Raw genomic sequence first — 47847 nt, 5'->3', positions numbered from 1 at the left:
GATTGCTCCGTCTTTCTTTCCCCTCCCATGCGAGAGAAGAACCTATCCGGTATTAGCTACCGTTTCCGGTAGTTATCCCAGTCTTATGGGCAGGTTACCTACGTGTTACTCACCCGTCCGCCGCTAAGTCTCAGAGAAGCAAGCTTCTCATTGACTCCGCTCGACTTGCATGTATTAGGCACGCCGCCAGCGTTCGTCCTGAGCCAGGATCAAACTCTCCAAAAAAGAGAGCGATTAAGCTCAATTAGAAAAACTGACGAGAACGTAATGTTCTCTTTATTTTGCTCGGTTATCATACCGTCTGACGACTTGTACCATAACCTCGCGTTTAGAATTTTGTAGTTACAAAATTCTGCTCACTCGTTGTTCAGTTTTCAAAGATCAACTTCGTTGCGTTTCAACTCTCGTCGTCAGCAACTTTTATATCATATCATGTACGGTTTCGAAATGCAAGCTTTTTTTTAAAAGTTTTTTTGACTTCTGATCGAAGCTTACTTGCCATGTTCTTGTTTGAAACGGCTTATTTCTTGGCCGGAATTAGAATATACCATGCACATAAAAATTATGCAACACTTTTTTTAAGAAAAATTTAATTGCTAATCTCTCTTCTATTAAACTCATCCCTCGATGAAGACTCACTATAAACAAAAAACCTGTCTAAGTGACAGGCAAGCTTGTTTGTAGTTCTATAATGATAGAGATGAACTCATTATCCGCATATACTCATCCAGATGATCTGCCGCGCTAAAGACAGGTTTGCCGTGACATACCTCTACTCTGCGTGGCTTCAGCTCTTTGACTACACGGCTGCTTCGCACAGCTTCCTGCATATCAGCTGTAAACATGGGCATCGGGCGATTCAACCTGCCTTTCTTAGATGTAAATAGATCACCTGCGAGCAGAACTCCATCCTTCTCATGATAGTAAACGACATGTCCTGGAGAATGCCCAGGTGTATGATAACACTTTAATGAGCACACACTCTCAATCCTGCCGTCCTGATCCACTGAAAGAGGAGTTGCGAGCTGCTTAGGCAGTGAGGCGGCAGCTTTTTTTCGACGAGGGTAGGCTATATCTCCTTCCATATAGGGGATCTCAACAGGATGCACATAAACAGGGACCTGATGATGTTCTCTTATTGAAGTCACGGAGCCGACATGATCGGAATGTCCATGAGTAAGTACAATCTGCCGAATCGGTCCTGCTCCCAGTTGCTCAACGAACTTCAGTATTCCTTTTGCCATGGAACCCACTCCGGCATCCACGAGAGTCACTCCATCCTCTTCTGCTACAATCCATACGCGCACCGGAAACAGCATCCACGTCTTCAATGCCCAAATATGCTCGGAGACTCGCTCTATTTTCATTGTCTTACCTCCTTGATTTTAGCTTCTCGGTAAAGCCCAATAATACGATCTCAAATGATTCCTTAAATGTAGGCAAGAGTCTCGCTGATAATTCCTCAGCTGTCTCGCTTGATTGATGATAGGTTCCCACGATCCCGTGCAGCATATAAAAATATATTCTAGAAAAGGACAACAATACCTCACTTAGTTCTTCAAGCTGATAGATGTCTCCAAGAGCTCTTTTAAATAGATTAAAAAGTTCATTGCGCAGTTTATTAAGCGGAAGCTCTGGCTCGATATCCACCCTCTCTGTATTGGTTCCGAAAAATATCGTGTGCATGTTGCGATGATGCAAACAGAATTCAATAAAACGCCAGCTCACTTCTATAAGCCTCTCTTTAGAACTCATACTCGTATCATCAAGTGCCAGAAGCATATTCGACTTTAAACGCTCCAAAGGTGGTACAGATAATTCGTGAAGCAGCGCTTGTTTATCTTTGAAGTAGATATAAATCGTTGTATGTGAGCAGCCTGCTGCTCTTGCAATCTCTCTCATCGACACCATATCAAAGCCACGTTTCGAGAAAAGCTCAGCTGCCATGGCCAAAATGACCCGTTTTGTTTCCTCAGAACGAATTTCTTGCCTGTTTCCTGCCATTAAGAACTCTCCTTGTAAGTAACCACTGGTTTGTAACCTCTGGTTATAATATAACCAACGGTTATGTAATAGTCAACCATCAATTTCCATTAAAAGAAATGGAGTTCTTTTTGTGGCTAAATAGCTAAATCAACTTCCTAGCTTGCAGCTTCAATGTTTGTCTACAGTACTTCTTATAAAAAAACCGAGTCAGGCTCGGCCTGCTCGGAATTCATTAATTAAGTCTCAATATTTCCACGTACGGTCATAGTACCTAATATAGTGTGCGTCGATTCAATCGGCTCATGGCCTTGAATAGAAACTCCTGCCCTATGTGCCTCATCTTCATATCCCTTGCTGCGCAAATACTGCTGTGCTACTTTTCTTGTCTCATACATCGCACTTCGTTCTACATTTCGAATGATTGCGAGTGCTCCTGAAAGACTGCATTGGTCAAGTGAGTTTTGCACCTCTTCTTCACTCTCTGGATCTACTTGCTGTATAAGTCGCAGCTCCTCCTCAGCTAGTTCCGGCTTCTCCAATGGATTCGTTAAGATATGGAGAGTGTCTTGTGTGAGGACGACAGCACTAGCAGCACGTTCAGCCTGTATTTCTTTAATGTAAGCAAAAGGGTTCTCGATCACAGGAAGATCAAAAACCTTCCGAAGCTTCTCATGCAGCTCCTTCCTTAGCTTCTCTTCTTCCGGTGTATAGCCATACGGTGAAGCCAAAGCTTCTTCTTCCCAAATCTTAACCTGCGTTCTGTATGCATCCTCACTCTCAAAACGATTATAGAACAGAGCACTATCCGTAAGAGCGATGCTTAGAAAATCTCTAAAGCTGCGGGCAATCAGTTTATTCGTATCTCCAAAATCCATAGGGCTGATGCAGACGATCGGTGCCTGATCCAAGCTCTCCACCTCACCGAAATCAGTCAAATAGCCATAGTGAATACCATCACAGCCATTGGAGCCAAATACAATAACATCTGAGGGTGTACATAAGTAACGAAAGCTGCCTAGTTCAGGGATGAGCCCCATGCCAAAATCCAAGCCCCGAGGATGCACCTCCCGGAATTCTTCTTCTATAGAAAGAAGCAGCTGCAGATCAGCCGGGATCTCGTATTTTCCAAAGTTAAGGCGGACAGATTCAGACGAAAGATCATGCATCGTGATAATCCCCTTTTCAAATGAAGTGTTTTAAACTATAAATACGAGATCCCTTATGGTATTCCTCTATCCTCTCTGCAAGCTCAGCTCTTCTTCTCCTTTAAGATAACAGCCGTCAGAGGCTCCAGAATAATCGTATCTGCCGTGAGCTTCACTCCAGTCGGATGATCCAGCTGGCTGACTCCTGCACGTGTTTGGTCTACAACAACTTCACATGAAGTGAAGTCCTGTTGTAATCTGAGCTTCCTTGACTTCTTGTCCGCATTTACAAACACATGATAGCATTCACGCTCATCACTTGAAAGACAGCTGTATGCGATGACAAGATCTGTTTTTTGAATATCCGGTGTATTTATTCGTGTTACATTGCGGTCGATCAGCTCCATGCTGCCCAAACGGAATGCATCTGAAGCCTTCCTGAGTTCTATCAGCCCTTGAAGATGCTTGCGGGTCTCGATATTTACCGGGTATTGCTCTTCATCTGTGACTTTTGCCCACTCGAACATGTTGACGGCATCCGTTGAGTCGTGAGAATCATTAATATAATAGTGGATCTTATCTCCGGTGGACGTAAACTCATGGAATTTATGCTCCGGTATACCCTCTGCCTTCCATTGCTTCGTTCTTCCATACTCCTGGCCTGCATGCAGGAACACCGTTCCCTGAGAAGTCAGCACAAGCACATGTCCCAGCCGAATCCGCTGATGAATTTCCCGATCGTCCTTAGGAATCTCTGGATCTTTATCTGTTGAGATCGCAATTACATCATAGAGCGTTAAATTGTCGTGCGCTTCAATATATTGAACCACATCCCCCGGACTATCTGCCGGGATATTGGAGGGCTGTGCCTTTATGTTGTTGAAGATGAGTTCGATATCTCTTGGCCCGCCTGTTAGAAAACGGGGTTCCCCCTCATTTCCAAAACCCGACTTCAGCTCATTGCGGATTTCATCTGAGAAAACACCGACATCGTCTGTCTTGTCCATCCAGTCCTGATCTGCAGCAAGGCCCTTCAAAGCCGGATCGGATTCATCTCCTGCAAAGGTACGCCATCCTTCACCGATAAATAGTGCTTGAGGGTTGATTTTAGCTGCTTCATTATATGCCTTCTGCACAGCAGGGTACGTGGCATCTCCCATCATATCCCAGCGCAGACCATCGATTTTATACTCACTAAACCAGTATTTGACCGAATCCACCATCAGCTTCTCTGCCATCTTCCGATCTGTCGCCAGATTATTGCCGAAGCCCCCGATAAATTCTCCCTTGGCATTCTGCCAGGCATAATAACCGGGTACAATATCATTCAGGAACTCCGGGAGTGCCATGTGCGTGTATACGACATCGAGGATAACACCCATTCCGGCCTCGTGAATGGCATGGATGAGTGACTTCAGCTCCTTGATGCGAAGCTCGGGGTCAGCAGGATTCTCGGAATACGCCCCATCTGGTGAAAAATAATTGTGCGGGTCATAGCCCCAGTTATATTCATTGTCGAGGGCAGAATAGTGAAGCTCTCTCTCTCCCATCTTCAGCTCATTCCCTAAATACCAAGCCATAACAGGCAGCAGCTGAACATGGGTCACTCCCAGCGACTTAATGTAAGCTAATTTGTCCTCAAAAGCTCTGTAGGTCCCCCATCTTGCAGACAACTCCCCTTCAATCTGAGGATCAGAGGTAAAATCACGGATATGAATTTCCCAAATGATGGCGTCTACTCTTTTGTTGTATCCTTTAATAGAAGCAAAGCTCAGATCAGCGACACGAGTTCGTTCCAAATCTACAATAGCCGCCTTGCCAATAAGGTCGCCGTCCTCACCTGGATCGCCCTTGGTATCCACTCGTGATGGGGCCATGGATCTGGCATAGGGATCAAGCACCTTTTTGGTGACACCCTGATTTGTAACTTCATATTGATAAAAATAACCGTGAAGGTCATCTGCAGATAGATCATCCGGTGATAGAACCAAACTCCAAATACCCCGTTCTCCCTGGACAAGCGTAAATTGACCGGCGAGCTTCGTATCATCATTCGGATGGAATAGACTCACTTTAACTTCAGAGGCAACTGGAGCCCATAATTTCAGCGTTACAGAACCATGATGATAATGGGCGCCTAAGTCATCGCCGCTGTATGCATATTGCTCATCAAATTGCTTCCAATCGACTTGATTGTCTGAAGCTGTGGAATGCTTAGTTTTATGTACGTTCAACTGATTTTGTTCGATCATATTATGAGCCTCCGGTTCGTTATCTAATCTTGCTGCTAAGCTGGAATTAACCAAAAAACGAGCTGTCTAATTAAACGATGTCTGCAACTGACTCCATTTTCATAACTCATTTCAACTAATAGGTATTTCCCAAACCCATTGAAAATGAACATCTTCAATATAAATTGAAATCAGGGTAAATGCAACCGTTTGCATAACGTTGCACTAACTTTTTATTTTTCTAACCAATTCAGGATTTCTCTCACTATAAAAAAAGAAAAACCTAGTCTTATGAATAAAGACCAGGTTTCTCTACTGAATGTATTACATTAAGACTGGCTCAATACGAGCTCCAGACGCACATTCACATCATTTTCTGTCTCCACAACGACATTATGCGGGTTCTCCATCCCAAAATCATCAAATGTCACTTCCGTTTGTCCGGACAATAGCAGGTTTCCTTCCTGATAGCTGACTTCGGAGAAGAAGGTCACATCCTTTTCTATACCTCTTACCGTCATGGTACCTTCAATTGTTACTGGCACAACCTCACCTTCTGTCCACTCCTCCGGAAGTCCCGTAAAGGTATCGGCAGTAAAGGTAGCCTCCGGGTAAGCTGCTACATCAAAAAAGTCGCTCTCCTGTAAATGATCATCACGCTGAGCATTACCTGAATCGAGTGCCGACATATCCATGATGCCTTCAGCCGACATCGACTCCGGTGCTTCAAAATCAATACTCCATGATCCTGTAACGGCATCATTCACAAAATTTACGGTTTCTTGAGAAGTTGTAATGGACCAGTATACCTTGGATTCATCCTGCAGTGCCCAGGCTCCAGTCAACTCTTCACTGCTTACGGTCTGTGCTTCACCCGACGGCTCTGTATTGCCAGACATAACCGATTCAATCTCTACATTGTTACCAAGAAAATTGTTGATTCCTCCATAAGCGGCGGTGCCGCCAACAATAAGGGCCGCGGCTGCTCCTGCAATAATCCAGTTTCTCTTTTTCTTATTCATTATTATTCCTCCCAGCTTCTCTCATATTTATGATCTCATCTATGTTTTCTCTCTCGTGTTCTGGCTGCGGGATGAGAGAAGCATAGCAAAGGAATGTGTCAGGAGAATGTCAAGAGAAATAGAGAAGTGTTTATGATAAAATTCATGCATATCCTTGCACAAGGACAGCCATCGATCTACGTTCATGTGAAAACAAATCAACCTTTAAATGATTAGAGAATAAAGCTTGTACCGTTTAACTGTAACGGATAAATAGAGAATATACCTGTGCTGTAATCCGGGAGGAGAAAGGAGAACGATCGGTTGAAGAAAATAATGATCGTGGAAGATGAACGGGCTATTTCAAAAGTACTCAGCGCATATCTGAAAAAAGCGGGGTTTGAAGTGAACGCTGTATATGACGGAGAGGAAGCCTTAAGGCAGCTAGCTATACAGGTACCAGCCCTTGTCATTCTGGATATTATGCTCCCCCGCAAAAACGGATGGGAAGTGCTGCAGTACATTCGAAAAACGAGCAGTGTTCCTGTCATCATGCTTACCGCCAAGGACGGCATAGATGACAAGCTCATTGGACTGAACAATGGGGCCGACGATTATATGTCCAAGCCGTTCATCCCGGAGGAAGTCGTTGCCCGTGTGAATGCCGTACTGCGCAGACCGCTTGGCTGGACAGACAATGAAGAACACAGACGGAGCTATGGCTGTCTCTCTCTCGATTTTCGCTCACAGAGAGTCATGTTAAACGGGGTCGACGTCCCGCTTACTCCGCGGGATACTTCTGTACTGTTCTTTCTGGCAGAGCATCCGAATCAAACCTTTACGCGAGAGCAGCTAATCGAGAATATCTGGGGTCTGGATTACGAAGGCAGCGATCGCGCTGTTGATCTATCCATTAAACGGATCCGGCATTCCCTCTCTCACTGGCCTAAAGAAGAAGGAGATATCAAAACATTACGAGGAACGGGGTATCAATTTTGGATAAACCGCTGAGATCGATAAAAGTATACTGGACAAGGCGTTATTTCCTCGCCCTCTTCACCGGGCTGGCAATTCTGAGCCTGCTCTCCTTCTGGTGGGTTAAGCATGAATCCATGGATCGGCGGCTTGAAACCACCCGAATTCTTGCCGAAGAGATCGCTGATAAGATCGTTCAGGGGGCCGGCAGTGATGAGGTTGAGTACCACAGGCAGGATTTAAATGCGCTCATCGATAAACGTAAAAATATGATAGAAAAAAGCGCGGGCATGTGTGTCATTATTACAGATCAGCAGGGTAAACCCGTGTTCTCCAACCCTCCGATGCCAGAAGAACAGCTGAAGCAACGGATTCTATCGCCGGAAGCATCTGGCTCGAAAAAGATTACTGCCCCTATTATGCAATCAGGGACAGAGATTGGCGAGGTTATACTGCTCCTTCCAATAAAGTCGTTCACGATCATTACGGACCAAACCTGGCTTGTCGCCGGGGCCTTTGTCTTTCTTGCCGTCCTTGGGTGGGTCACAATCCACCTGCTCACAAGAAAATTGGTCAGCCCAATTCGTGACGTCGCCGAGGCAGCACACGAAATACGCCAGGGCAATTACGATGTAACTCTAAGCACCGATGTGAAGGAACAGGAAATTTATGAGCTGACGACCTCGTTTAAGGAGATGTCCGAGCGTCTGAAGACGTTGGAGCACTCCAGATCATACATGCTTGCAGGACTGACACATGAACTGAAGACACCTGTTACTTCCATTAAAGGTTTGCTTCATGCCTTACAGCAAGGCGTTGTTGAAAAAGAGGAAGCCGGCGAGTTTATGGAAGCCGCACTCAAGGAAACGAATAGATTGGAGCATATGGTCGCTGATCTGCTGGATTATAACGCCATTGCAGCCGGAGTCATTCCCCTCAGGCCTGAACCAATATCAGCGGTCCCCTTCTTCAGTGAAATGATCTATCAATGGTCACTCCATCAGAGCTGCGAGGAGACACCTGAGCTAACGTGGGAAGAGTCCGTAACGGAGACTGCATTATGGGGAGATCCGCTGCGTATCCAGCAGATCATGACGAATCTGCTCAACAATAGTGTGGAATCTGCTACGGGTGATCGACAGTTTCATATAAGTATCCATATAGCACGAGCAGGAAGTCAGGACTTGTCCATCCTCGTTAAGGATAATGGCAGAGGAATACCGGCAAACGAGCAGGAGCTCATCTTCGAACGCTTCTATCGCGGAATAGACAAACAGGAACGGGTTCGCGGATTGGGGCTGGGTCTCAGCTTCAGCAGATTGCTAGCCACGAACATGGGCGGTCATCTGCGGCTCATCGAAACCTCTACTGCAGGAAGTACGTTTGAGCTTCAGCTTCCGTTGAAGTCTTAGTTAAATCTGAATACACGAAAAACAGCCGCTTGTATGGATTGTGCACTTCACCCTGTTGTTAGATGGTGTTCTAACTTTGGAGGGGTCACTGCATTCAGGCGGCTGTTTTATATTGAGGGAATATTATTAAATGAGATGCTTACTTTCTTTTCAGTTCCAAAATGCTGTCGCTTAGGGAGCGACGCTCATTGGGTATTTCTCGCTCACGGAATCGCTCATCCAGTGTGTCAAGGCCTGCACGATAACCTAGAGCGATAACCGCTTGCAGCTCAATGTATTCCGGGATGTCTAGAATTTCACGCGCTTTGTTTCGGTCATAGCCTCCCATGGCCCGAGTAGCCAGTCCCAGCAGATGTGCCTGCAGTGCAATGGAACCCCAGGCAGCACCTGCATCAAAAGCATGTGCTCCATTGACTCCGCCATTCTCATCTCTGCGTGTATCGGTAGCAAGCAGGATCAATACGGGTGCTTTATCCGACCATATCCGGTTGCCAGGAAGTATGAATTCCTTGAACAGCTCACGCTCTTCTTCTGTCTGAGCGATATAAAAACGCCACGGCTGCAAATTGTTGGAGGATGGCGCCCAGCGTGCCGCCTCAAGCACCGTATACAGCACATCTTGCGGAACCGGTTGATCCGCAAAGGAACGGGAAGACCAACGCTCCACAAACAATGGATTCACCGGATAATCCGGTGTCCGATGAGCACTCACATCCTGCAAAGATACTTCCAGCACATTCTGACGCTTTGTCTCTTTATTACTCATTCTCTATCACTCCTTGTTTGGTTTTTAAAAAAACAGAGGCATCGTCCCTATGCAGTAGAGCAACACCTCTGTTTGTTCACAGTCAGCTATATTTATGTCATGTCTTAGATAACTTACAAATTCTATGAGATTTGTATAGATTGAAAATAGCACCAACGAATTGGTGTGTCAATCTATATTTAGGATTATACTTAGAAGCAGGATATCCAAAGGAGGCAGCAATTCATATGGCAATTTCATCAGAACAAACCGCTGTAGGGTTCATTGGTACAGGTGTAATGGGCAAGAGCATGGCAGGGCATATACAGAAAGCAGGATACAAGCTCCATGTATACACAAGAACTGCGGAGAAGGCAGCCGAGCTCGTAGAGCAAGGGGCCGTCTGGCATGAGACTCCTGCTCGTCTGGCTGAGGCCTGTCAGGTCATCATTACCATGGTCGGCTATCCGAAAGATGTGGAGGAGATTTACCTCGGTGAGGATGGACTTATCGCAAACAGCGCTCAAGGAACCTATCTGATTGATATGACGACGTCCAGTCCTCAATTGGCAGAACGCATCTATCAAGAAGCCGCTGCAAAAGGACTTCATGCCCTGGATGCTCCCGTATCAGGTGGTGATATCGGCGCGCGAGATGCGAAGCTGTCCATTATGATCGGCGGAGACGCTGCGGATGTTGAGGAGGTAACTCCTCTGTTTGAGCTCATGGGAACCAACATCGTTCACCAAGGCGCAGCCGGTGCGGGACAGCATACTAAAATGTGTAACCAGATCGCCATTGCCTCGAACATGATCGGGGTAGCGGAAGCACTGGCTTACGCCAAGACTTCAGGACTTGATCCGGAGACGGTACTGAAAAGCATCGCGACGGGCGCTGCTGGCAGCTGGTCGCTCAGCAACCTCGGCCCTCGCATGATTGGCGGTAATTACGAGCCTGGATTCTATGTAAAGCATTTTATCAAGGACATGCGTATTGCTCTTGAGTCGGCGAAGGAGATCGGACTGGATACACCAGGCCTCGCGCTCTCTGAATCCATCTATGAGCAGTTGTCCAAGCTGGGTTATGATGATAAAGGAACCCAGGTCATTTACAAACATTTTATTGAAGAATAAATACCATTTAGTAACGCTGATGCAAGAGGAGTACTCTTGCACCAGCGTTGTTTTTTTTTCAAAGATTCAAATGGGAATTGATCGGTTTACGAATACTTATATGTATTTATAAGACCAAGATACTCATATTTCAGTCCAATAATACAAAACCTAAGAAATACATCCTTCCCGCCTTTTATTCACAATTCTTCCCTTTTTGCATGTCATAGAAAAATCGAGCCTGCTGTGCTAAAATACTAAGGTTGCTCCTGCAATTATTCTAGGGAGGTTTATATATTCGCCATGCTCATTATTGGTATTGCCGGAGGAACCGGCTCAGGTAAAACTACGGTAGCTCGCTCTGTTATTGAACGGTTGGGGTCGAGCAAAGTGACTTTTATATCTCAAGACAACTACTATAAAGACCAGGCTCATCTCAGTCTGTCCGAACGGGAGCTCACGAATTATGATCATCCCTTCGCCTTTGACAATGAGCTGCTGATCGAGCACCTCGCAGCACTTCGTGATGGACAAACGGTCCATGCGCCGGTCTACGATTTTACGATTCATGCCAGATCCTCTTCGGACACGGTAGAGCTGCATCCGAACAACATCGTGATGATCGAGGGACTGCATGTTCTATCGGATGAGAAGCTCCGCGAAATGCTGGACATTAAAGTATTCGTCGATTCCGATCCCGATGTGCGTATTCTGCGACGTGTCGTTCGTGATATTGAGGAACGTGGACGTACGATCCAATCTATTAACCAGCAGTACCTCGCTACAGTGAAGCCCATGCACGAAGCATTTATTGAACCATCCAAGAGATACGCGGATATCATCATTCCGGAAGGCGGACATAACGAAGTAGGAATTCAGCTGTTGTCCATCCTCACCGAGAAATATTTATCCGGCGACAAAAAGTGGTCCGGTACAAGATTATAATCCATATAAAAAGGAGACCCTGCAAAGCGAGCCGCTTGCGTGAGGATCTCCTTTTTTATTTACCACGTAACCTTTACCCCTCAATAGGTGTCTATATGAATAAGAACGGATACAAGGGAGTGAGCCATATTCGTATAGCAGAAAAATGGGCAATGTACCCTATGCACCTGCTCATCATGTTTATGATCAACCTGTTCTTCGGTACTATGAATTTGTTCTGGGCTGTGTATGAAGATCACAATATTCTGTCTACAACGATCTCCCTGCTCTATCTGACGACCTGGGTGCTCTATGCTCTGATCATGAGCCGCCGCAGCGGGGATTTCATTAAACTAACCTCTGTCTTTTGGCTTGGCGGTTTGGCATTACTCACCTTATTTTATACGGTAGAACAGGTAAGTATCGCCCTTTTATTGTTGTTTTTTAGTTCAATTCACGGTTTCACTTTCAACCTGGAAATGACAGATCTCTGGCTTGTCTTTGAATATGGCCTCATTTCCCTAACCTGTTATATTGTCGTCATCGCGGTTAATTGGATTAGTGCCAGACGCTGCAAACAAAAAAAGCCTGAAGTTCCTTTTTAACTAAAAGGTCCTTCAGGCTTTGCACTATAATTAGGCTGTACGTTTGTATGCTTTGAACGGAACGTCCTTTTCCTTGGTTCCCGCGAACGGCGGTCTGATCGTCAGTGCTATAAGCATAGCTACAATACAAAGCGCACCGATGACGATAAAGGTTGGCTTGAAGCCGCCGAGCATGGCAGCAATGAACGAGCCGGACAGTGCTCCGATACCAAAGCCTTGGTAGACGATGCCGTAATTTTTCGTATGATTCTTCAGACCGAAGAAGTCACTCACGATGGCCGGAAATACAGTAATGTTGCCTCCGAAGCAAAAAGCAATGGCTGCCACACAGACGAAGAACAAACCGTAATTCAGCGGTACAGCACTTAGTACGAGCGCAGCGGCTGCTGTAACGGCCAGCGTACATCCTACCAGCTTGATCCGGCTCACTTTATCCGACAACGCACCTAGAATCAGTCGTCCTGCGGTGTTAAAAATAGCGATCATGGCGACTGCATTGGCTGCCGTTGCGGCATCCAGATGCGCCAGCTGCATACCGATATCCTTGACGATCCCGATCAGATATAGTCCGCTCATACACGCTGTGAAGAACACAATGAACAATAGGTATGCTTGTTTGGTCCGCAGCATTTCACCAGTTGTATAGTCCTTCGCTCCTTGAAGAGGTCCTGCCACCTGATTCGCTTCTCTCTTGCCACTCTCGGTGACAGAAGGAGCGACGCTTGCTTCTCTAACAAGCAGTGAACCGGTAATGATCATCGCCATGACAATCAATCCCCAGTAAAGAAACGCCTGAGATACACCAACGGATTCAATTAAACCGCCGTTAATGTATTTAAACACAAGGCTTCCTGTTCCGTAAGCTCCGACGGAAATACCTGAGATGAGACCTTTTCGGTTCGGAAACCATTTAATTAGGTTGGATAAAGACGTAATGTAAGCCGTTCCGTCGGCAAAGCCAACAATAACGCCTGCCAGCACATATAAGGCTGCAAGCGAGCTTGCCTGCGAGCTGAGCATAAGACCAATACCAAGCAATATACCGGACACGGCTGTCAGCTTACGAAGTCCTATTTTTTCTTGAATCTTACCCGCAAACAATGTGGCGAAGGCAAGCGCAAAGCTAGTGATGGAAAAGGTAATGGATACGGAGCTGAGCTCCCATCCGAACTTACTCACAAGCGGAGCGTTAAACAAGCTCCATGTATAGATGGTCCCAAGACCCATTTGCATAATAATGGTACCGAGTACAATAAGAAAGCGATTGCTATTCTTTGAATTCATATCTCGTTCCTTCTTTCTCTCGCTGTTCTAAGCGTACGGTGTAGTGCCCCTTACGCTACTTCATTGTAACGCTTTCACAGAGAGTTCTAACGTGTTTAGGAACGAGATAGCACAGATTGAGAATGAACTGCATTTATATGCGCATGAGCTGCTTGAACTCCTTCGCTTTGCTGCGGCTGACGGGAATCTCCACATCCAGATCCGTTAATTTGAGCAGATACGTATTGTTGAACCAAGGGATGATTTCACGTATTTTGGACAGATTGACCAGATAAGAGCGGTGACAGCGATAGAAAGACTCCCCAGGCAGCCGGGTATGAAATTCACTAATGCTGACATTCATTGTATATGTCTCTGCTTGGGTAATCACTTCTGTTGTCTTCTCCTGGGCAGAGGCATAATAAATGTCGTCACTATCAACAACGATAATCTTCTCATTCTTCCATAGATTAACCTTACGAATAGCCGGCTTGGACTCTTCTTGTACAGGCTGCTGCTGCTGTCTATAGGCAGCTTCCAGCTTCGCCAGCATGGAGGATATGCGAGATTCACTGTAGGGCTTCAGAATATAATCAAAGGCTTCGATCTCAAAAGCCTCTGCCGCATGCTCTTTATACGCTGTAGTGAACACGATATAGGGCTTTACCTGGAACTTGCTTATATTCTGGGCAAGCAGCACACCGTCGATCGAAGGCACGTTAATATCTAGAAAGAGAACATCCACCTCATGGCTCTGTAAATACTTGAGTGCATCCAGCCCATCCTCGAATTCCTCTTCAATCTCAATGCTGCTGTGCGTTCGAATCAGATAGGCCAGCTCCTGACGGGCGAGAACCTCATCTTCTACAATGATTGCTTTCATGCCTGCTTCTCCTTTTTTACATCAAAAAATATTTCGGTGCCTTGAGCTAACCGCCGGATATGCAAACCCTCTCCGTAAATGAGCTGTACACGCTGATGCACATTATACAGTCCGATGTGATGCTCAGGCATATTGCCTTCCTGCACCTTCTCGATGATCTCCTCGGGAATGCCGACCCCTGTATCCGCAATGGTAATTCTCACTCTTCCTTCGTGCTCCTTCACAGCAATCGTGACCGTTCCGGGTCCTTTTGTTTTCAGTATCCCATGGTTGATTGCATTCTCAACCAGCGGCTGAATGATAAGACTTGGGATTCGCACGTGTACTTCATCAATATCGTACACCACGTTCAGTCGTTGACCAAAGCGGGCTTTTTCAATCTCAACATATTGCTGTACCTGCTGCAGCTCGGCATGAATATCGATCATTTTATCCGTAAGCTCCAGATTATAGCGCATATATCCCGACAGATTCACGATCAGCTCTCTCGCTTTATCCGGATTGATTCGAATCGACGAGGCAATCGCATTCAGCGCATTGAACAAAAAATGAGGATTGATCTTCGTCTGCAGTGCCTTCAGCTCCGCCTTGTTCGCCATTTCTTTCATTCCTTCCACCCTGGATACTTCCATCAAGGTCGAGATCATTTGCGACAAACCGATCGCGAGGGCTTGCAGTGAATCTGTAATCTTATGAGCCTTGGCATAATAAATTTTCAGTGTCCCTGTGACCTCTCCCTTCTCTTGAAGCGGAATGATCATCAGTGACTTAATGAATGGATTCGTATGCGCCGTATCGTTATTTCGAATCGTAATTTGTCCGCTGGAGATCGTCTTCTTCGTCTCTTCACTAATAATCTCATGACGCTCCAGATAGTGCTCTTCACCAACCCCGACATATGCCAAAATCAGCTTCTTGTCCGTGATCGCCACCGCGTCCGCACCAATGTCATCCTTAATAATCCGGCAGATCGTATGCAGCGATTCCTGATTAATGCTTCGGAAATAGGGGAGCGTCTTGTTCGCAATATCAAGTGACAGCTTCGCCTGCTTAGCCGCTACAACCTCCTTCTCCCCTTCTACGCTTTGAACCAGCAGAACAATAAGACCCACACTGACCTGGCTAAGAATCATTGGAAAAGCAATTCGGGAAACGATCTCTATCCCTAATGAGGATGGCTCGGCCATCACTAATATGAGGATCATGGTTAAAGCTTCGCAGGCCATACCTGCGAGAATACCTGCTTTCCACCTCTGTTCGGCTGACTTCAGCTTGTATATGTACCCTGATACAATCCCTGCTGTAATGCTTGTGATTAAACAAGGGACCGAGGTAACCCCGCCAATGTCGATCAAGAAACGGTGTATTCCCGATATGACACCCGTAACGAGTCCCACCCACGGACCAAATAATATCCCACCAGACATTATGGCAATAATCCGCACATTGACGAGTGAGCCTTCAACATTAATACCGCTGTATGTACCAAACAAGGCAAAGCCACTGAAGATCAGGCTGGCGATGGTAAGCTCTTTCCATGTCTTGTCCCCGTTCTGAAAAAAGGTCCTGAACCGGGGAACCCGGATCAGCACAAACAGGCACATGAGCAGCAATGCAGCCCGCTCTAATAGCTGCAGCAGCATCAGTAAAGTATCCTGCATGATATGTAACCTCCCAACCCCATAAATCGTGCTCTCATTATAGCCATGGTCTTTTTATCTTGTCTAATTTTCCTCTTTTTCTTCCATCGGTATTTAGGCAAAAAAATAAAGCAGCTCTAGTGAGCTGCTCGAGGTGTGCATAGGTTGTATAGGTATGCATCGATTATTTGGTCTGATCATACGTTATAAATTTATTGATAAAACCGCGCAGGTTTTGACTTGTTTCGTTTAACTGCTCGATTGCGGTCATAAAGTTCATAACCAGCTGCGCCTGATCCTGTGAAGCATGGGCGATCTGTCCAATCTCTTCCTCCATCTGTTTAATGGACTGCTGGACACTGTCTAGGGACGATTCAATTTGATGCGTTGCCTCTTTGGTGTCAACCGACAGCTTGCGGACTTCCTTGGCAACAACACCAAATCCCGCTCCTGCCTCACCTACCCGAGCCGCCTCAATTGCCGCATTAAGTCCCAGCAGATTCGTCTGCTCCGAGATTTCACGGATAAAACCGGTAACATGGTTGACCGCCTCAGATTTCTTAACCGCCTCTTTGGAGTTGTTCAGAATCTCATCCGAGGTGGCGGACAATTCTTCGGAATGCGCAGCCACTTGCTGAATACCACTGAGCAGCTGTTCAGCAATGTGCTCGGTTTCCCCCATATATTTCTCCAGCATCTCCTGATTCTCCAGGCTGTAGTTTACGCTGAGTGCAGCCAGCATTTCTCCATTCTCGTCCTTGATGGGCAGAAACATCGCTTCAAAAGGGTGTTCGTATCCGGAGTATTCCACCCGGTCCACCGTTTTCACATAGCCGTTAGGGAAAAATGAGAAATTCCGATTATGCTCATCCAGAGGATATCCTGCCTCAAATCCAAACTTCAAAGATTCACTGTCAGACCAATACAATATCTTCTCACGGTCAAATATAGCTATAGCTACATCCTCACGGATAACTTCTTTAATAAACGGCATGCTCTTAATCAGCGCGTCTACAATATTCATTATCTTTCCCTCCATATCTCTAATCAACTATTAGTTGATTCGCTTACTAGTACTTCGGCATAATGTGAAAGAAAATACAGACATTAATTGTATAAAGTGGTGTTGGAGCTCTGGATGAAAATAAAAAAGAGCCGCTATAAGCAGGCCCTTTAATCTTTTGACGACACAAAAAAGAGAACAGTCCGGGCATTATAAACCAAGAACTGCTCTCTTCATATAAGGTAATCTTACCTATTGCGTCTGTGATGCTCCATTTGGAATGTGGAACTCCAGCATCATCTGCTGCAGTCGTGAGCCGAAGCCCTCGGCTGCTTCCATGAAATAGTTCTGCTTCACAATAAAGCTGCCGCCTTTTTCATTGTCGAACACATAATACCTGACAATTGGATCATTCCATTCCGAACCACCTGTTCCGCCAATGGCTCTTACTTCCCAGCCTGTGACCGGCGTTTCAATAGCTTCCGCAGCGTGTACTTTGGAGTAATCCTTCTCAAGGGCTGCTTCAATGTCGGCGGCTGCATCCGCTGGGAGCATGGCTACCTGGTATATTTCCATTGACACCTCTGGATACGGTTCTCCTGGCGGATCAGCGAGTACAATCTTGTCCATTCCATCCTCTTGGATCATCTTATACATCGTGGTATCAAAATAAATGACGTACTCCTGATCTGTCCCTTCATGCAGCGTATCAACACTTGTGGAAGGCATGCCTTCAATCTCTGTCTCCACCGTTTTCTCCGGTGCGAACCATTCCCTAACTTGCTCGACGAGTGCCTGTACGGGCGCAGTTGGCAAGCTCATGACAATAAGGATGGAAGCAGCCGCCACGACCGGGATAATCCATCGCTTCCGCTTCGATTTCTGTTTCCTCCTAGCAGAATACTGCTCCCCTGCTGCATCCTTATGTCGACGCTCTTCCTGAATCTGCCCTTTGATGGCCGACCATATCTTGTCCTGTTGCTGTACCGATTCTTCCGTTCCTGCCTTCAGCCCGTCCCTCAGCTGGTGATCCAGCTGGTGATCTCGTTCTTCGTTATGAGCCATCCTGCTCTCCTCCTTCATTCAGTCTCAGCCAGCCTTGCAGCTTCTGTCTTGCTTTATACAATCTCGATTTGACGGTGTTTACGTTCAGATCCAGCAATTCTGCGATATCCTTCTCTGCGTAATCATTTACGTATTTCAGAATGATCGGAATTCGCTGCTGATCCTCCAGTCTCTGCACCATGTCGTATATATCGCCGTGCTCATCAAAGGTGTAGCGGTCATGCTGCGATGGCAGCACGCGCTCATCCGTAAGCTCTGTCGGAACCAGCCGTGAATGCTTTTCCAAATACCGGTTGCATTCATTCACCAAAATCCGATTAAACCAGGGTTCAAAGGGTTTGTTCAGATCAAAGGTATTCAAATTCCGATATACTCTCATAAATGTTTCTTGTACAACATCCGCTGCACTTGCCGAGCTTCTCGTTATGGCCGTCGCCGTGCGTATCGCTTTGTCAGCATAAACTCTGTAGAGCTGCTCGAATAATTCATCGCTATACTCTTGTTGGAGCTGCCTGATCAGTTCTTGTGTCAACGCGCGGCCCCCCTTTCTGTATGTCAGTCATATATAATACCCTGGGATCACGATAAAAAGTTTTCGGTGAATCAAATTCCGATCTATAAAAAAAAGAACCGTGCTATTGCATGCACGATTCCAACGAGAATACATCCTTAGTAAGCGGTCAGGGAACGTTATTAAACGTATGATGAGTAGTGGCAGACCAAGAAATAATGAGTAATTTATAGCTTCTTATAATATCTTATACACTTCCTGATTAACCAATCAATACAAATAATAGCGATAAGAAATACGGACCAATAATTCCCGATAAACCAAATGGAGAAGAAGTTGATCATAATAAAAAATACAAGCACTGCCAAAATGAGTCCAAGTTTGTCCATGATGTCTAATTCCTCTAGATATGTATTTGAAAACACAGGATAACACCGAATACCCTGTGCTGGGTGCTCCTTTTTACGCTAATGAAGCTCTCCACCGATTACCTTGATGTCCTCTTCGGCATTTGCAGCTGTGATCGCAGCAATTTCAAGACCTTTTACAATGTGATCAAGACATAAGCTCGGGGCCCCCGAGTTCAATGTCTGCTCAGGAAGATACGGGATATGAATGAAGCCGCCGCGAATATGTGGTGAGTAGGACTGCAAATAATGCATTAAGCCATAAAATAAATGATTGCATACAAAAGTACCTGCTGTATTGGACACGGCCGCAGGAACGCCGGCTGCTCTCATCGCTTCTACCATCTTTTTGATCGGTAATGTAGAGAAATAGGCGGCAGGCCCGCTCTGTACAATCGGCTCATCAACCGGCTGCTGCTGTTCATTGTCTGGTATCCGGGCATCATCTACATTGATCGCGATGCGCTCCGGCGTAATCTGTGTCCGTCCGCCAGCCTGTCCAATGCAGATGACAACATCGGGCTGCTCTTTTTCGATAGCGGAAATGACATGCTGAATGGACTTGGCAAAAACGGTCGGGATTTCATAAGCAACCAATTTCACATTGCTCGTCTTCTTGCAATTCAGCCGCTTCACAGCTTCTAGCGCAGGATTGACCGGTTCACCCGCAAAAGGGTCGAATCCAGTTAACAGCACCTTTTTATCCATCTGATATGCCTCCATATGCTATGATCCTTGATTTCTCTACTATATCCTATTTTTACCTGATGAACATATCCATATCGTTATCTAGCTGGACTCCATATTGTTATACATAAGTCTAACCTTAATTCTAATAGCTGCGATTTTGGAAAAGATAATTTTGATAGAGGACACAAGGACATTACTAAAAAAAGAACCAGTCTTCATGAGTAGCTTCTCTTTTCATATTATTAATGAGTATATTAGCGAGTTACAAAGCTTATTTCCCGAGAAATAATGACAATAATCGATGTAAAATGATAAAGTTCAAGTTTTTTATGTAAACAATTACATATAAAATCTGAGTCTGTACCGTATTGTTATTCTGCCAAGTAAACTGACTACCACGCATTACTCTGAATACCCCTAGCACCACTCTTTCTCATTTCACCAAAAGAAAAAAGCCATTGAGATGACCTCAACAGCTTCACTGCTTCTTTTATATCCTATATCGTTTCGGCTAGCATGTTATTGATATATTTGTCGTTACCTAAAAGCTAATTACAGTCGCTTGCAATCGATCAGGCAACCGCCAAATTTCTGCGAATTCTGCGATCAATAATAAAAGGTCCAAAAGGTATGATGGAGGCGACGAGTGCAGCCAGCACCATCTTGATCGACCAGCGGTTTAGAAATGCCGCTATCGCTATGGCGATGATGTAGAGAACAAACAAAAATCCGTGTGCTCCCCCCACAATGGTTACAGCTGCTGGAATATCAAATGCATATTTCAAAGGCATGGCAATCGCAAGCAATAAAATGAAGGAAATGCCCTCGATCATTCCGACGACACTAAAAAAACGCATTGCATTCTTGCTTGATTTGTTCATTATCCACCTGTCCTCTCCTGCTATATGCTGCGTCAGACGGGTAATTAACTCGTCTCAATTCAGCATTCATGGACATCTTACAACGGGTCTAATGATAAGGTCAATGGAACTTGTCCGTTTGTTGGAATTCCGTAACAGATCCTTGTGAATTAAGTGAATTATTGCGCTGCACTCATGCCACCGATATGAATCAGACGCATAATCCTGCCAGCTCAGCTTGTACGGGGCAATCCAATAAGCAAAAAGCCCCCGCAAACGCGGAGGCCTGTGTGAAATCTTTTTTATTACACTTGCTTGAATTCAATGTGGTCAATATGCATGCCTGGCTTGATATGCTCAAACGTCATTTCGTACAGCCCTGCTTCGAGCTCCACCTTGATCTGCTTCAGCTTCACCCATTTGCCTTCCGTTCCGTTCGTTTGGACCGTAGTGACCACTTGGCCGTTCAGCATCAGGTTACAAGCACTTTGTGCAAGCTCGCCATCTGGAGACATGACACTGGCAAAAATGCGGTACACTCCCGGCGCTTCGACTTTAATCACCGCTGGACTGTCTGGCACGATCTTCACTTGACCTTCCTCTGCTACCGTCTGCACCTGTTCGGGATGCAGGGATGCACTCGCCTCGAAATGTTCCACGCTCTCCTTAATAAAGGTGTCTCTTGAGAACACCGGAGCCTGCATCAGCCACTCACAAATATTGATGGCATTACGCTGTAATTCCCCACGCGTGAGCGTGCCGTTCTCCAGGGATTCTATCGTATTATCACCATACGCGTTCGTTTCCGCTCCATAGTTGCTGACCACCATATACAGATCGTTTTGAGCGCGAACCATAAAGTTCGTGTTCTTACGGTCTGCTGGACCGCCGTTCGCCGAATCGTTCATCACGGCCCACCAATCCGTCATCACGATCCCTTTATAGCCCCATTCACCGCGGAGAATCGTCGTGTTCAGATCATAATTGGACGCAGCCCAATGACCATTAATGGGGTTATATGAGGTCATGATGGAGTTCGCTCCACCTTGTTTTACAGCCATTTCAAAGCCCTTCAGATAAATCTCACGCAGAGCACGCTCCGATACGACCGCATCGACTTTGGTACGATACTTCTCCTGATTATTGCAGGCAAAGTGCTTCAGTGTTGCAAAAGAGCCGCCCTTGCGGATTCCGCGCGTACAAGCTGCAGCAAACAAACCGGTTACCAGTGGATCTTCGGAGAAATACTCAAAGTTCCGGCCGTTCAACGGACTGCGGCGAATATTAAGGCCCGGCCCCAGCAGAGTATCGATTTCGTTACGGACCAGCTCTCTGCCTTCCATCACGTAGAGCTCTTCGACCAGATCAATATTCCAAGTCGCTGCAAGCAGTGTGCCAATTGCCACCTGTGTTGCTTGCTGCCCGCTGTCCATCCGGATTCCGGAAGGGCCATCTGCTGTACACCCTACAGGAATACCGAAGCCTAGCAGACTGTCGCTGACTCCTCCAAAAGCCGAAGCCGTCCCTGGCGTAACGAGCGGGCTGCTCATGCCCTCGCCCCGAACGATAGCTGCCAGATCCTGGTCGCTCAGCTGAGCAATAAATTGCTCTATGCTGACTTTACCCTCGTGCACATCTTTCAGCTTGTAGCCTTGATCTCCCGTCTGTGCTAGTGCCTGTGGAAGATTCTTCTCAATTCGCTCTCCAAGAGAAATCTTGCGAGTGGGAACATCGGCTGCGGTCAGCTCATAGGTGCCATCCGCTTGCCGTGCACCTGGCATCATCCGCTTGAAGCCTTCGGTTGGCGCCATCGCCTCCTGCAGCTGCTCCACGACGACAAGCGATTCAAGAATATAGCCTTCTTGTCCGTCTACCGTTACCGCATCCAGCTGTTTAACGCTGCTGCCCACATAGAAACGATACACCCCTTCTTCCAGTACGTAAGCCGATGGGTGTCCTGTTACGCCGCTGTCATCGTAGGAAGCCATAGAGTCAATGGAGAAGCGGAGTGTCAGCTGCTGTGATTCACCCGGTTCAAGAAGCTTTGTCTTGGCAAAAGCGGCAAGCGCTCGGACAGGCTGTCCCAGCTTCCCTTGAGGCGCTTCGTAATAGACTTGAACAGTCTCTTTGCCCGCATAAGCGCTGCCTGTGTTAGTTACAGTGACTTTCAATTCAATGAATTCGGCTCCGCCTTCGCTTCCCTTCGTCGCTCCCTCATTCTCTATAGAAAAAGTCGTATAGGACAATCCATATCCAAATGCAAACTGCACCTTATCCGGACAGAAGGTTTCGAAATAACGATAGCCTACGTAGATATCTTCTTCGTACAGATTCTTAAACTCATGACCGTAATTACGGGTCGAAGGATAATCTTCAATCGAATAGGCAATCGTATCGGTCAGCTTACCACTCGGCGTAACATCCCCTGCCAGCACATCGGCGATCGCATTTCCGCCTTCCATTCCGCCCTGCCATGAATAGATCACTGCCGATATAGGGTGAACATGACTTGCATCGTCCAGCCAGCTCATATCAATGATGTTGGAGACATTAAGCACGACAATCGTTTGTTCAAAATACTTCGTTACCATGGCCAGCATCGCTTTTTCATCATCTGTCAGCTGATAGCTTCCCTGCTCGTTCGCATTATCCTGATCCTCACCAGCTGTACGCCCGATCACAATAATTGCCTTTGCAGATTGGTTTCTAGCCGCAGATACCAATTCATCGGTCAATGGCATTTCTTTCTGATGCCAAGGTTCGGCTGCCCATCCGCCTCCGCCGTTATCGAATGGATTTTGTTCAATCCATTTTTCATAGGTAGCTGCAAGCTCCTCATTAATTTCGATTTGAGACTTTGCGCGAAGGCCATCCAGCAGATTGGTTGTATATACCACATTGACACTGCCGCCTGATCCGGTACCGCTGCGATAGTAATTTACCTGAGTACGTCCAAAAACTGAAACGTTTTCGGAACGCTGTATAGGCAGCACTTGTCCATCGTTCTTGAGCAATACTGCACCTTCTGCCGCGACCTTTCTGCTAAACTCTGCAAATCCTTCTAATGGAACACCGATAAGTTGTGAGCTCAAATGATTCCCTCCTGAAATGTCTTTTTCGTAAGTACTAAATGATTTATGAAATTGATTCACATTGCTAATTAAATGAAGAATGTAAGGAGAACGAAGAGTGTAGGCGTTTACAGTTTGAGTTGTATACGTTTACCTCCCTATTCTATTCCATAGTAACAGATTTCTAAAGACATGTGAAAGATACAGATCACAAAAAGACCCATTCGCTAAAATGGGTCTCAGCAGCACTATAATTAACATCTCCAGCGAATAATCGCTTCCTGAATACAGAATGCGGGTTACTGATGATCGTGAGCACTCTTCTGTTTAACCAGACTGTAGTATTTATTAATATCGTCATCTACTTCTCTGGATTTCGCAAGTACAATTTCAGAGTTATAACCATACCAATCGGCCAGAAGATTGAGTTCATGTCTCTTCTTCTCAATAAGTGAGTAAATTGAAATCTTCCCCAACATGAATTCCCCCTTAGTAGGTTTGTACTTACACAAAATGAGTCATGCTAGTGATTATTACTGTGGAATTTAACCCTAATTTAAGAATAGTTCGGATGGTAAATCTCAATCTCTTAATTCTCAATCATGAGTAGTCTCCATCAAACTATATATAGATAAAATATATCAAAACTAATCTATATGTACTCTTAATTAGAGCTAACAAAAATAATTCTGAAAATGATATGAATGAGATGAAAACCTCTCTTTTCGTCTATTTTACTACTTTTTCCACATTTTGCAACTACATTTTATAAACTTTTTACACGTATGGTGTATAAATTTCCTCATTTATGTCTACACATTTCGTGTATATGAACACTTATTGTGTAAATAAAACTTTATTCTGTGTAACCATGCTAAACTAACTTTTTAGGAGGGATTACATAATGTCTGTCTTAGGAGATCGTCTTAAACAACAAAGAGAACACAGAGGATGGTCTCAGGTCTTCGTATCCAAAAAGTTAGGACTAAAACGCAGCAGCACTTATGCAAACTGGGAGTATGGAATAAGAGAGCCTGACTTGGACATGCTGCAGCGAATTGCTGATCTATATGAGGTTTCTATCGATTGGTTAAATGGCAGAGAGCAGAAATACGAAATTAACCCTGAGCCACAAGAAGAATATATATTGAGGATTATTAGAGAAACTGAGGCAGATTACAATGTACAGCTCCGTGGTGATCCCGTTGTGGAATCTACGCTCCGCGATCTAATACAAAATATAGCAAAGCTAAAGAAAGCAGCACAAAATGAGAAGGAATGAAGTCATTTGAATCTTGTGCTCTTGAGTGCGGTTCCTATATAAGTTGGTTATAATAAGATAAGCATGACAGGTTACTTTAGTTTGTAATAAATAAAGGCAGGATACATATGCGTACACACGTCCACATCATTGCTCCCTACGAAGCAATGATTCCTATTATACAAGAGTGCATTCCACAATTTCCCCACTTAGACATTCAATATGCGGTCGGTGATCTTGGCAGAGGAGCCGAACTCGCAGCGAAGGCAGAAAAAAACGGGGCAGAAATTATTATCAGCCGCGGCGGGACGGCTCAATTCATTAAAGAAGCCGTGACCATTCCCGTCATTGACGTCCACCTATCGGGTTACGATATGATTCGTTCGCTGACGCTAGCCAGTCAGTATAATGGTCAAACGGCTATCGTTGGATTTTCCAATATTACATCTGGTGCACAATCGATTATCGATCTGATGGATTTGCCTCTGAAGGTGTATACCATACACAGCTCCGAGGATGTGGCAAGGCTGCTGCTTGAGCTCAAAGCGGCAGGTTACCGTCAAATTGTCGGCGACGTGATTACTGTAAATACAGCTAATGCTTATGGCATGAAGGGGCTTCTCATTCAATCCGGTAAAGAATCGATATTGAGAGCGCTGGAAGATGCCCAGCTTATTTATCGCTATTTGAGTAAGAACAACGCTGTATCGATGATTTTGAATGAACTCGTGATGAATGAGCACCCGAACCTCATCATTTTGAATGAGCAGAATGAAGTCGTATACGAACAGCTGAACGATTTTGACCATAACCCTTTGACAGAGAACCATATCTATGTGACCAACACGAATATCGATTTTCATCAATCGAAGGTTCAAAATGTCTTTATTGTTGATGACTATCAGCTCACCGTTAACGCCTATGAAACGACGATAAACCGTATCAGCTACAAGGTTTACTCCTTAGAAAAAGGGCAGCCTTATGCCTTTGCTCATCTTGGCATCAAGTCCTATTATGAGACATCCGTAGAACCCATTGTAGCTGAATCCACTGCCATGCGCACAACGCTAAAGCATATCAACATGCTCTATAAGTATCATGAGCCCATTCATTTGCTGGGTGAGGAGGATACAGGAAAATCCTACTTGGTGAAGTATATTCATCAAACGTATGCCAATGGAGGGCTGCTGCTCCAGATCGATCTGAAGCTTGTTCCTCCAGGTGTATTAAGCGACATTCCCCTGTCCAAAGTAAGAAATGTTGAATTGAATCATGTGGAACACCGCATTGAGGATCCAGAATTAATCGCATTTACAGAGTCCTGCCTGAATCAGCAGGTTGGAGTATTCATGATCAGTGAACAGGCACTGGACGAGCATTGGCCACAGCATCTTAAACTAAATACCATCATCATGCCGACCCTCTTGGACAGATTGGATGATCTGCCATCACTGATTCAGCATTTTCTATCGGATTATTATCAGAAATATGGAACGACAGCTATCAAGATTAAGGAAGATGCATTGCAGCTGATACAGCAAAAAGCATCCCATATGTCTATAAGCCAGCTAAAGCAGCTGATTAAACAAGCGGCCATGAACGAAACGGAGTATGTACTTTCAGCAGAAACCCTCTCTCGATTGTTAGACGGATATTCTGCCTCAAGAGCATCACAATCCATTGAGCTTACAGGTACTTTGAAAGACATAGAAAAAGAAATTATCTCCTATGTGTTGAAAGAAGAAAATAATAATCAATCCAAGGCAGCAGAGCGATTAGGGATTAATCGAGCCACCCTATGGCGTAAACTTAAGAATGATTAAGTTTGCGCTTTTTTTATATAGTAATGTGTTGCATATTTAAACAATTTTTTAATTTTGGACACATTTACATAATTTTAATGTTGCTAAAATAAACAACATGATATAGTATTGTTCCTGCAAGCGCTTTATTAAAACGATTACACAAGGAGCTAAACAATATGAATATTAAAGCGACGTTAGATCGGATCCCTGGCGGCATGATGGTTGTCCCTCTTCTCATCGGGGCATGTATCAATACATTCGCTCCAAACGCTTTGCGGATTGGAGGTTTTACCGAAGCCCTATTTGTCAACAGCTCAAGCACGCTTATTGCACTATTCCTATTGATCGCCGGTACGCAAATTACGTTTAAAACAGCGGGATCATCTGTTGCAAAGGGTGTTACGCTGCTGGTGTTTAAATGGGCCGTCGGCGCAATCATCGGATTGATTGCCATCATGTTTGCCGATTCTTCAACCGGACTATTTCTGGGTCTAGCGCCTCTCGCCATTATTGCCGCCATGACGAACTCAAACGGCGGACTCTACATTGCACTAGCTGGACAATACGGGAAAGAGGATGACAAAGCAGCTTACCCTTTCCTTGCACTCAGTGACGGACCGTTTCTTACCATGGTAGCGCTCTCGATCTTTGGCGCGATGGGCTTTGCTGACGGAATGTTCTCACCGATGTCCTTCGTAGCAGTTCTGCTCCCGCTGGCTGTCGGCATAATTATTGGTAACCTGGACCGTAATATGGCAGAATGGCTGCACAAAGGCAGTGATAAGCTGGTTCCTTTCTTCGCCTTTTCTCTGGGGATGGGCATCAATTTCTCTTCCATCATCCAAGGTGGCCTTAGTGGTATCCTGCTAGGCGTACTAACCGTGCTGCTAACAGGCGGTCTCGGATTCCTGCTCTTCAGAGCCATTGGCTGGAACCCAATTGTCGGTGCATCGGAAGGATCAACAGCAGGTAATGCAGTAGGTACACCGGCTGCGATCGTCGCAGCGAATGCTTCCTTTGGCCCGATTGCTGAAATCGCCACAGTACAAATTGCGGCAAGTGTCGTAACGACCGCCATCTTATTGCCGATCTTCATTGGCTTCTTATCCAAACGATTGGAGAAATCCGGCGGCGTCGAAAAATATAACAATCCAGCTGCATAGAGGTTATAATGGCCCCTCAATTTGCACTCGTTTTTCTCAAGGAGGAGGTAACTGCATGAAACTAGCCATCATTGCAGATGATTTGACTGGCGCCAATGACAGTGGAGTTCAGCTCGCACGTCATGGCCTTAGAACTAGCGTATTATTTGATATGGATGAGGACAACATTCGCAGCTACGATGCTGTCGTCTATGATACAGACAGCCGCTCCATCACCCCGGATGAAGCTTATCAGCGGGTAAGTATGGCGGCGGAATTCTTAACAAAGGCCGGATTCAATACCATTTTTAAAAAGATGGATTCCACCATGCGTGGAAATATCGGTGCAGAAATAGATGCGTTATATGATGTCGTTAAACCTGACTTTATGATGATTGCACCCGGCTATCCTAAGAACCATCGCACCATCTTGAACGGTGTCCACTATTTAAATGGCATACCGCTTGGTGAAACAGAAATTGCAAATGATCCCAAGACTCCGGTTACCCTCTCTTATCTTCCAGACTTGCTTAAGCTGCAAACGAAATATGAGATTGGGGAGATATCGGCAAGTGATCTGGAGGCCGGGAAAGATCATGTTGAAAATAAGCTGAAGCACTTCAAGCAGAACTCCGTTCCATATGTGCTCGTTGACTCGACCAAGGAGCATCATCTGGAACGGATATTGCAAATGACGCAGCAGCTGAGCTATACGTTTGCATGGGCCGGTTCAGCAGGGATTGCGAACTACCTGCCCGAGCATTACGGTATATCACACGCTCAGTCAGAGCTTACAATCGCTGAAAATCAAGGTCCGACTCTTACTGTCGTCGGCAGTGTAAACAAGAACTCGCGCGCACAGCTCAGACAGCTGCTTGAACAAACGGATGTGTGCCCGGTACAATTTAAATCTTACAAGGCTGTGTCTGAGCCATCGGAGCGCAACGCAGAAATGGAACGTGTATTTGAAGAAGTGAAGTCCCTGGCCTTAGAGGGTAAGGATATTGTGATCTACTCCACAGCAGAGCAGACCGATATCGAACAAGCACGTACCACAGGCGAGTCCAGAGGACTTAACCATACCGAGGTTAGTAACGAGATTGTGAGAGCCATTGGTGAGGTTTGTGCAAGACTGCTGGAGAAGGGTTACTTTACAGGTGTCTCCATGACAGGCGGAGATACGGCGAAGCAAATCTGTATGAAGTGGAATATCAGCGGCTTTGAATTGTTGGACGAGCTGGAAATTGGTGTGCCGATTTCGAAATTTATAGGCGTCAAGGATCTGTACGTGATTACAAAAGCAGGCGGATTCGGCAAGCCAGACGTATTTATCCATGCGATTCAAAAGTTAAAAGGAGGACCTATAGAATGAAACCAACGGTTGGAATTACGATGGGTGATGCGGCAGGCATCGGACCCGAGATTATTATGAAGGCATTAGCCCATCAGGAAATGTATGATAATTGCAATCCTCTTGTGATCGGGGATGCTAAAATATTAGAGCGAGTTCTGCCAATCATCGGCTCAGATCTGAAGGTACGTTCGATTCAAGAGCCATCCGAGGCCAAGTACGAATTCGGTACCGTGGATGTGATCGATCTGGATCTCGTCCCTGCAGATCTTGAATTTGGTGAAGTGTCTGCTGTAGCAGGAGATGCAGCATTTCAGTTTCTGGCAAGAGCGATTGACCTTGCGAAGCAGCACAAGATCCACTCCATCTGTACGGCTCCATTGAACAAAGAAGCTTTGCACCAGGGGGGACATTTGTATCCGGGACACACTGAAATATTGGCAGATCTCACAGATACCAAAGATTTCTCTATGATGCTGACGACTCCGAACCTGCGAGTCATTCACCTGACAACTCATATGGGGCTGATTGAAGCCATCCACAGCATTACTCCGGATAGAACGTACACTGTCGTTAAGCTTGCCCATGATACGCTGAAGAAAGCCGGCTTCGACAATCCGAGAGTGGCGGTCTGCGGAATCAACCCTCATGCGGGTGAGAATGGACTCTTCGGTAACGGTGAGGAAGAAGAAAAGCTACAGCCCGGCATTGAGCGTGCCCAGAAGGAAGGCATTAATGTAGTAGGTCCTCTCCCTGCTGACACTTTGTTCTTTAGAGCTGGCAGAGGTGATTTTGATATCGTTGTTGCCTGCTACCACGACCAAGGGCATGCACCAATCAAGGTCATGGGTATCGAAGAAGGCGTGAACATTACAGTTGGACTAAAGGGCGGTATCATCCGTACCTCTGTCGACCACGGAACAGCATTTGATATTGCAGGCAAAAACATTGCTGAAGACAAGAGCATGCTCGCGGCGATCCGCTCTGCCATTGAGCTGGCACCAAAAGATCGAATCTAATACCTAGCGTGACTGCAGTTTGCACTTGAAAAACCCAGCGATCGCTGGGTTTTTTTTCCTCGCACGAATAGGTGTATATAAGCCAGCACATAATATACCTCATAAAACGATCTCAGTTAGATAAGGAGGACTCATCAATTGAGTACTAATCAACCGGACAAGAACCTTATTAATGAAGTGAAGGATCTAGAAACCACGGCTGTGAACAGCCTGGATGCACAGCAGAAGCAGCAAGCCCGCAATGACCGCCGGAAGCAGTCGCAGCATGACAGCAATGGTAAATATAACGAGAGTGAATCGAACAACTATCATTAGGACTCCCCTCACACTCAGAAAAGGCCAGGCCATATAGTCCAAAGCAGAAAAAAAGAATCGGTCCTGTGAAGCATCATTTTAGATGCCTGCGGACCGATTCTTTCTATTATATATAGATCTAATTTTTATCCATTTATTTATTCAAGAAATCGATTAACGCTTTATTGAATGGCTCAGCGTGAGTGGCATTCAAGCCGTGAGGTCCACCCTCGATAACAACGAGTTCACTGCCTTTCACTGCTTCATGTGAGAGCTGACCGCTGACCTCAAGCGGAACCACCGCATCGGAATCCCCATGAATGACGAGCAGCGGGATATCGAATTTGGCCAAGTCTTCACGGAAGTCGGTCCGGCCGAAGGCAGCAACACAATCCAGCGTTCCTTTTGGAGAAGCAGCAGAAGCAATGGCAACATTGTACAACCGGAAGGGCTCGCTGACCAGATCTGTTCGATCTCCTGCCTTAAAGAAGTTATACGTGAAGCCATCGAGAAAAGCGATCCTGTCTTCTGTCAGGCCGGCTTGAAATTCTTGAATCGTCGCTTCGTCCAGCCCCCCTTCCGGATGCTCGGCAGATTTGTAGAAGTACGGAGGAACAGCACCTGCCAGCACGGCCTTTCTAACACGACTCGTTCCATAGGTACCAATGTACCGGGCAACCTCACCGCCGCCCATGGAAAACCCGACCAGTGTTACATCGCTCAGATCCAGATGTGTAATCAGCTGATCAAGATCAGCTGCAAACGTATCGTAGTCGTATCCATTATACGGCTGAGAGGATTGTCCAAATCCGCGGCGGTCATAGGTAATTACACGATAGCCCGCGTTGATAAGTGCTGGAACCTGTTTCTCCCAAGAACGACCGCTGAGCGGCCAGCCATGAATGAGAATGACGGGTTTTCCTGCACCAAGATCCTCAAAATACAATTCAATCGGTTGTCCGTTTTCGGTTCCCACATTTAATTTAGGCATATTTATACGTTCCTCTCGATTTAGTTTTTTAGGGTCAGCTACCACTGACCTTTTTCATCATTATCATAGCGGTTTTTTTAAGTATTGTATTTTAGCAATTTACTATACCTTCTATAGGATTTTTCTATATGTAATTACCCTGAATGAAGTGAACATAATCTAATGATATCTATAATGAAAAGCTATACGAGATATAGTCAGATCCATATTGATCAGCAGTTAGGCAGCTTATAAGATGGGTTTAATTACAAGCAAAGGAGAATATTAATGAAGATTCAATTCGAGTGGGATTTCATTTCTCTGCAAATCAGTGACTGCATGAAGAAGGGGGTTAGCCCTTGAGCCGTCTATCTACAGAGAGTGCACCCCGCTCATTTGTTACTGTCATCTTGTTCTGGTGTTCTCTGATCGTCGTCTCTGCCGTCTACATTACCATTCCCTTAATCTCGTTATTTGCTGAAGTATTTAACGTATCTTCCTCTCAAGCCGCTTGGGTCGGCAGTGCATTCTCGTTTGCTTTTGCAGGCGGCGGCCTCCTCTTCGGCGTTCTATCAGATCGATATGGACGTAAGAAACTAATGATCGCCGGGCTTCTGCTGCTGACCTTAACAACACTATGGATCGGGACTGTACAAACCTTTACCTGGCTTGTAGCTTTGCGTTGTCTTCAGGGCTTGGCTGCCTCCATGTTCCCCCCATCTGTTCTAGCCTATGCCATGGAGATGTTCCCCGCGAAGAAGCGAGTAACGATTATCGGATTTATTAGTACCGCCTTCCTGATGGCCAGTATCATAGGACAAATTTACAGCAGTATCATCGTATTCACGTTCAGCTGGTCGTACGTATTCTATTTTTTGTTCGGCATCTATCTCATATCCTTTGTGATCATCACCTTTGGAATTCCAAGGGACTCCAATGATCGGGAACAAGGCAGCATTGCTGCTTCATTCGTCCGGATCGGTACCATTTTTCAGATCAAAGGACTCCCTTTCTGCTACATTATATCAACGATCCTGTTCACTGCACTGGTTGGATATTTTACGACGCTCGGCAGTTACTTAACGAGCCCGCCATTCCAATTAAGTCATGAGGATATTTTATGGATTCGGGCGGCAGGCATTATCGGCATGCTGGTGTCTCCATTCGACGGTAAACTGGTCGCCAAGTATGGGGTGAAGCGCGTGTTGTGGAGCGGATTAATGTTGGCAGCTATCGGTCTCGGATTGCTCGGAGTCTGGCCTAACTTAACCTTCCTGATCCTGATGAGCATCGTATTCACAACAGGCGTTGCCATTGCACTTCCTGCCCTCATCTCGCTGATCGGTCAGCTGGCAGGAGAGGCTAGAGCCATTGCCGTTTCGTTCCACATGTTCATGCTATTTATAGGTGCGTCGCTAGGACCTATACTCTCCATTTATCTCATTGATAGGGGAGGTCATCTACTTACATTTGAAATCCTGGCTGGCCTGCTCTGTCTAAGCATGATCGTTCCACTGTTAATTCCGCTTCGAGAGCCGCCTGCTGCAACCGGCCATCAGCATCAGCCGAACCGTTCGATTTAAGTCTATAAAAAATTGCAAAAAGCATGCACCCGTGAAACCTCGGTTTTACCGGTGCATGCTTTCTTTTCATTTTATTCAAATAAGCTTATTGCTCGATCGCAAGAAAGGCAGCGACTTCAGCTAACCGGGAAGCATAGCCCCATTCATTGTCGTACCAGGCTGCAACGGATAAGAGCTCGCCCTGCACCTGTGTTAGCGGAAGATCAATAATCGAAGAGTGCGGATCTGCCACGATACGGGATGAAGCCCACTCTCCCTCCAGCACATCCAGCACACCTTTTAACTCGCCTTCTTGGGCAGCCTTGCGGAACATATCATTGATCTCCTGCGCTGTACATGGCTTCTCCGTAATGAGATTCAATTCCGCAATACTGCCCGTTCGGGTTGGAATTCGATAGGCTTTACCTGTGATCTGAAGATCCTTCCATATGAACTTAAGTGCTTTGGCAGCTCCCGATGAGGAAGGAATAATGTTCTCCGCCGCCGCCCAGGAGTCTCTGCGGTCTTTCATCGGCTGATCCGTCAATGATTGGGTATTGGTATATGAATGAACGGTGGAGAATAAACCATATTTAATCCCATAATTCTCTTGGACCAATTTAACTACAGGTGCCAATGCGTTAGTCGTGCAGCTGGCCATACTAATAATTTTATGCTCTACTGGATCAAAGCTGGACAAGTTAATGCCTTTTAGGAGCACCGCATCACAATCCTCCAGGCTCTTGCTTGGACCGCTTACGAGCACCCGGTTGGCTCCCCGGTGAAGATGGAGCTCTGCAACAGACCGTGTAACCGCGCGTCCTGTGCAATCAATAACCAGATCGACACCGAGCTCTCCCCAGTTCGGGATTTCCTGTGCTGCATTCAAGTAGTGGATGTGACGGTCGCCTATCTTAATTTGTCCTTCACTACCTTGAACAGGCTCATGCCAGCGCTTATAATTTGTATCTACTTCAAACAAGGCAGCCAGCGCAGCTTCATCTTTAATGTCTGAGATGGAATAAGGTACAAATAAATCGTTTAGCAGTGCTGCACGAAGCAGCTGTCTTCCAATGCGTCCGAATCCAAAAATCGCAATTTTCCCCATGGTATCCTCCTATTTATCTCCTTAGGTTTATCTTTAATGTATATCTTCGCCTAACACACGAACTTCAATGGGAAGAAGATTCCCCTCTACAATGTCTCGCTGGGATTCCAACCATGGTGGAAGCTGAAGCTTCTCCCCCAGGCTCTCCATAGGCTCATCGGTTGCAAATCCTGGAGGGTCGGTAGCGATCTCAAACAGGATTCCTCCTTGTTCGCGGAAATAAATCGCATTAAAATACTGGCGATCAATGATTGGCGTGGCTTGAAAACCATGCTGCACAACATGCTCACGCCACATGACATGATCCTCGCTATCCTGTGCCCGCCATGCAATATGATGAACGGTGCCTGCGCCTTCACTCCCCCATCCCATGGGTTCAGCATTAACGTCGATGATGTTACCAAGGTCACCATAGGAACGATATCGTACCAGTCCGCCCTCTTCACCGACTTTGTCCAAGCCCATAACGGTTCTTAGCGTATTCTGGGTTTGTTCGGGATTCGTGCTGTATAGCACGGCTCCGCCAAACCCTTTGATCGCTTTATCGGCTGGCACGCCCCCATAGGACCACTTGCTTAACGCTCCTTCTTCTCTCGCAACCACTTCCAGCTGCAAGCCGTCCTTATCATTGAATTGCAGATAGGTCTCATTGAAACGCTGCGTGCGCTTAAATTCAACGTTCAGTTTAGCCAGACGCTCTTCCCAGAATGTCAGTGCTCCAGCCGGGACCACAAACGTAGTGAGTCCAACCTGGCCTCCTCCCACTCTGCCGCGGCGGGCTCCATTGAATGGAAAGAACGTCATCGCTGTGCCTGGACTTCCCACTTCATTGCCGAAATAAAGATGATACACTTCGGGAGCGTCGAAGTTGACGGTCTTTTTTACGAGCCGGAGACCTAATACCCCCGCGTAAAAATCAACGTTTCTCTGCGGATTACCCACAAACGATGTAATGTGATGAATTCCAGCTGTTTTTTTAGTCATGATAAACAACCTCCAAGTTATGCTTAGTAAGAAACAGGGAAGCTCTTGCAACCATCAACAGGCCGCCGATCGAACGGCAGCCTGTGCACAGCATCTGCTTCGTATAGGACTTATACTTCTAGAACACAAAACAATCCAAGTCGCAGAATCCGCTGCCATGGTGGTGGCTGCATCTGTGATGATGATGGAGCTGTTGATGCTGTTGATCTAACACTTGCTGGCCGTTTGCCCCTCCGGATATAGGTGTCTTATAATAGCCGCCGTAATAGTTATGAGGCGACCAGTCCGGACTTGCTTTGGGAGCTGGAGGTGATAAATGCTGGAATTCGCCGACGCCATAGACGATCTTCCCTCCCACTACCGTCAATACCGATTCGATTTTTTTGATCTCCTCTTCAGGAACATTCAAGAAGTTAGCTGAGAGCAGTGAAAAATCCGCATAATAACCAGCTTTGATCTGCCCTTTGACATCCTCTTCCTTGGAGAACCATGCATTCCCTGCCGTATACATCCGAAGCGCTTCATGGCGCTCCACACGGTTGGATTCCGGATACAAGGAGAGTCCGCCGAGTGTTTTGCCCGTTACGAGCCAGTACAAGGCTACCCATGGATTATAGCTCGCCACCCGAGTCGCGTCCGTTCCAACGCCTACACGCAGACCAGCCGTAAGCATTTTCGCAATCGGCGGCGCATTCTCGGCTGCCTCAGCCCCATAACGGTCAACAAAATATTCTCCCTGGAACGCCATCCGGTTTTGTACAGCGATCGACCCGCCTAAGGCTACGACCCGCTCCAAATCTCGCTCATGAATGGTCTCGGCATGATCCAGAATCCAGCGCAGATCCTTAAAAGGCACCTCTTTATTCACACGTTCAAATACATCCAAGAATCGGGAGATCGACTCTCCATATGTTGCATGCAGACGGAATGGCCACCGCTGCGAAACGAGATGCTGTGTAACCCCAAACAGCTCATCTTCCAGGACTGCAGGCAGCTCCGGGCGTGGCTCGACAAAATCCTCAAAATCTGCCGCGCTGTATACGAGCATTTCACCCGCACCATTATGCCGGTAATAAGCACTTCCCGTATAAGGGGTGGATGAAGCTGTCCATTTCTCAAAATCAGCCAGCTCCTTATTCGGATTCTGTGTAAACAGATTATAGGCCGTGCGAACCGTGATCTCCTCCCGCCGGTCCAGTTCTTCAAATACTTGATAGTCATCCGGGTAATTCTGAAAACCGCCGCCGGCATCAATGACACTCGTGATGCCAAAACGATTGAGCTCCCGCATAAATAGGCGAGTGGAATTCAGTTGATCCTCGTAGCCCAGCTTCGGACCTCGAGCCAAGGTTGCATATAGAATCGTTGCATTTGGTCTTGCGATCAGCATCCCTGTTGGATTCCCCTTGCTGTCCCGCTGAATCTCGCCGCCTGGTGGATTCGGTGTGTCCTTCGTATAGCCAACTACGCGAAGAGCCGCTTTATTCAAGAAGGCCTGACGGTACAAATTAAGAATGAACACCGGCGTATCCGGTGCGATGCGATTAATCTCGTCCAGCGTAGGCATTCTTCGCTCCTTGAATTGGAACTCTGTCCAACCACCGACAACTCTAACCCAATGCGGTGCGGGTGTGCGGTCAACCTGAGCCTTTAGCATACGCAAAGCATCAGCGACCGACGGCACCCCGTCCCAGCGAAGCTCTAGATTGTAGTTCAAACCACCGCGAATCAGATGAATGTGAGAATCATTCAGTCCCGGAATCAGCATCCGCTTATTGGCGTTTACCATACGTGTTGCTGCCCCTTGATACTGCATGACTTCAGCCTCTTCTCCAACGGCTATAAACCGACCCGATTTGATGGCTGCAGCGGAAGCGATCGGATTCGCCTCGTCCATTGTAATCATGTGCGCATTATGGATAATGAGTTCTGCTTCTGTAACACGCGTTTGCTCGGACATCGTATATCCCCCTTTACATGTTATGTACTACTTACTGGATAGCCAGAGTTTAATCCATGGAATTAATCGCTGCCCCAGGAACATGCCGAATAAGCCTAGCAAGCCTAAGAATGGCGGTGCGGGAGAGGGTATACGAAGCGATTGGAACACGATGCCGATTGCAATCCCTGTGCCTAATGCCAAGATCATGGATCCCCACATGTGGAAGTACCTCCTTACGCTCAGAATTGATCTTATAAGTTTCATTCTATGGGAAGGCTTCAAAACGCATCAATAAGGCTCTCTCTATACCTGATATAGTAAAAACTTATATTCAAGGTATAATTTCTTCCTATCTTTCCTATAGAAAAAAGCCAATTGTTTAAAATGGATTATTTTCCTAGTATAAGTGGCATACAACAGCACATCGCTTAGCCGATTAAAGTCTGCTGTATCCAAAATAGAGCGAAGGTGGGACTTTTATATGTTTAAGGACAAAGAAGATTTGCTTACACCAGACAACTCCGCTATTATCCTTATCGATCATCAGCCACAGATGTTATTTGGCACGCAAAGCGCTGATCGCCAGGTCATTATTAACAACACGGTGGGATTGGCTAAGACGGCTAAAGTATTCAATGCTCCGATCATTCTGACAACGGTGGCTTCCGAATCCTTCTCAGGACCGCTTCACCCGCATATCCAGGAGGTGTTCCCTGAGCAAAAACCGATTGATCGTACCTCTATGAACTCTTGGGAAGATGAGAATTTTGTAAATGCGGTGAGAAAAACAGGCCGTAAGAAACTGATCATGGCCGCTTTGTGGACGGAGGTATGTCTGGCATTTCCGACAGTGGCCGCCATTAAGGACGGTTACGAAGTCTATATCGTTACAGATGCTTCGGGAGGAACAACAACAGAGGCTCATGACATGGCAGTGCAGCGAATGATTCAGGCAGGCGCTATTCCGGTCACCTGGCTCTCTGTCCTGCTCGAATATCAGCGCGATTGGTCTCGTCAGGAAACCTATAATCCTGTTATGGATGTCGTCATTCGGAATACGGGAGCTTACGGTTCCGGCGTTTTTTATGCGAAAACAATGTTTGACGCGCATGAAGGATAAGAACTGAAGCTGCCAAATACCTACGAAAAAGCGACATCCCTCCCACATGTTCTTGGGGAAATGTCGCTTTTTTTTGCAGCAGTGCTGTATATGGATTGAGATGTTATAAGTACGATCCTACGCTAGCACCGGTTATACTTCCGTTTCAAACCGCCTTCGCTGGCTTCGGAATTCCAATGCTGTGATGCCTTCCGTATCTTTGAATATTCTCGTAAAATGCTTCACATTCTCGAATCCAACCTGCGCACTGATCTCATATACCTTCAGATCAGATTGAACCAGCAGCTCCTTTGCCTTATCCAGCCTTAACCGGCGAACATAGTTCGAGAAGCTCTCCCCACTATACTCCTGAAAGGCATGGCTGAAATACGAGTAATTGAGCGAGAAGTGATTGGAGACGACCGCCATGTTCAAATCGTCAGCATAATGCGTCTGCAAGTAGTCGAGAACTTTTTGCATCGTATTCTGTTCCGTCGGCACCTGCTCTTTGCGGTTCTGAATGAACTGATCCAGACGATGGAGAAGCTGCTCGACAGCTATGTAATAATCTTCTAATTGATCGAAGTTTCCGATGTGACCTACAGGGGCATACGTCCTTAATAATTCAAGCACCTTATCTCCGTAGATGCGGAACAGCTTGTCAAACAATTCCTCGTTCAGCAGCTGGCTAATCCGTTCTAGATAGCCGATCTCACAGCTGCTAATAATACGGACATCAAGGATTTGATCGAGAAGCTGCTTGATCTCATCTCTGCGCCCCATTCCAATGAGATTCGATAATCGCTGAATCAGATCAACAGGAACGACACGCCGCTCCTCATTGCGTTTGCTTAAGCTCGAGTAGTCCAGCACATCAAGGTCAGGAAGCAAAATACCGTATTTCAACGTTTGCTTCGCTTGACTGTAGGCCAGCCTTACCTGCTCTATTCCCTGAACAGAACCGCTAATCGCAATCCGCAGCCCCGGCTCATCTCTACTAAGCTTCCACTTCTCTGCCAATTGGTAGAACATCACGGGATCGCGGGCGATCATCATCATTCCACCTTTTCCATCACGAGTGAGCGTCCAATCCGTATGCCCTTGTAATCGTTCAGCGATTTGATTCCTGAGATAAGCTGTATCCGCACTGCCAGGTCCTTCCCCACTTCGTCGCGTAAGCAAGCCCAGCGTATATCCTGCAGCTAACCAGCTTAGGCCAGCCTGCTTCAGCTTGTTCGGTGTTATGGCATTACCCACATCTACCTGGTTCACATGTAAAGTAACCAGCTCGGCGGCATACAGACTGGCATCTTCGTCTGTCCTGTCCGCTCGTTCTCCTCTGATCCTTATGTCCCGTATTAAGCGGGTCAGGACGGCAAACAGCTCCTCCCGCACTACAGGCTTGACAAGATAATCCTTCACACCACAGCGGATTCCTTTCTGAGCATAAGCAAAATCATTATAGCCGGACAGCAGTACAACCTCTGGAATAACCGGGTAGGCTTGAAGCTGTTCCATCAGTTCAATCCCATCCATAATAGGCATTCGAATATCTGTGAGCATAATATCCGCAGATTCCTGGTCAAGCAGCTCCAGCGCCTCTTGCCCGTTCTCGGCAAATCGGAAGCTGAACAACTCAGGAAACTTTCTCTCAATTACCGACTGCAAGCCTCTCCGAATGATCTTCTCGTCATCGACGATCAGCAGGCTGATCATATAAGTTCACTCCTTCCCCCATGACTCGATAAGGCAAAGTCATCATGACGCGTGTATAGCTTCCTTCCTGACTCTCGATCTGAATCCCATATTCGGCCCCGTAGCTCATCACTAAGCGTTGGTCCACATTACGCAGTCCGATTCCATTGCTGTCCTGATCCCTGCGAACAAATAGCTTCCGGGCATCCAAGTAAGCAGACTCCTCCATCCTTAACATTCGGTTCAATAATTCAAGCCTTTCCGTCGGTATGCCGCAGCCGCTATCCGTGACCTCTATAATACACGTCTGATCCTGCCGAACAGCAGAGATCGTAATGACGAGGTTTCCGTCGCTCGAATGCATCCGGCTCATCCCATGCTTGATTGCATTCTCGACTGCGGGCTGTAGTGACATTTTGAGTGTTTCCTGCTTGAGACATTCTGGTGCAATCATCAATCGGAGATCAAGTCTCCCATCATAACGGATGTTCATAACCGATACATAATGCTGCACATGCTGGATCTCATCGGTGAGCATCACATAATCCTGCTTCCATTCCATTGAATACCGCATCATGCCTCCCAGCGAGGTCATGATATCCGATATAAGGTCCTGCCCTTCAAGCTCAGCCAGCATCTTAACGTTCTCCAGCGTATTGTAGAGAAAATGGGAGTCAATCTGGTTCTTCAATGCCCGCAGCTCGGCTTCCTTGCCCGCCGCCTGTCTGGCTGCCTGCTCTTGAATGAGCTCGTTAATCTTCAGAATAAGCTCTCGATAATGAAAGCCCAGTTCACCTACCTCATCCGTACCCGAAATCGGCGGCAGCTCGACCTTGAAGTTGCCGCTTCGCACCTGCTGCATAGATTCCCTTAATACCTTAAGCCTGCGCAAAATGATTGCCTGCATCGAATAAGACAGCAGAACGAGAAAGGCTACGAGTAGTGATATAAGGACAATATTTCGAACTCTCGACTGGTTAATGCCTTCGAGTGTGTCCGCAAGACTCACCATATTGACCAGATGTAAGTCAATGGATGGGATATAGCTCTGAAATGCAACGTAGGACTGCCCCTGAACCTTGAACTGTAACTCCTCGACAGCTGCATTACGCGTCAGCTTCACATTGCTCATCAATTCCTCTGCGCTATGCTGAGCGAATACAGGCGCCTCCTTCAAGCTGAACACATCTCCGCTCCTTGCCACTACGATTAACTGAGAGTTCTTATCCTGCACACTGTCAAACGTTTGAGAGAAGAAGTTCGACAGCTTCATCGAGATCTCCAGAATTCCGTTATGTGTTGCATTGTCCGGATATTTGAATTCCTGCAGATAGGTCATGAACGGTTCATTCGGTGAAGGCTCGGTTGGCTCATTCGTGATCGCCACATTCTCCTGTATCTCCCACCAAGGCAGTCCGCTGCTCTTCATTACCTCATCATACCAAGACTTGGCCTGAATACGTGATTCCTGCAGGATAACGGGCCAAATCTCATTCACATACACATTGTCCGTAAACAACCGGACATTGGCAATCCGTGGATTGTTGAACAGATAATATTGAAAGCTGTTGACCACATCGTTCTTGATACGAAAAACTTGCGCTGCATCCTGGAACTGTTCAATTTGCAGATAGTTGTTCATTTCCCGATTGGATAAGGCTAGCTGACCGGTCCATCCCATCAGCTCTATGTTATTCTCAATATTTATCTTCTCAACCTCAAGCACATTCTTGCTGTTCTCCGCCAACTCTTCCAATGCACTGGCAGACTCTTCATTCAGTGTGTACCAAGAGAATAGAATTACGGGTATGAAGATGACGATGACAAATGACAGAATCAGTTTGACTTGAAGCGAAAATTTAAATGAAAAGGTACGTATCCTCAATAACCTGCGGATGACCGCAAATTCCATCTCCTGTTTCACAGCTTGCTCCCTCTAAGAACTATGGATTAAGTGTCGATCTCAGCTTCTCTACATTTCGTTCATAAGCTGCTTGGCGGCTAGCGATGATCGCTTCATATTCGGGCGCATCGGTAATTGTGTTCATATATTCAGCGAATAGCTGATCGAATTCAGCATCTGACTTCGCCATCAGCAGCTTCGGCAGTGTCTTCGCCCAGAGCCGCGTATTCTTGCCTTCCGCAATCCCTTCCTTGGTCGTTGGATCTGGATCCAGATTCTCAAATTCGGACATGCTGACCGTCTTGCCCCTCGTCCAATCCGAGATCTGCTTGGCAGGTTCAGCATCCATTCCTGTCATCCATTCCAAATTCTTGTTTGTGTCCATTAGCATCCAGTACATATAAGAACCGCCATATTTGCTGTCGAACGCTTGACGGTCGGTGTTAAGCAGCTGCAAGACCTCGGGCAGAAACTGATCCTTACCGTCTATTCGATCGTAAGTAACGCCCTTCTCTCCGAGGAACAGATCCCGGTTCCCCTCCTCGCTGAGCAAATAACTGAGGAAGGCAATCGCCCGCTCCTTATCCTTGACCTCCTTCGAGATGAGCGTCACCGTCCAGCCGGAGACACCATTTCCTGCAAGGGTTGGGGGATCATGTGCATCATTCGCCGGACCATCAATCGCGATATATACTTTATTCGGGTCCTTCTTATATAAGGCTTGATTAATCTCTGAAAAGTCAGACCACTGATAGAGCATGGCGAAGTAGCGGCCTTTCGCTATTTTCTCATCCTTTTCCAGCCGTTTCTCATCAATATATACATCTGTAGGGATCAGCCCATCCTCATGTGCTTGGCGAAACACCTTCAGCCATTTTAGATAGGTAGGATCACTTCTACGATCGTATAGTTTACCGTTCTTCTGCTGTGGAATAGCCAAGAAGTTCTGAAGGTACTCTTCCAGCGAATAATTGCCGGTCTCCGTAAATTCATGCAGACCAATCGGAATAAGCGGCTGACCGTCTACCTCCGGAAACTTCTCTTTCGCAGCCTTAAGTGCGCTCAAGAACCCTTCCGGTGTGCTCATATCTGGCTTTCCAAGTGCTTCATACATGTCTTTGCGAACAACAAAGGTCTGATTAGATGTAAATAACGGACCATACTTATGATAATCCGCGGGGGATGAAGAGGCATTCGGGTAGGCGTAGACATTCCCATTAGACTGTGTGTACCAGCCAAGCTTCGCGGGGTCTGCGACTTTAAAGAAATAAGGATCATACTGATCGGCCAGTTCATTCAACGGAAGAACCATGTCACCATTGATCAACTTCTGTACGGAATCCTCGTACCAGGCCAGTGTGATGAAGTCAGGGAGTGACCTCGCTGCCATCATCGTGTTCAGCTTCTCGCTGGCATCGCCGGCAGGCACGATAAAGTTCAGGCTGACTCCTGTCTTTTTCGTTATATAATCGGATACTACGTTACCTCCCCACTTGCTGGTGAACCAATCAAAATTGATGTACCAGTCAAATGTAATAGGTGCCGTGTCCAGCTTCCAGGCTGGCTCATCCGGGGAAGACTTCATTGGAGAAGAATCTGCCTCGATGGGTTTGGGGCTCGAGTTCGATGGAACCTCAGCAGTGGCTTCACTCGAGGTGCCTGTGTTGCCGGAACAAGCCGCTAACGCCCAGCACATCATCAGGGCTAATAACACCATCATTGCTGAGATACGCTTTCTAACCATTCATAGATCACCTCATATCTTCGAATTTTTAATGTGAAGTATAGTGCCATTTATAGGAATTTTATGCTCAGTTTACTGCTAGTATAAATGTTATTCCAGGCAAAGGACAGGGGAAAAAGGCTCACCGATTCCGGATTACCGTCCTTATCTTTCTCTGTCCTTCGTGAACTCGAATAAGCGAGCATGACAAAGGATAGCCCCTTCGTTTCAGCTCGCATTTATTAGATATATAGTGCGGTTATTACATTACACAAATAGATTATAACCGCCCCTTTCTGCCCTATCATTTGGATTGCTCGAGAAGAAAGTCGATACATTGCTGAACAGAAGGATTGCTGTACTGATACTTCTTATACATGAGCTTGATTTCACGAACAGGCGTGGGATCGATGAGTCGAATCATGTGTAATGACTGACCCGCATGATTTTCAATAGATGAGACGGGTAAGATCGCGACTCCCATCTGCTGCATGACCATAGTCAGAAGGATTGACCTAGAATTAGATTCAAACATAGACTGCAGGGATTTGGAGGTCTTAGGATTGGATGCATGAAGCTGCTCGTGTAAATTTAGATCGCCGGCAAATAACGGAGTATCCAACTCAACTAACTCTCGAAAAGAAACAGAAGTACGCTCAGCCCAAGGATGACCTGCATAAACGGCCAAAGCCTGCTCTTCTGTATGTAGATGCATCGTATGAATTTCTTTGTTTGGATCCGGATTGTTGGTGATCCCAATATCAATACTGTCACTCAATAATTGCTGAGTCGTATATTCTCCACTCGTAAATTTGACTGAAATGTAGGGATACTGCTCATGAAACTTCGAAAAAAGAGGCGCTAAGCTTAAAAAGTCCATCGGCGAAATGCCGATCGAAAGTTTATTGGCCCGAGCCTGAGCATGGCGCAGCTCATTGGTTTCTTTCTTCGATTCATCAAGGAGCCTAATCACGGAAAGAGCTTTTGCATACAGAATTTCCCCGTCGGCTGTAATCTTGATCCCTCTGCCAAACCTCTCGAACAAGGGGGTTCCAACCTCTGCCTCCAGGAAGCGAATCTGTTGACTTAATGTCGGCTGAGAGATCATTAGAACCTCTGCTGCCTTAGTAAAGCTGCCTGCTATGCATATTTGTATGAAGCACTCTAATTGCCGGAACAAGATAGCTTCACCTCATTCTCTCTTACATAGGAATGAATCTCTTGAATGAATAGGCGTACCGACGGCCTCATCGTTACAGATTTAAGATACGCGAGGGAGATGTCCCAGCTAGGAATACGGCCTTCTAACTTTAGAATACGTACGGAATCGTCCCTTAGGTTATCGAGCACAGATGTTGGGATCAGAGATGCACCCAGTCCATGCCTTACCCAATGGATTAATACGGAGGTGGTGGAGGTATGTATGATGGACTTAAGGGTGAACCCATAAGAGAAGCAGCACATATCAATTAAGGATTTGTTTTGTTCTAAGAACATCATAGAATTGATTTGCTTCAGAGCTCGGAAAGGGATCGAGGATTTATCCGCCAAAGGATGCGCTGAGTGAATCAGCATAGCCAGCTCCTGTCTATACAAATGAGTCGTGGTGACAGAAGTATTCGTGATTGTTTGTGCAGTGATTCCAATGTCTACACGCTGCTCCAGCACTCTATCCTCCACATCCTCGGCATCGACGATTTTCAATACTATATGAGGGTAATTCTGATGAAATTTTATAAAGTATGGAGCAAGGTATTCCAGCTCAGCAGGACAGCAAGCAATGGAAATGGTTTCTACCGATTTATGTCGCCTTTCATGTATTTCATTTCGTGCCTCTTCCAGAAGCTCCATAATCGCGTTGCCCTTATTCAAGAGGATCTTTCCTGCTTCCGTTATTTCTACCCCCCTGTTTACCCGATCGAACAATGGAATGTTATACTCATCTTCCAACACCCTAATTTGCTGACTAAGTGTAGGCTGAGTCACACCTAATTCTTCTTTGGCCTTGGTGAAGCTCCCCGATTTGCATATCTGAATAAAGTATTCAAGCTGGCGCAATTCCACGGGCATATCCCCCTTCCAAGCTGACGATTAACCATATAGACATCCCTTTGTAAATATTATAAGAAGAAATCTGCCTATTAAGATATCCGCTAAATTTCAGGTAAGGGTTACTGGATTTTAGGGTGGGTGCTTGACCCCTTCTACGAAAGTCATATGAAATTCTATTAAAAGTCACTTCAACTATTTATGTGTATTCAACTAACGGGCAAGTTAGGTTAAAGAGGTTCAAGGGTTCTTTTTTGTTGACTTTTAAATGTTATGAAAAGATCTTATCTCAATGTTATTGTTCAGAGTAAAATGAGGGAGTACATATTAAGAAGGGGGGAACCTGCATGAGCTGGGAAACGATAAAATGAAGATGAATTGCTTATTGAGATTAAGAAGCAATATGCACAAGAACAAGCTTTAAATGGAATAGATCTATCGAAAGATAAAAGAAAAAAAGAATTGATTTACATAATTCATAAGTTGATAGAGAGAGTACCAAGCCTTACACAACATGAGATAGCTTCAAGAGTTAATGTGAGCCAATCAAGAGTGAGTCAAATTCTAAAGATCATTAAGAAAAAATGAAATAATTAAAAGTCCCTGAGTACTGCTGTACTCCAGGGACTTTTTTAACCAGCCGTAAATTCATTCTTCAATAGTTAAGGAGTAATGACGAAAATAGTTGAAGAAACGAAAAAGAATAAAATTATTCATAACTTTTAGCGAGTTCAAGGGTTCTTAATATCCAAGGAGAGGAGTGTGATTGACTAAGACCAAATCATTTCGTTGAGAAGGTTATTTGGTAAGCCTATTTTTAGTATACAGCAGTCCCAACGAATGATTGCTTAAAAAACTACAAAACTGGAGCCAAAGTCTTTTTTCATTTTTTCTAATGTTGATAATGCGTCTTTGTATGTGGAACCCGTCACTATATATCTAACCTTTGTCTGAACATCTAGAATTGTTATATTATTAAAGTCATCATCAAACCAAATAATACCTAACATAGAAACATTGTCCGGAGGGTTTTTGGAAAGATCATTGTATACTAAATTGCCCATATTAATACCATTCTTTTTCTCTAAAATATATGTATCAAGTGTCTCCCCGTTTTCAGATACTTCATTTCCATTAATTATAATTGAGCCTTTAAAAACATGATCTCGAAATAATGGTCGATAAAGTATGCCATTAATTTGAATATGAGTTTCCTGAAATGTTGAAGAATTAATATAAGAGAAAGTTCCGGCAGACCTTACTACTTCAACTTTATTAGGGAATTTATAAAAAAACAAAAAAATCACCAACAATAAAATTGGAATCAAAGAATATTTCAAAAAATTTCTCACACTTACATCTCCTTTAACACCAAATAAGATTTGTGCAACAGATAAGTAATTACACAAATCTTATTCAGCATTAATCCAATTAATAACTTGAAATAATTCTATTAAGGCATTGTTATAGGTGAAGCGGGTGTAGCAACAGGTATCAGACCAACCCTTTTATCTTGATACCCCTTAATTTCAGCAAACGTTATATAGGCATTTCTTGGTGCAGACGGATCAAGATAAGCGGCAACAGCGAATGAGCCGTTTCTATGTGCAGTTGTACTGTGGTAGGTGAATAGTCTACTTCCATTTAAATTCTTTACGCTTTTTACTGCTCCGCTTGACTTATAACTAAATGAAGGCATTGTCCAAGAAGCATCACCGCTAATAGAGGATGACATAAATGTCAATTCTTGATTTGAATCTGGATCACTCTTTTTCTTTACATACATAAAATCTATATTTTCGAACCATGAAACAGTATAGTTAGAGGTGACATCGGTTATTACCGTAGTTCTTCCGAAATTTGCATCAGTGATAAAGTTATACACTGCATCAAAGAAGGTTATTGAAGCATCAACAGGTTTACCAATTGTAGAAGCGCCTTCTTTTATAAGAGACCCAACCAATTTTACAGCAGCAGCTTGCACTTCGCTAGAACTTTGCGTTACTCCAGTTTGAACTCCCCATAGTATGGATTTCGTGCTATTAGGCTCCGCTGTCAGGTGTTGAACTTCGTATGTAACCCCGTTTTTCACCCATGAATTTCGAACACTTGACCAAACATATTTTGGATTTTTTGGCAATGCTATTTGAGGTGTGGGTCCATTATATGTTTTTTTAGCAATTTCCATTTTTTCAGCAACTTGAGCTTGAGTCAAGAATTCACCCCCAAGTGCTTCTAATTCTTTTCCTAGTTTTTCATATTCTTCTTGGTACCCTTCCTTTTTTTGTGCTAAAACTAGACTTCTTTGTTCGTATAATCCTTTAATTTTCTCATCTACGCTTATTGAATTTAGTGGAACAATATCAGCACTCACTACAAGATCATCGGAAGCTAAAGCGACGCTTGAAATA

Annotated in this window: 41 protein-coding genes, 1 rRNA gene and 1 pseudogene (1 of these 43 cut by a window edge); 14 read left to right on the top strand and 29 right to left on the bottom strand. The window is 45.7% G+C overall.

The window, feature by feature from the left end; genetic code table 11:
* The 6 genes and pseudogenes from BK126_RS27270 to BK126_RS27245 all read right to left on the bottom strand — a co-directional run.
* Positions 1-225, bottom strand: a 16S ribosomal RNA gene (locus BK126_RS27270); the annotation flags it as partial.
* Positions 226-686: 461 nt separating this feature from the next.
* Complete coding sequence (locus tag BK126_RS27265) at positions 687-1367, bottom strand: MBL fold metallo-hydrolase (protein ID WP_076315610.1); 681 nt, start codon at positions 1365-1367, stop codon at positions 687-689.
* A gap of 4 nt (positions 1368-1371) precedes the next feature.
* Entirely contained in the window at positions 1372-2004 is a 633-nt protein-coding gene (locus tag BK126_RS27260; protein WP_076315609.1) for a TetR/AcrR family transcriptional regulator, read from the bottom strand.
* A 218-nt stretch (positions 2005-2222) separates the two neighbouring features.
* Complete coding sequence (locus BK126_RS27255; RefSeq protein WP_076315608.1) at positions 2223-3152, bottom strand: hypothetical protein; 930 nt, start codon at positions 3150-3152, stop codon at positions 2223-2225.
* A gap of 83 nt (positions 3153-3235) precedes the next feature.
* Positions 3236-5395: pseudogene (locus tag BK126_RS27250) on the bottom strand (alpha-amylase family glycosyl hydrolase); the annotation flags it as partial.
* A 296-nt stretch (positions 5396-5691) separates the two neighbouring features.
* On the bottom strand, positions 5692-6384 hold the full coding sequence (locus tag BK126_RS27245) for a YceI family protein (protein WP_076315606.1): 693 nt from the start codon (positions 6382-6384) through the stop codon (positions 5692-5694).
* Positions 6385-6687: 303 nt separating this feature from the next.
* Here BK126_RS27245 and BK126_RS27240 point away from each other — a divergent pair, with 303 nt between their 5' ends.
* Both BK126_RS27240 and BK126_RS27235 read left to right on the top strand, forming a co-directional pair.
* On the top strand, positions 6688-7374 hold the full coding sequence (locus tag BK126_RS27240; RefSeq protein ID WP_076315605.1) for a response regulator transcription factor: 687 nt from the start codon (positions 6688-6690) through the stop codon (positions 7372-7374).
* Complete coding sequence (locus BK126_RS27235) at positions 7359-8750, top strand: HAMP domain-containing sensor histidine kinase (RefSeq protein WP_083656263.1); 1392 nt, start codon at positions 7359-7361, stop codon at positions 8748-8750. Before BK126_RS27240 ends, BK126_RS27235 begins: the two co-directional genes overlap by 16 nt.
* A 139-nt stretch (positions 8751-8889) precedes the next feature.
* Here BK126_RS27235 and BK126_RS27230 read toward each other — a convergent pair whose 3' ends face one another.
* Positions 8890-9516, bottom strand: coding sequence for a nitroreductase family protein (locus BK126_RS27230; protein WP_076315603.1), 627 nt, complete (start codon positions 9514-9516; stop codon positions 8890-8892).
* Between the two features lie 227 nt (positions 9517-9743).
* On the opposite strand from BK126_RS27230, the gene BK126_RS27225 reads away from it, so the two are divergent.
* From BK126_RS27225 to BK126_RS27215, 3 genes are all read left to right on the top strand, one after another.
* A complete protein-coding gene (locus BK126_RS27225; RefSeq protein ID WP_076315602.1) occupies positions 9744-10628 on the top strand; it encodes an NAD(P)-dependent oxidoreductase in 885 nt (294 codons plus the stop codon).
* Between the two features lie 282 nt (positions 10629-10910).
* A complete protein-coding gene (udk, locus tag BK126_RS27220; protein ID WP_047913948.1) occupies positions 10911-11552 on the top strand; it encodes a uridine kinase in 642 nt (213 codons plus the stop codon).
* 95 nt (positions 11553-11647) lie between these two features.
* Complete coding sequence (locus BK126_RS27215; RefSeq protein WP_076315601.1) at positions 11648-12136, top strand: hypothetical protein; 489 nt, start codon at positions 11648-11650, stop codon at positions 12134-12136.
* Between the two features lie 30 nt (positions 12137-12166).
* On the opposite strand, the gene BK126_RS27210 is transcribed toward BK126_RS27215, so the two are convergent.
* From BK126_RS27210 to BK126_RS27165, 10 genes are all read right to left on the bottom strand, one after another.
* Positions 12167-13420, bottom strand: coding sequence for an L-lactate MFS transporter (locus BK126_RS27210; RefSeq protein ID WP_076315600.1), 1254 nt, complete (start codon positions 13418-13420; stop codon positions 12167-12169).
* Positions 13421-13553: 133 nt separating this feature from the next.
* The gene (locus BK126_RS27205; RefSeq protein ID WP_076315599.1) at positions 13554-14282 is read right to left on the bottom strand and encodes a LytR/AlgR family response regulator transcription factor; all 729 of its coding nucleotides are present in this window, start codon (positions 14280-14282) and stop codon (positions 13554-13556) included.
* Entirely contained in the window at positions 14279-15943 is a 1665-nt protein-coding gene (locus BK126_RS27200) for a sensor histidine kinase (protein ID WP_179085612.1), read from the bottom strand. The genes BK126_RS27205 and BK126_RS27200 overlap by 4 nt, the downstream gene beginning before the upstream one ends.
* A 163-nt stretch (positions 15944-16106) precedes the next feature.
* Positions 16107-16946 carry a methyl-accepting chemotaxis protein gene (locus BK126_RS30160; protein WP_076315598.1) on the bottom strand — a complete coding sequence of 280 codons (840 nt, stop codon included), beginning with the start codon at positions 16944-16946 and terminating at the stop codon, positions 16107-16109.
* 231 nt (positions 16947-17177) lie between these two features.
* A complete protein-coding gene (locus tag BK126_RS27190; protein ID WP_076315597.1) occupies positions 17178-17990 on the bottom strand; it encodes a hypothetical protein in 813 nt (270 codons plus the stop codon).
* On the bottom strand, positions 17980-18522 hold the full coding sequence (locus tag BK126_RS27185; protein ID WP_076315596.1) for an RNA polymerase sigma factor: 543 nt from the start codon (positions 18520-18522) through the stop codon (positions 17980-17982). The genes BK126_RS27190 and BK126_RS27185 overlap by 11 nt, the downstream gene beginning before the upstream one ends.
* A 446-nt stretch (positions 18523-18968) precedes the next feature.
* A complete protein-coding gene (gene pcp, locus BK126_RS27180; RefSeq protein WP_076315595.1) occupies positions 18969-19616 on the bottom strand; it encodes a pyroglutamyl-peptidase I in 648 nt (215 codons plus the stop codon).
* A gap of 554 nt (positions 19617-20170) precedes the next feature.
* On the bottom strand, positions 20171-20479 hold the full coding sequence (locus BK126_RS27175) for a DUF3817 domain-containing protein (RefSeq protein ID WP_076315594.1): 309 nt from the start codon (positions 20477-20479) through the stop codon (positions 20171-20173).
* Between the two features lie 284 nt (positions 20480-20763).
* Entirely contained in the window at positions 20764-23550 is a 2787-nt protein-coding gene (locus tag BK126_RS27170) for a glycoside hydrolase family 3 C-terminal domain-containing protein (RefSeq protein ID WP_076315593.1), read from the bottom strand.
* A 278-nt stretch (positions 23551-23828) separates the two neighbouring features.
* A complete protein-coding gene (locus BK126_RS27165; RefSeq protein ID WP_047913938.1) occupies positions 23829-24008 on the bottom strand; it encodes an aspartyl-phosphate phosphatase Spo0E family protein in 180 nt (59 codons plus the stop codon).
* A 425-nt stretch (positions 24009-24433) separates the two neighbouring features.
* Between BK126_RS27165 and BK126_RS27160 the strand changes: the two genes are divergently transcribed.
* The 6 genes from BK126_RS27160 to BK126_RS29600 all read left to right on the top strand — a co-directional run bounded on the left by BK126_RS27160 (position 24434) and on the right by BK126_RS29600 (position 30422).
* Positions 24434-24811 (top strand): helix-turn-helix domain-containing protein, encoded by a 378-nt coding sequence (locus BK126_RS27160; protein WP_076315592.1) that lies wholly within the window; start codon positions 24434-24436, stop codon positions 24809-24811.
* A 107-nt stretch (positions 24812-24918) separates the two neighbouring features.
* Complete coding sequence (locus BK126_RS27155; protein WP_076315591.1) at positions 24919-26613, top strand: PrpR N-terminal domain-containing protein; 1695 nt, start codon at positions 24919-24921, stop codon at positions 26611-26613.
* Positions 26614-26771: 158 nt separating this feature from the next.
* Positions 26772-27758: a 2-keto-3-deoxygluconate permease gene (locus tag BK126_RS27150; RefSeq protein ID WP_047913935.1), complete on the top strand. Its 987-nt coding sequence runs from the start codon at positions 26772-26774 to the stop codon at positions 27756-27758.
* Between the two features lie 55 nt (positions 27759-27813).
* On the top strand, positions 27814-29109 hold the full coding sequence (locus tag BK126_RS27145) for a four-carbon acid sugar kinase family protein (RefSeq protein ID WP_076315590.1): 1296 nt from the start codon (positions 27814-27816) through the stop codon (positions 29107-29109).
* Positions 29106-30107 carry a 4-hydroxythreonine-4-phosphate dehydrogenase PdxA gene (gene pdxA / locus BK126_RS27140; protein ID WP_076315589.1) on the top strand — a complete coding sequence of 334 codons (1002 nt, stop codon included), beginning with the start codon at positions 29106-29108 and terminating at the stop codon, positions 30105-30107. The genes BK126_RS27145 and pdxA overlap by 4 nt, the downstream gene beginning before the upstream one ends.
* A gap of 138 nt (positions 30108-30245) precedes the next feature.
* Positions 30246-30422 carry a hypothetical protein gene (locus BK126_RS29600; protein WP_177178851.1) on the top strand — a complete coding sequence of 59 codons (177 nt, stop codon included), beginning with the start codon at positions 30246-30248 and terminating at the stop codon, positions 30420-30422.
* A gap of 133 nt (positions 30423-30555) precedes the next feature.
* Here BK126_RS29600 and BK126_RS27135 read toward each other — a convergent pair whose 3' ends face one another.
* On the bottom strand, positions 30556-31392 hold the full coding sequence (locus tag BK126_RS27135) for an alpha/beta fold hydrolase (RefSeq protein WP_076315588.1): 837 nt from the start codon (positions 31390-31392) through the stop codon (positions 30556-30558).
* 338 nt (positions 31393-31730) lie between these two features.
* Between BK126_RS27135 and BK126_RS27130 the strand changes: the two genes are divergently transcribed.
* Complete coding sequence (locus BK126_RS27130) at positions 31731-32954, top strand: MFS transporter (protein WP_076315587.1); 1224 nt, start codon at positions 31731-31733, stop codon at positions 32952-32954.
* An 85-nt stretch (positions 32955-33039) separates the two neighbouring features.
* Here BK126_RS27130 and BK126_RS27125 read toward each other — a convergent pair whose 3' ends face one another.
* The 4 genes from BK126_RS27125 to BK126_RS27110 all read right to left on the bottom strand — a co-directional run bounded on the left by BK126_RS27125 (position 33040) and on the right by BK126_RS27110 (position 37186).
* Entirely contained in the window at positions 33040-34041 is a 1002-nt protein-coding gene (locus tag BK126_RS27125) for a type I glyceraldehyde-3-phosphate dehydrogenase (protein WP_076315586.1), read from the bottom strand.
* A gap of 33 nt (positions 34042-34074) precedes the next feature.
* A complete protein-coding gene (locus tag BK126_RS27120) occupies positions 34075-35025 on the bottom strand; it encodes a ring-cleaving dioxygenase (RefSeq protein ID WP_076315585.1) in 951 nt (316 codons plus the stop codon).
* Positions 35026-35143: 118 nt separating this feature from the next.
* Entirely contained in the window at positions 35144-36985 is a 1842-nt protein-coding gene (locus BK126_RS27115; RefSeq protein WP_076315584.1) for an amidohydrolase, read from the bottom strand.
* A 27-nt stretch (positions 36986-37012) separates the two neighbouring features.
* Complete coding sequence (locus tag BK126_RS27110) at positions 37013-37186, bottom strand: XapX domain-containing protein (RefSeq protein ID WP_076315583.1); 174 nt, start codon at positions 37184-37186, stop codon at positions 37013-37015.
* 262 nt (positions 37187-37448) lie between these two features.
* On the opposite strand from BK126_RS27110, the gene BK126_RS27105 reads away from it, so the two are divergent.
* Entirely contained in the window at positions 37449-38087 is a 639-nt protein-coding gene (locus BK126_RS27105; protein ID WP_076315582.1) for a hydrolase, read from the top strand.
* Positions 38088-38219: 132 nt separating this feature from the next.
* Here the strand turns inward: BK126_RS27105 and BK126_RS27100 are convergent, their stop codons facing one another.
* The 5 genes from BK126_RS27100 to BK126_RS27080 form a co-directional block, all read right to left on the bottom strand.
* On the bottom strand, positions 38220-39782 hold the full coding sequence (locus BK126_RS27100) for a response regulator (RefSeq protein ID WP_076315581.1): 1563 nt from the start codon (positions 39780-39782) through the stop codon (positions 38220-38222).
* Positions 39757-41685, bottom strand: a complete 1929-nt coding sequence (locus BK126_RS27095; protein WP_256703071.1) for a sensor histidine kinase — start codon at positions 41683-41685, stop codon at positions 39757-39759. The genes BK126_RS27100 and BK126_RS27095 overlap by 26 nt, the downstream gene beginning before the upstream one ends.
* 19 nt (positions 41686-41704) lie before the next feature.
* A complete protein-coding gene (locus tag BK126_RS27090; RefSeq protein ID WP_076315614.1) occupies positions 41705-43363 on the bottom strand; it encodes an extracellular solute-binding protein in 1659 nt (552 codons plus the stop codon).
* 328 nt (positions 43364-43691) lie between these two features.
* Positions 43692-44567: a LysR family transcriptional regulator gene (locus tag BK126_RS27085; protein WP_076315580.1), complete on the bottom strand. Its 876-nt coding sequence runs from the start codon at positions 44565-44567 to the stop codon at positions 43692-43694.
* On the bottom strand, positions 44552-45457 hold the full coding sequence (locus BK126_RS27080) for a LysR family transcriptional regulator (RefSeq protein WP_256703070.1): 906 nt from the start codon (positions 45455-45457) through the stop codon (positions 44552-44554). The genes BK126_RS27085 and BK126_RS27080 overlap by 16 nt, the downstream gene beginning before the upstream one ends.
* Before the next feature lie 357 nt (positions 45458-45814).
* Here BK126_RS27080 and BK126_RS30310 point away from each other — a divergent pair, with 357 nt between their 5' ends.
* On the top strand, positions 45815-46024 hold the full coding sequence (locus BK126_RS30310; RefSeq protein ID WP_076315578.1) for a sigma factor-like helix-turn-helix DNA-binding protein: 210 nt from the start codon (positions 45815-45817) through the stop codon (positions 46022-46024).
* A gap of 260 nt (positions 46025-46284) precedes the next feature.
* On the opposite strand, the gene BK126_RS27070 is transcribed toward BK126_RS30310, so the two are convergent.
* Together BK126_RS27070 and BK126_RS27065 are read right to left on the bottom strand one after the other, a co-directional pair.
* A complete protein-coding gene (locus tag BK126_RS27070; RefSeq protein WP_076315577.1) occupies positions 46285-46788 on the bottom strand; it encodes a hypothetical protein in 504 nt (167 codons plus the stop codon).
* Between the two features lie 101 nt (positions 46789-46889).
* Positions 46890-47847: the 3' portion of a hypothetical protein gene (locus BK126_RS27065; RefSeq protein ID WP_076315576.1), read on the bottom strand. It continues 74 nt past the right edge of the window; only the last 958 of its 1032 coding nucleotides appear in the window; the start codon falls outside the window, past its right edge — the gene reads right to left on this strand; the stop codon is at positions 46890-46892.

It is taken from the genome of Paenibacillus sp. FSL H7-0326 (genome assembly GCF_001955535.1).
Taxonomy (GTDB): Bacteria; Bacillota; Bacilli; order Paenibacillales; family Paenibacillaceae; genus Paenibacillus; species Paenibacillus shunpengii.
This window is presented reverse-complemented; position numbering and strand designations above follow the sequence as displayed.

Bases quoted from the DNA above. Each gene is read 5' to 3' on its own strand.
- BK126_RS27115 (WP_076315584.1), bottom strand. From the start codon at position 36,985: ATGTCCGAGCAAACGCGTGTTACAGAAGCAGAACTCATTATCCATAAT.
- BK126_RS27150 (WP_047913935.1), top strand. From the start codon at position 26,772: ATGAATATTAAAGCGACGTTAGATCGGATCCCTGGCGGCATGATGGTT.
- BK126_RS27100 (WP_076315581.1), bottom strand. From the start codon at position 39,782: ATGATCAGCCTGCTGATCGTCGATGACGAGAAGATCATTCGGAGAGGC.
- BK126_RS27120 (WP_076315585.1), bottom strand. From the start codon at position 35,025: ATGACTAAAAAAACAGCTGGAATTCATCACATTACATCGTTTGTGGGT.
- BK126_RS27160 (WP_076315592.1), top strand. From the start codon at position 24,434: ATGTCTGTCTTAGGAGATCGTCTTAAACAACAAAGAGAACACAGAGGA.
- BK126_RS27155 (WP_076315591.1), top strand. From the start codon at position 24,919: ATGCGTACACACGTCCACATCATTGCTCCCTACGAAGCAATGATTCCT.
- BK126_RS27080 (WP_256703070.1), bottom strand. From the start codon at position 45,457: ATGCCCGTGGAATTGCGCCAGCTTGAATACTTTATTCAGATATGCAAA.
- BK126_RS27260 (WP_076315609.1), bottom strand. From the start codon at position 2,004: ATGGCAGGAAACAGGCAAGAAATTCGTTCTGAGGAAACAAAACGGGTC.
- BK126_RS27245 (WP_076315606.1), bottom strand. From the start codon at position 6,384: ATGAATAAGAAAAAGAGAAACTGGATTATTGCAGGAGCAGCCGCGGCC.
- BK126_RS27200 (WP_179085612.1), bottom strand. From the start codon at position 15,943: ATGCAGGATACTTTACTGATGCTGCTGCAGCTATTAGAGCGGGCTGCA.
- BK126_RS27165 (WP_047913938.1), bottom strand. From the start codon at position 24,008: ATGTTGGGGAAGATTTCAATTTACTCACTTATTGAGAAGAAGAGACAT.
- BK126_RS27215 (WP_076315601.1), top strand. From the start codon at position 11,648: ATGAATAAGAACGGATACAAGGGAGTGAGCCATATTCGTATAGCAGAA.
- BK126_RS27190 (WP_076315597.1), bottom strand. From the start codon at position 17,990: ATGGCTCATAACGAAGAACGAGATCACCAGCTGGATCACCAGCTGAGG.
- BK126_RS27265 (WP_076315610.1), bottom strand. From the start codon at position 1,367: ATGAAAATAGAGCGAGTCTCCGAGCATATTTGGGCATTGAAGACGTGG.
- BK126_RS27110 (WP_076315583.1), bottom strand. From the start codon at position 37,186: ATGTGGGGATCCATGATCTTGGCATTAGGCACAGGGATTGCAATCGGC.
- BK126_RS27125 (WP_076315586.1), bottom strand. From the start codon at position 34,041: ATGGGGAAAATTGCGATTTTTGGATTCGGACGCATTGGAAGACAGCTG.
- pcp (WP_076315595.1), bottom strand. From the start codon at position 19,616: ATGGATAAAAAGGTGCTGTTAACTGGATTCGACCCTTTTGCGGGTGAA.
- pdxA (WP_076315589.1), top strand. From the start codon at position 29,106: ATGAAACCAACGGTTGGAATTACGATGGGTGATGCGGCAGGCATCGGA.
- BK126_RS27205 (WP_076315599.1), bottom strand. From the start codon at position 14,282: ATGAAAGCAATCATTGTAGAAGATGAGGTTCTCGCCCGTCAGGAGCTG.
- BK126_RS27175 (WP_076315594.1), bottom strand. From the start codon at position 20,479: ATGAACAAATCAAGCAAGAATGCAATGCGTTTTTTTAGTGTCGTCGGA.
- BK126_RS27135 (WP_076315588.1), bottom strand. From the start codon at position 31,392: ATGCCTAAATTAAATGTGGGAACCGAAAACGGACAACCGATTGAATTG.
- BK126_RS27230 (WP_076315603.1), bottom strand. From the start codon at position 9,516: ATGAGTAATAAAGAGACAAAGCGTCAGAATGTGCTGGAAGTATCTTTG.
- BK126_RS27225 (WP_076315602.1), top strand. From the start codon at position 9,744: ATGGCAATTTCATCAGAACAAACCGCTGTAGGGTTCATTGGTACAGGT.
- udk (WP_047913948.1), top strand. From the start codon at position 10,911: ATGCTCATTATTGGTATTGCCGGAGGAACCGGCTCAGGTAAAACTACG.
- BK126_RS27255 (WP_076315608.1), bottom strand. From the start codon at position 3,152: ATGCATGATCTTTCGTCTGAATCTGTCCGCCTTAACTTTGGAAAATAC.
- BK126_RS27210 (WP_076315600.1), bottom strand. From the start codon at position 13,420: ATGAATTCAAAGAATAGCAATCGCTTTCTTATTGTACTCGGTACCATT.
- BK126_RS27090 (WP_076315614.1), bottom strand. From the start codon at position 43,363: ATGATGTGCTGGGCGTTAGCGGCTTGTTCCGGCAACACAGGCACCTCG.
- BK126_RS27145 (WP_076315590.1), top strand. From the start codon at position 27,814: ATGAAACTAGCCATCATTGCAGATGATTTGACTGGCGCCAATGACAGT.
- BK126_RS27105 (WP_076315582.1), top strand. From the start codon at position 37,449: ATGTTTAAGGACAAAGAAGATTTGCTTACACCAGACAACTCCGCTATT.
- BK126_RS30160 (WP_076315598.1), bottom strand. From the start codon at position 16,946: ATGAATATTGTAGACGCGCTGATTAAGAGCATGCCGTTTATTAAAGAA.